At 40.0% G+C, this 57671-nt stretch carries 58 protein-coding genes, 2 pseudogenes and 1 riboswitch (2 of these 61 cut by a window edge); of the genes and pseudogenes, 40 read left to right on the top strand and 20 right to left on the bottom strand.

The window, feature by feature from the left end:
• The 3 genes from M028_RS0105065 to M028_RS0105075 all read left to right on the top strand — a co-directional run.
• Positions 1-492: the 3' portion of a DMT family transporter gene (locus tag M028_RS0105065; RefSeq protein ID WP_026572936.1), read on the top strand. It extends 420 nt beyond the left edge of the window; 492 of the gene's 912 nt are visible here — the last part of the coding sequence; its start codon lies beyond the left edge, outside the window; the stop codon is at positions 490-492.
• Positions 493-599: 107 nt separating this feature from the next.
• Positions 600-923 carry a hypothetical protein gene (locus M028_RS0105070; RefSeq protein WP_026572937.1) on the top strand — a complete coding sequence of 108 codons (324 nt, stop codon included), beginning with the start codon at positions 600-602 and terminating at the stop codon, positions 921-923.
• A 244-nt stretch (positions 924-1167) separates the two neighbouring features.
• Complete coding sequence (locus M028_RS0105075) at positions 1168-1641, top strand: hypothetical protein (RefSeq protein ID WP_026572938.1); 474 nt, start codon at positions 1168-1170, stop codon at positions 1639-1641.
• Positions 1642-1648: 7 nt separating this feature from the next.
• On the opposite strand, the gene M028_RS0105080 is transcribed toward M028_RS0105075, so the two are convergent.
• Positions 1649-1852 (bottom strand): hypothetical protein, encoded by a 204-nt coding sequence (locus M028_RS0105080; protein ID WP_026572939.1) that lies wholly within the window; start codon positions 1850-1852, stop codon positions 1649-1651.
• A 175-nt stretch (positions 1853-2027) separates the two neighbouring features.
• Here M028_RS0105080 and M028_RS0105085 point away from each other — a divergent pair, with 175 nt between their 5' ends.
• From M028_RS0105085 to M028_RS0105095, 3 genes are all read left to right on the top strand, one after another.
• Entirely contained in the window at positions 2028-2549 is a 522-nt protein-coding gene (locus tag M028_RS0105085) for a DUF2179 domain-containing protein (protein ID WP_026572940.1), read from the top strand.
• Positions 2550-2641: 92 nt separating this feature from the next.
• The gene (locus M028_RS0105090) at positions 2642-3067 is read left to right on the top strand and encodes a hypothetical protein (RefSeq protein WP_026572941.1); all 426 of its coding nucleotides are present in this window, start codon (positions 2642-2644) and stop codon (positions 3065-3067) included.
• An 80-nt stretch (positions 3068-3147) separates the two neighbouring features.
• Entirely contained in the window at positions 3148-4047 is a 900-nt protein-coding gene (locus M028_RS0105095) for a TIGR01777 family oxidoreductase (RefSeq protein WP_026572942.1), read from the top strand.
• Positions 4048-4112: 65 nt separating this feature from the next.
• Here M028_RS0105095 and M028_RS0105100 read toward each other — a convergent pair whose 3' ends face one another.
• The 6 genes from M028_RS0105100 to M028_RS0105125 all read right to left on the bottom strand — a co-directional run bounded on the left by M028_RS0105100 (position 4113) and on the right by M028_RS0105125 (position 11107).
• Positions 4113-5456 carry a TldD/PmbA family protein gene (locus M028_RS0105100; protein ID WP_026572943.1) on the bottom strand — a complete coding sequence of 448 codons (1344 nt, stop codon included), beginning with the start codon at positions 5454-5456 and terminating at the stop codon, positions 4113-4115.
• A 4-nt stretch (positions 5457-5460) separates the two neighbouring features.
• The gene (locus M028_RS0105105) at positions 5461-6849 is read right to left on the bottom strand and encodes a TldD/PmbA family protein (RefSeq protein WP_026572944.1); all 1389 of its coding nucleotides are present in this window, start codon (positions 6847-6849) and stop codon (positions 5461-5463) included.
• Positions 6850-7001: 152 nt separating this feature from the next.
• On the bottom strand, positions 7002-8084 hold the full coding sequence (locus M028_RS0105110) for a GerAB/ArcD/ProY family transporter (RefSeq protein WP_026572945.1): 1083 nt from the start codon (positions 8082-8084) through the stop codon (positions 7002-7004).
• A gap of 34 nt (positions 8085-8118) precedes the next feature.
• Positions 8119-8346, bottom strand: a complete 228-nt coding sequence (locus M028_RS0105115; protein WP_026572946.1) for a hypothetical protein — start codon at positions 8344-8346, stop codon at positions 8119-8121.
• On the bottom strand, positions 8343-9527 hold the full coding sequence (locus M028_RS0105120) for a Ger(x)C family spore germination protein (protein ID WP_197031376.1): 1185 nt from the start codon (positions 9525-9527) through the stop codon (positions 8343-8345). Before M028_RS0105120 ends, M028_RS0105115 begins: the two co-directional genes overlap by 4 nt.
• 11 nt (positions 9528-9538) lie before the next feature.
• On the bottom strand, positions 9539-11107 hold the full coding sequence (locus M028_RS0105125; RefSeq protein ID WP_026572948.1) for a spore germination protein: 1569 nt from the start codon (positions 11105-11107) through the stop codon (positions 9539-9541).
• Between the two features lie 124 nt (positions 11108-11231).
• On the opposite strand from M028_RS0105125, the gene M028_RS0105130 reads away from it, so the two are divergent.
• From M028_RS0105130 to M028_RS0105145, 3 genes are all read left to right on the top strand, one after another.
• On the top strand, positions 11232-11429 hold the full coding sequence (locus M028_RS0105130; protein WP_026572949.1) for a hypothetical protein: 198 nt from the start codon (positions 11232-11234) through the stop codon (positions 11427-11429).
• A gap of 148 nt (positions 11430-11577) precedes the next feature.
• The gene (locus M028_RS0105135) at positions 11578-12081 is read left to right on the top strand and encodes a hypothetical protein (RefSeq protein ID WP_026572950.1); all 504 of its coding nucleotides are present in this window, start codon (positions 11578-11580) and stop codon (positions 12079-12081) included.
• Positions 12082-12534: 453 nt separating this feature from the next.
• Entirely contained in the window at positions 12535-13617 is a 1083-nt protein-coding gene (locus M028_RS0105145; protein WP_026572951.1) for an inorganic phosphate transporter, read from the top strand.
• 61 nt (positions 13618-13678) lie between these two features.
• Here the strand turns inward: M028_RS0105145 and M028_RS33275 are convergent, their stop codons facing one another.
• Positions 13679-13837 (bottom strand): hypothetical protein, encoded by a 159-nt coding sequence (locus M028_RS33275; RefSeq protein WP_197031379.1) that lies wholly within the window; start codon positions 13835-13837, stop codon positions 13679-13681.
• A gap of 639 nt (positions 13838-14476) precedes the next feature.
• Positions 14477-15856, bottom strand: a complete 1380-nt coding sequence (gene purF, locus M028_RS0105155) for an amidophosphoribosyltransferase (protein WP_026572952.1) — start codon at positions 15854-15856, stop codon at positions 14477-14479.
• A 133-nt stretch (positions 15857-15989) separates the two neighbouring features.
• Between purF and M028_RS32630 the strand changes: the two are divergent.
• From M028_RS32630 to M028_RS29465, 3 genes and pseudogenes are all read left to right on the top strand, one after another.
• Positions 15990-16088: pseudogene (locus M028_RS32630) on the top strand (phosphoribosylaminoimidazolesuccinocarboxamide synthase); the annotation flags it as partial.
• On the top strand, positions 16081-16173 hold the full coding sequence (locus M028_RS31945) for a phosphoribosylformylglycinamidine synthase subunit PurS (RefSeq protein ID WP_155925466.1): 93 nt from the start codon (positions 16081-16083) through the stop codon (positions 16171-16173). The pseudogene M028_RS32630 and the gene M028_RS31945, both read left to right, overlap by 8 nt.
• Before the next feature lie 57 nt (positions 16174-16230).
• Positions 16231-16961, top strand: a pseudogene (locus tag M028_RS29465) (AIR synthase-related protein); the annotation flags it as partial.
• A 781-nt stretch (positions 16962-17742) separates the two neighbouring features.
• Here M028_RS29465 and M028_RS0105180 read toward each other — a convergent pair.
• From M028_RS0105180 to M028_RS0105190, 3 genes are all read right to left on the bottom strand, one after another.
• Entirely contained in the window at positions 17743-20055 is a 2313-nt protein-coding gene (locus M028_RS0105180; RefSeq protein ID WP_026572955.1) for a thiamine pyrophosphate-dependent enzyme, read from the bottom strand.
• 19 nt (positions 20056-20074) lie between these two features.
• A complete protein-coding gene (locus M028_RS0105185; protein ID WP_026572956.1) occupies positions 20075-21085 on the bottom strand; it encodes a 2-oxoacid:acceptor oxidoreductase family protein in 1011 nt (336 codons plus the stop codon).
• A 252-nt stretch (positions 21086-21337) separates the two neighbouring features.
• Positions 21338-21811 (bottom strand): hypothetical protein, encoded by a 474-nt coding sequence (locus M028_RS0105190; RefSeq protein WP_026572957.1) that lies wholly within the window; start codon positions 21809-21811, stop codon positions 21338-21340.
• Between the two features lie 289 nt (positions 21812-22100).
• Here M028_RS0105190 and M028_RS0105195 point away from each other — a divergent pair, with 289 nt between their 5' ends.
• The 15 genes from M028_RS0105195 to M028_RS33280 all read left to right on the top strand — a co-directional run bounded on the left by M028_RS0105195 (position 22101) and on the right by M028_RS33280 (position 35846).
• On the top strand, positions 22101-22820 hold the full coding sequence (locus M028_RS0105195; RefSeq protein ID WP_035423781.1) for a TerC family protein: 720 nt from the start codon (positions 22101-22103) through the stop codon (positions 22818-22820).
• Between the two features lie 71 nt (positions 22821-22891).
• The gene (locus M028_RS0105200; RefSeq protein ID WP_026572959.1) at positions 22892-23272 is read left to right on the top strand and encodes a hypothetical protein; all 381 of its coding nucleotides are present in this window, start codon (positions 22892-22894) and stop codon (positions 23270-23272) included.
• A 136-nt stretch (positions 23273-23408) separates the two neighbouring features.
• Positions 23409-23570: a hypothetical protein gene (locus tag M028_RS32635; protein ID WP_155925468.1), complete on the top strand. Its 162-nt coding sequence runs from the start codon at positions 23409-23411 to the stop codon at positions 23568-23570.
• Positions 23571-24086: 516 nt separating this feature from the next.
• The gene (locus M028_RS0105210; RefSeq protein ID WP_026572960.1) at positions 24087-24287 is read left to right on the top strand and encodes a hypothetical protein; all 201 of its coding nucleotides are present in this window, start codon (positions 24087-24089) and stop codon (positions 24285-24287) included.
• A 64-nt stretch (positions 24288-24351) separates the two neighbouring features.
• Positions 24352-26547, top strand: a complete 2196-nt coding sequence (locus M028_RS0105215) for a transglycosylase domain-containing protein (protein WP_026572961.1) — start codon at positions 24352-24354, stop codon at positions 26545-26547.
• Between the two features lie 143 nt (positions 26548-26690).
• A complete protein-coding gene (locus M028_RS0105220; RefSeq protein ID WP_026572962.1) occupies positions 26691-27002 on the top strand; it encodes a hypothetical protein in 312 nt (103 codons plus the stop codon).
• Between the two features lie 122 nt (positions 27003-27124).
• Positions 27125-27238, top strand: a riboswitch (TPP riboswitch).
• Between the two features lie 141 nt (positions 27239-27379).
• Entirely contained in the window at positions 27380-29149 is a 1770-nt protein-coding gene (thiC, locus tag M028_RS0105225; RefSeq protein WP_026572963.1) for a phosphomethylpyrimidine synthase ThiC, read from the top strand.
• Positions 29127-29321 (top strand): hypothetical protein, encoded by a 195-nt coding sequence (locus M028_RS0105230; RefSeq protein WP_026572964.1) that lies wholly within the window; start codon positions 29127-29129, stop codon positions 29319-29321. Before thiC ends, M028_RS0105230 begins: the two co-directional genes overlap by 23 nt.
• A 208-nt stretch (positions 29322-29529) precedes the next feature.
• Positions 29530-30360: a basic amino acid ABC transporter substrate-binding protein gene (locus M028_RS0105235; RefSeq protein ID WP_026572965.1), complete on the top strand. Its 831-nt coding sequence runs from the start codon at positions 29530-29532 to the stop codon at positions 30358-30360.
• 63 nt (positions 30361-30423) lie between these two features.
• Positions 30424-31086: an amino acid ABC transporter permease gene (locus tag M028_RS0105240; RefSeq protein ID WP_026572966.1), complete on the top strand. Its 663-nt coding sequence runs from the start codon at positions 30424-30426 to the stop codon at positions 31084-31086.
• Complete coding sequence (locus M028_RS0105245; protein ID WP_026572967.1) at positions 31083-31805, top strand: amino acid ABC transporter ATP-binding protein; 723 nt, start codon at positions 31083-31085, stop codon at positions 31803-31805. Before M028_RS0105240 ends, M028_RS0105245 begins: the two co-directional genes overlap by 4 nt.
• Positions 31806-31817: 12 nt before the next feature.
• Complete coding sequence (locus M028_RS0105250) at positions 31818-33023, top strand: M20 metallopeptidase family protein (protein ID WP_081810661.1); 1206 nt, start codon at positions 31818-31820, stop codon at positions 33021-33023.
• A gap of 109 nt (positions 33024-33132) precedes the next feature.
• On the top strand, positions 33133-34320 hold the full coding sequence (locus tag M028_RS0105255) for an MFS transporter (RefSeq protein WP_026572969.1): 1188 nt from the start codon (positions 33133-33135) through the stop codon (positions 34318-34320).
• An 18-nt stretch (positions 34321-34338) separates the two neighbouring features.
• The gene (locus tag M028_RS0105260) at positions 34339-35619 is read left to right on the top strand and encodes a Zn-dependent hydrolase (protein ID WP_051590941.1); all 1281 of its coding nucleotides are present in this window, start codon (positions 34339-34341) and stop codon (positions 35617-35619) included.
• A 68-nt stretch (positions 35620-35687) separates the two neighbouring features.
• Positions 35688-35846 carry a hypothetical protein gene (locus tag M028_RS33280; RefSeq protein ID WP_197031377.1) on the top strand — a complete coding sequence of 53 codons (159 nt, stop codon included), beginning with the start codon at positions 35688-35690 and terminating at the stop codon, positions 35844-35846.
• A gap of 78 nt (positions 35847-35924) precedes the next feature.
• Here M028_RS33280 and M028_RS32640 read toward each other — a convergent pair whose 3' ends face one another.
• Together M028_RS32640 and M028_RS33815 are read right to left on the bottom strand one after the other, a co-directional pair.
• Entirely contained in the window at positions 35925-36065 is a 141-nt protein-coding gene (locus M028_RS32640; RefSeq protein ID WP_155925470.1) for a hypothetical protein, read from the bottom strand.
• Positions 36066-36097: 32 nt separating this feature from the next.
• A complete protein-coding gene (locus tag M028_RS33815; RefSeq protein ID WP_269320919.1) occupies positions 36098-36223 on the bottom strand; it encodes a hypothetical protein in 126 nt (41 codons plus the stop codon).
• A gap of 184 nt (positions 36224-36407) precedes the next feature.
• Between M028_RS33815 and M028_RS0105280 the strand changes: the two genes are divergently transcribed.
• Entirely contained in the window at positions 36408-37532 is a 1125-nt protein-coding gene (locus tag M028_RS0105280) for an NADH-dependent flavin oxidoreductase (RefSeq protein ID WP_026572971.1), read from the top strand.
• 27 nt (positions 37533-37559) lie between these two features.
• On the opposite strand, the gene M028_RS32645 is transcribed toward M028_RS0105280, so the two are convergent.
• From M028_RS32645 to M028_RS0105295, 3 genes are all read right to left on the bottom strand, one after another.
• On the bottom strand, positions 37560-37697 hold the full coding sequence (locus M028_RS32645) for a hypothetical protein (protein ID WP_155925472.1): 138 nt from the start codon (positions 37695-37697) through the stop codon (positions 37560-37562).
• A gap of 174 nt (positions 37698-37871) precedes the next feature.
• Positions 37872-38909, bottom strand: coding sequence for a C40 family peptidase (locus M028_RS0105290; protein ID WP_051590942.1), 1038 nt, complete (start codon positions 38907-38909; stop codon positions 37872-37874).
• 186 nt (positions 38910-39095) lie between these two features.
• Positions 39096-39608, bottom strand: coding sequence for a cupin domain-containing protein (locus M028_RS0105295; RefSeq protein ID WP_026572973.1), 513 nt, complete (start codon positions 39606-39608; stop codon positions 39096-39098).
• 129 nt (positions 39609-39737) lie between these two features.
• Between M028_RS0105295 and M028_RS0105300 the strand changes: the two genes are divergently transcribed.
• The gene (locus tag M028_RS0105300) at positions 39738-40613 is read left to right on the top strand and encodes a proline iminopeptidase-family hydrolase (protein WP_026572974.1); all 876 of its coding nucleotides are present in this window, start codon (positions 39738-39740) and stop codon (positions 40611-40613) included.
• Positions 40614-40695: 82 nt separating this feature from the next.
• Here the strand turns inward: M028_RS0105300 and M028_RS33285 are convergent, their stop codons facing one another.
• A complete protein-coding gene (locus M028_RS33285) occupies positions 40696-40839 on the bottom strand; it encodes a hypothetical protein (RefSeq protein WP_197031378.1) in 144 nt (47 codons plus the stop codon).
• A 407-nt stretch (positions 40840-41246) separates the two neighbouring features.
• Here M028_RS33285 and M028_RS0105315 point away from each other — a divergent pair, with 407 nt between their 5' ends.
• The 5 genes from M028_RS0105315 to M028_RS0105335 all read left to right on the top strand — a co-directional run bounded on the left by M028_RS0105315 (position 41247) and on the right by M028_RS0105335 (position 48513).
• Positions 41247-42821: a spore germination protein gene (locus tag M028_RS0105315; protein WP_026572975.1), complete on the top strand. Its 1575-nt coding sequence runs from the start codon at positions 41247-41249 to the stop codon at positions 42819-42821.
• Between the two features lie 27 nt (positions 42822-42848).
• On the top strand, positions 42849-43949 hold the full coding sequence (locus M028_RS0105320; RefSeq protein WP_026572976.1) for a spore germination protein: 1101 nt from the start codon (positions 42849-42851) through the stop codon (positions 43947-43949).
• On the top strand, positions 43933-45114 hold the full coding sequence (locus M028_RS0105325; protein ID WP_026572977.1) for a Ger(x)C family spore germination protein: 1182 nt from the start codon (positions 43933-43935) through the stop codon (positions 45112-45114). The genes M028_RS0105320 and M028_RS0105325 overlap by 17 nt, the downstream gene beginning before the upstream one ends.
• A 125-nt stretch (positions 45115-45239) precedes the next feature.
• Positions 45240-46211 (top strand): transglutaminase domain-containing protein, encoded by a 972-nt coding sequence (locus M028_RS31425; RefSeq protein WP_026572978.1) that lies wholly within the window; start codon positions 45240-45242, stop codon positions 46209-46211.
• Between the two features lie 100 nt (positions 46212-46311).
• A complete protein-coding gene (locus M028_RS0105335; RefSeq protein WP_026572979.1) occupies positions 46312-48513 on the top strand; it encodes an MMPL family transporter in 2202 nt (733 codons plus the stop codon).
• A gap of 243 nt (positions 48514-48756) precedes the next feature.
• Here M028_RS0105335 and M028_RS31430 read toward each other — a convergent pair whose 3' ends face one another.
• Positions 48757-49629 carry a processed acidic surface protein gene (locus M028_RS31430; RefSeq protein ID WP_051590943.1) on the bottom strand — a complete coding sequence of 291 codons (873 nt, stop codon included), beginning with the start codon at positions 49627-49629 and terminating at the stop codon, positions 48757-48759.
• Between the two features lie 195 nt (positions 49630-49824).
• On the opposite strand from M028_RS31430, the gene M028_RS0105350 reads away from it, so the two are divergent.
• Both M028_RS0105350 and M028_RS0105355 read left to right on the top strand, forming a co-directional pair.
• Entirely contained in the window at positions 49825-52926 is a 3102-nt protein-coding gene (locus M028_RS0105350) for a DEAD/DEAH box helicase (protein ID WP_026572980.1), read from the top strand.
• Between the two features lie 18 nt (positions 52927-52944).
• A complete protein-coding gene (locus M028_RS0105355) occupies positions 52945-53727 on the top strand; it encodes an arylamine N-acetyltransferase family protein (RefSeq protein WP_026572981.1) in 783 nt (260 codons plus the stop codon).
• A 36-nt stretch (positions 53728-53763) separates the two neighbouring features.
• On the opposite strand, the gene M028_RS0105360 is transcribed toward M028_RS0105355, so the two are convergent.
• Positions 53764-54105 carry a helix-turn-helix domain-containing protein gene (locus tag M028_RS0105360; RefSeq protein WP_026572982.1) on the bottom strand — a complete coding sequence of 114 codons (342 nt, stop codon included), beginning with the start codon at positions 54103-54105 and terminating at the stop codon, positions 53764-53766.
• Positions 54106-54291: 186 nt separating this feature from the next.
• Here M028_RS0105360 and M028_RS0105365 point away from each other — a divergent pair, with 186 nt between their 5' ends.
• From M028_RS0105365 to pabB, 4 genes are all read left to right on the top strand, one after another.
• Positions 54292-55296 carry an asparaginase gene (locus M028_RS0105365; RefSeq protein ID WP_026572983.1) on the top strand — a complete coding sequence of 335 codons (1005 nt, stop codon included), beginning with the start codon at positions 54292-54294 and terminating at the stop codon, positions 55294-55296.
• Positions 55297-55329: 33 nt separating this feature from the next.
• Positions 55330-56760 carry an aspartate ammonia-lyase gene (gene aspA, locus M028_RS0105370; RefSeq protein WP_026572984.1) on the top strand — a complete coding sequence of 477 codons (1431 nt, stop codon included), beginning with the start codon at positions 55330-55332 and terminating at the stop codon, positions 56758-56760.
• A 146-nt stretch (positions 56761-56906) separates the two neighbouring features.
• Complete coding sequence (locus tag M028_RS0105375; RefSeq protein ID WP_026572985.1) at positions 56907-57374, top strand: flavin reductase family protein; 468 nt, start codon at positions 56907-56909, stop codon at positions 57372-57374.
• A 135-nt stretch (positions 57375-57509) separates the two neighbouring features.
• Positions 57510-57671, top strand: the 5' portion of a protein-coding gene (gene pabB, locus M028_RS0105380) for an aminodeoxychorismate synthase, component I (RefSeq protein WP_026572986.1). The gene runs 1245 nt beyond the window's last position; 162 of the gene's 1407 nt are visible here — the first part of the coding sequence; the start codon lies at positions 57510-57512; its stop codon lies off the right edge, out of view.

Here is a 57671-nt window from a genome sequence, read left to right on the forward strand (position 1 = left end):
GAAGGATTTACGGGACATGTATCGATCTTAGGGATTGTTTTAGCTCTGGCAACAGCAATTTTTTGGGCAATTGGTGTCATTTATGTGAAAAAAGTAAGCCATAAGGTAGACTCTTTGTGGATGGTGGGCTTGCAGTCTCTAATCGGTGGAATGGTGCTTACCGGGATAGGGATTGTTACGGAAGATTGGTCAAGTATCGTTTGGAATGGAAAGTACCTGTTCGGTTTATCGTACGGTTCCATTTTAGGGGTAGCAGCAGCCTATATCCTTTATTTTAAATTAGTCAATTCGGGTGAGGCAACAAAAGTAGCCTCGTTCACCTTTCTTGTTCCGCTTATCGCTGTCTTAGTTGGTACTGTATTTTTGGGAGAAAAATTCACTTATTCCCTTTTGGTAGGATTAATTCTTATTGTGATTAGTATTTATTTTGTAAACCATTCTGGAAAAAAACATGAACTCAAGACAAAGGAGCCGATTACTTTTGATGCTTGAGATGGAATAAGCGAGCCAATCTTGGTCGCTAATTACTAGAATAGGTATTCCTTTGTTGAATTACTTTTTAATGGTCATACTATTGAAAAATAGTAAGGAGGGTCACAATGCCAAGAAAAACTGCCCAAAATGCCGAAGCATCTGACGAGGAAACCATTGTTACTTTTCCAACAGAAGAAGAAAATGAGGATGAAGCAGAAAAACTTGCTCGAATGTTAGCTGCTGTCATGGAATATCTGACGGATGATGATTTAGAAGAAATGGATATTGAATACCTATTGGACAGCACGGACGGTCTTCGCGACTGGTGGGATCAGTATCGAGAAAGTAACAAAAAAGTCCTAGAGGATGAGATAAAAAAATCCCTAGGAGACTTGTCTTTAAAAGATCTGGAGAAAATCCGGGAGCAGATAAAAGAAATAAAGGAATAAAAGGGCGGTAGAATTTAATATTTTTGCGATTCTTCCATTGGGAAGGATTGCTTTTTATTTTTATAAAACCATATTTTCATCGTTCCTTCGTATGTGACATGCGCCCAATTCATACATATATTTAAAGGGGCTGTGACGCATTCATTACCATAAAAAAAGGTCGCATTGAAACCATCCATCACACTGATATGTTACGTCAAAAAATTGTGGAGAAATACATGTTTACTAACAGGAGGGGATGTTTATGAAATTCACCATCCAGTATATCCCACTAAACAAAATCAAACCGGATTTATCACAGAAGATTACGGAGCATATAAAGAAACTTCAAAGACTAATGTGGGACTGCATGTATGTTTTAGTGGTCAAAAAAAGCCGGAAAGATGGGACCTACATTATTGTTAGCGGACAAGATCGATTCGAATCCTTGAAAAAACACACTAAAAATATTTATGCGCCATGTATTGTTGATACAACCAGTTCCAATGGAGTAATCTCCTGGTTTTATCGCTTGTGGAACAAACAACCCCTAGATGACTTTCCTTTGATGCCTCCTAGTTGGTCAATCTTTCGGTCTTTTTTGAAACAAGAGCCCCGGTTTAAAAATCTATCCAGATCCGAACAAATAAGAGTGTTACTTATAGCAGCACGTTATAAGAAAACTGTGATTTATACAATGAAAATGACCGTGGACTCTATTCTAAAAATGAAAGTATAATCCAATGTTAATTCGTTCTCTCGGTTATTAACCATCCATCTGGTGTTTTTTCAATATTAAATATAGTTTCATCGAAATGTTTTCGAAGAAGTTTGTATTCTTCATTTTCAATTTTTATCTGTGTTTTTTGAATTTGTTTAACGGTAATTTCTGGCTTTCTAACTTCGAATACTAAATCATCAATCAGAAAATAGGTTCTTTGACATTTCATTCTTCCATTCCCCCTTTATTATTTCATACGTATACAATTCAGCAAAAATGTATCAAACCCTATAAAATTTTGTAAATTTCATGTTAAAAAACACCACCCATCTTTCCTGTTCATTTCTTAGAAAAAGCATGTTTTCTTTGAAAATATAATAAGGTAGGAAAGTGGGGGTGTTTTTTTGTTTGGCATAGAACCAATTATCTTCATCATTATTGTGATTAATATTCTCTATGTGACCTTCTTTACTTTACGGATGTTGCTTGTGATCAAAGGTCAGAAGGTATGGGCCTCAATCATTTCGATGTTGGAAGTGTATGTTTATTTGGTAGGGTTAACGATTGTTCTGGACAACCTTAAAAATCCAATCAATATGGTCGCCTATTGTTTGGGTTGGGGTCTCGGTGTTTATTTAGGAGGAAAAATTGAAGAATACCTGGCTTTGGGCTATGTAACCGTACAAGCCATAGTCAATCCGTTCGATTTTGAGCTCCCCCGTGCACTTAAGAGTCAAGGTTATGGGGTTGCATCTTGGACAGCTGATGAAAAAAGTGGAAGGCGTACCGTCATTCAGGTATTGGTGAAACGCAGGCACGAACAAAAAGTGGTGAAAGTGATTAATAAAATGTCACCGAATGCTTTTGTCATTTCTTATGAATTAAAAAATTTCCAAGAAGGCTTTTGGGGCAAAGGTACACTTTAGTAAATTCATGTGAAGGATAATTTTGAATAAATGAAAACGTATTTGCAAAGCCTTTAATAAAGGAACTATGTTGGAAGAAAGAGGATAAGAATATGTTTTCACTTCGCGGGGACGCCCATAAAATTTACCTTCAACTAAAAAAAGCCTCGAAAAATGATCCATCATTTAAAGAATTAAAAAGGCTTTTAGAAATAGAGGATATCCAAAATTTTTATCATGGTATTGATACTGAGACGTTAAAAAGAATTTATTATTGTATGATTAAGGAGAAAAATGGGTCGGGGATGATTCCGATTCTTGTCTCAACGATTCCCTGGCTTTTAGTCATATTTGCAAAACAATTACAAGATTTTGTTTTTCAAGATCACAGTATGGTGTGGGCGATTTTCGCGATTATTTCATTGGTTATCCTCCTATATAGCGTAATCATTCACTTTTACGAAAAATCGTGGGCCGCTGTTCATATTGAAATCATTCAAGCCATTTTAAAAGAACGAAAAAATAGCCAGCAAAAATAATCGTTGCTGGCTATTTTTATTTTACAATGGAAACAGAGAAAAAGATTCTATTAGAATCGAATCTTGATAGGAGTGAAAGCATGAAAATTCTTATTTCAGGCGGTTCAGGGTTTATTGGACAAAAATTAACGGAGCTTCTTTTTAAAAAGGGCCATGATATCATGATTTTGACAAGAAAAGCGAAACCATCGAATGGTAAAATTAAGTTCGTTCAATGGCTTAAGGAAGGTTCGTCCCCAGAAAAAGAGATTGGCAGGGTAGACGTGGTGATTAATCTTGCAGGTGTATCGATCAATGATGGCCGCTGGACCGAAAATCACCAACGGCAAATCTATGAAAGCCGAATGACTGCGACTGCTGAGTTGTTAAGAATCGTTGAGGCTTTTTCAGAAAAGCCGTCTGTTTTTATCAATGCAAGTGCGATTGGAATTTACCCTCCGTCCTTTGATACTGTTTATACGGAAAAATCAACGGAGGTGGCCGATGACTTTCTTGGCCGAACCGTTCATGATTGGGAAAGAAAAGCGGCTGAGATGATGGAGCATGGAATCCGTACAGTCTTTATGAGATTTGGTGTTGTTTTGGGAAATGAGGGAGGAGCGCTTCCTCTTATGGCGTTGCCTTATCGGTTGTTCATGGGTGGTACAGTTGGTTCGGGTGAGCAGTGGGTTTCATGGGTACATATAACGGATGTTGTCCAATCAATTGTTTTTGCGATTGAAAACAATCGTTTGAATGGCCCTGTTAATGTTACCGCACCAAATCCAAAAAGGATGAAAGATTTCGGTAAGACGATTGGAGTTGTTTTACATCGTCCGCATTGGTTTCCGGTACCTGCCTTATTAATGAAGGCAGCTCTAGGGAAAAAAAGCTCGCTTGTTCTTGAAGGTCAACATGTTTTACCTAAAGTATTGATGAATGAAGGTTTTGAGTTCAAGTTTCCTATACTCGAATCTGCTTTAAAGGAATTATTCCATTAAGAAAAAAGTTAGTCCCCCACCGCATTAACGCAGCGGGGGATTGACTTTAAAACTGACCCCCAAAATTACTCCACGGTTACCGACAACGACTTCACCAATATCGATGGGGATCCTACTGGTGTCAGCGGAAAGGTTAAATCTGAACCGATTTCTTCAACGTCCTGTAATAGCTGATAAAAGTTACCGGCAATTGTCATTAAATTTACTGGAAAGGCAATCTTGCCATCCATCACATAGAAACCATTCGCTGCAAGCGAAAAATCGCCTGAAACTGTATTCGCACCAGAATGCAAGCCTGATAGACCCGTGATCAAAACACCTTCTCCCATAGCAGCAAGCAAATCATCAAACGATGACTGGGCAGGCTCGATATATAAATTCGATGGCCCCACTTTGACCGCACTCTTATAGGAATCTTTATAGGCATGACCCGTTGTAACTGTCGAATCCTTTTTAGCTGTCTTCTGATTATGCAGTAAGGAATTTAACACACCGTTTTCTACCAATGTCAATCTCGTAGAAGCAACACCCTCGCTATCAAATGTTCGACTTGCGAGACCATCCGCTAAGAATGGATGATCGACAATCGTGATCTTATCAGTAGCAATTTGCTTCCCAAGCTTATTTTTTAATGAAGAAATCCCCGCTTGCGTATTTTCCGCAGAAAAATTAGCAGCATAAGTCGCCAACAGATGCGCTGCAGCATCATTTCTCAAAAGGACCGGATAATCTTTGCTTTCGATATTCCTTGAGCCTAGCTGTGAGAGTGCTTCATTTGCAGCTTTTTTGGCAATTTCCTTGGCATTTAAGCTTTGAAAATCCTTGGTAACTTCAAATTCAAATGAGGTTTTCGTTTCCTCGCCATCTTTCACAATCACTTCGACCATGACGGTTAAATGATTCATTCTATCGCTTAAGGACAGGCCCTTATTATTCATTAAATTTTTTGTCATGGATTCTGTTCGTACCATACAATAATCTGTCGCCGCAATCCTTAGGTCAAACGCATAGATTTCACGTTCAATCTCTTTAATCAATTGGATTTTTTCAGCAGCTGTTACCTCATTTAAGGATGGAGAGTAAAAGTTAGCTTTTTCATACTGAGCGCTTCCGGCAAAGATTTCCTCTACTTCATCCTCCTGCACCAAACGAGCATTTTCCTTCGCATTCTCAATCAAAAAGGGGATCGAAGCATCATCTAATTTCTCAGAATAGGCATAGCCCATTTTTCCATTTATGATCCCACGGAAAGAAACGCCGTTATCTTCGGCAATTTCGTAAATGTCGATTTCACCTTTGAAAACCTGACAGCCGAATATTTCCTTGTTTTCATAATAAATCTCAACATCTGTAAAACCACTGCATACGGCTTGTGAAAATAGCTTTGCTTGGAATTCTTGAATGTTCATTTGTTTATTCCCCCTTTGTCCCGCCGACCGTCATTTCGCTTACCCGAATCATTGGCTGGCCAACATTTACTGGGATACTCCCACTTGAGGCACCGCACATTCCGGCGCCATGTCCCAAATTATTCCCAACCATATCCACAAGCTGTAAGGTTTTCGGACCATTTCCGATTAAGGTTGCTCCCTTTAGCGGCTTTCCGAGTATTCCATTTTTTACTTCGTACGCTTCCGCAACGGCAAAGTTGTAATCACCTGTCGCCGGATTAACCTGTCCGCCGCCCATATATTTTGTATAAATACCATGTTCCGTGTTCGCAATGATTTCTTCTGGCGTTGATTTTCCCGGAGCAATATACGTATTGGTCATCCGAGAGGTAGGGGAAAAACGGAATGATTGTCTTCTTCCGGAACCTGTTGATTCCATTCCCATCCTACGTGAATTAAACTTATCAATTAAATAGCCTTTTAAAATACCATTTTCAATGAGGATATTTTTTCGGGCTTTTTCACCCTCATCATCAATATTGATCGAGCCCCACTCATTTTGCAGTGTTCCGTCATCAATATATGTAACGATTTCTGGTGCAACCCGTTCGCCAATGCGGTTCGCGAAAACGGAATTGTTTTTCGCTACAGCGGTCGCTTCTAATCCATGTCCGCAAGCCTCGTGAAAAATAACACCGCCAAATTCATTATCAATAATCACTGGAAATTTCCCGCTTGGACATGGATTGGCATCTAGCATCGTCACTGCCATTCGAGATGCCTCTTTTGAATAGTGGTCCAGGTTTAGGTTTTCAAAAAATTCAAAGCCTTGATGGGCACCTGGTCCATAGAAGCCTGTTTCCATTTGGTTGTCCCTTACAGCTACAGCCTGGATGGCAAGCCTGGAGCGGACCCGTTTATCTTCAATGAATTTACCTTCGGAATTGGCAATCAGAACATTTTGTTCTTCATCCATATATCGGACGGTTACTTGTGAAATACTAGAGTGATAGTTTTTGGCGGTATCAAAAGCATTTTTCATAATGGTGATTTTTCTTGATTTATCTACCTCTAGGGGCAGAAGGTGAACTGGATGACTGGATTCGAAGGATTCTTGGATGAATGGGGCAGGTTGGATGATTGAATTTCCGCTAATGGCTTGAGCAGCATTTTTGGCTGCTTTTAAAAGGCTGTCTTTTCGAAAATCTGTTGTATAGGCATAAACACTCTGCAATCCTTTAAAAACACGAATGCCTATTCCAAAGTCGCGGCCGGAAAGGCATGTTTCTACTTTACCGCTTCTAAGTGACATATTATTCGTGAAACGATCCTCCACAAATAGTTCAGAAAAGTCACCGCCGGTAGACAAGGCAGCTGTCAGTACGTCTTCAATTAAAGATTTACTAAGCATAGGGTCCCCCTTCGAATTAAAAGATTTGTATCCTCTTTGATTATATGTCTTGATTACCTATTCATACAAAGGAAATGTGTTATTTTGGTAAAAATAGTTATTTTTGAATAGATTAAAGAAATCCTCACTAATAGGATTACTAGTAAGGATTTCTAAACGCGCTTTCGGATGAAAGCGACACATAGGAGTAAAATAGGAATGAAAAGCTGAACCGTTAAAAAATAAAAGGGGACAGTGGTATTCATACCTTGAATCATCATCTGAAACGAGGGGATGGACCAGACTGAAAATAGGATAATTAAAATACCAATTGGAAGCACCATTTGTTTATAACTGGGCAGTTTTAGCCATTGTACTGTTCCAAGGACAAGCATATAAAAAAATGAAGAAAGTTGGACGAAACCACCAAGAACCCAAACCGCGATGACAATGGACTCGATATGTTCAAAGAATGAACCAATACTAATAAACCTTGCTGCCTCAAACACTGGAAATTGGATATTGGTAATAATTTCTCCAAATAAAAAAAGATTACCGAGATTGATAAAAACCATTGTCACAACACATGCCAGTACGGAGAATAACCCCCATTTCCTTGCACTTTTTTGGTTTGTTAAGAAGGGGAGCAGGAAGGACAATAACGAAAATTGACTTAACCAGGCATGTGGTGCAAGCGAACCTTTAAGAGAGGGAATCCACCCATCTTGCATAATTGGAAATAAATTCTTAAAGTTTAAATCAGGAATAAGAAAAACATAGATTAGGATATAAAGGACCAAAACGATTGGCATAAAAATCATAGCACATCTACCTATTACTTCAATGCCGCCATGCACGGCAATCGCACAAGAAAGGGCAATACTTGCAGTAACAATAACCATCGGTGTTTTATGCAAAAAGGCACTTCCAATAAATTCACCGTATTCACGAAATGCGATTGCCGTATCATGTAATAGAAAGAACAAGTAAATAAACCCAATGAACTTACCAAGAATTCGACCAAGGATGAGCTCGCTATATTCAATCAGTGTTTTCTTCGGGTATAACTTGTAAAGTTTAAGGATAATATATACGATTAAAAAACCACTCACTGAACCCCAAATGGGGGATAGCCATAAATCACGCTTTGCATGCTGTGCGGTGATATATGGAATGTAAAGAATAGCGGTTGCTACAACTGTTGCATACATAATGAGTGCCATTTGCAAGGAGGAAATCCTACCTTTTTCAACCATTTCTTTCATTCCTTTTCAAAAGATGGTAATAGCATTATGTTTCCCAAAAAGCTCCAACTGATTTATAAATAAATTCGATTAAATCTCCCGGCCCGGGAATTTTAGGAAATAAAATGAGTGTTGCAGCGAGAAACCAGTCAAACACGATGAACGCCAAAAATGTTTTTTGGACCTTTTGCCCATTTTCCTTTAGTTTCGGCCGATTATAAAGATAGAGAAGTAGTAAAAGAACGGTTACACCTATAATTTCTACCACATTCATTTGATTTCACCTCTTTTTCTGTTCCCAGAAGCTAAACCCGTTTTTTCAATTTGTACGTTTGTATTAAAGGAAATGACTACCTCCTGGAAAATCTTATTCCATTCATTTTTTTTAGTTTTCCATACTTCAGGGTACTCCCGTTGGAAAGCCTCTGCAAAACCAAAGATGTCTGCATTCAATTTTTTTTGGACTTCCAAAAAAGCTAATTGTTCCCGTTTTTCAATTGCCTGGATTGCCCTATATTCGGCTTCCTTTATATTTTCTGTCTTCATTAAATTAAGATTGGTTGTATTTTGGATCACATCTAAACCCGCATCTGTTTTAACGAGCATCTTCCATTTACCTTTTTTAATGGAAGGAACCAACTGATTATGGCTTCTTAATAAATTTAATGAAATATAACCCGGTTCGTTTTTAAACGAAATGGTAATAACACCTGAGTCCATTTCGTTTCTTGGCCAAAGAATTCCCCTTGTGGCTTTATCATCTAAGCGACCTACCATTTTATCCCCTTTTAATACTGCTACTCCATTCACGAACGGAATTTTTTTCTTATAGGAACCAAGATGTGTTGGAGGCAGCTCTTCAACCCATGGGAGAACGGCCGCTTCCGATTCACTTGATAACATTTGTGCCAAACTCTTCACGGTTACTTTCACACCGATTTGCGTTTTTACCATTTGCCGAAGTTGCTTGGCAATGTCTCTTTCCAATTCAGGCATAGACTCCAAAATTTGCTTTGCTTTTCCTTTCGAGACAAAAACATCGGCTCTAATTCGAGGCTCTGAATGTCGAACCCAAAAATCAATCTGATCACTAACACCTTCTTTGGCAAGTTTCTCACCAATCACAAGCACCTCATTTTGACCCCAAAATATCTTTCTGGTCAGTTCCTCTTGAAGTCGAGCCATCGCATCCGCAATGGTTTTGCCTTCGGCGGACCTAACAAAGGTTTGACCACTGCTTGTACCACTTGACATGCCACTTTGTTGTCCGCCTTCCGCAGGTCTAGGAATAAATACCTGGACGGAAAGTTCAATGCTATGATTTTTCCCTTTATCTATACCTGTGGCCATAATGAGTGCCAAATCGTTTACTTCCGTTCGATCCCAGCAACCCGTTAGAAATAGTATAGATGCGCAAAGCAGGAGTGTTAGAATTATAGATTTCTTTTTAAACACCGTGAAACCACTCATCCTTCCTCGCCGTTATTGCTTGGACCAGGTTGTTGATCAGGAGACTGTCGTCTTAATGCGGACGCTTCAGATGAATATAACTCTGGACGTGTATCCATAGCCCACCACGGAGCACGAATGAGAACATCTTTGAAATTTTGAACCTTTAGAGTTGCCGTCGTATTTAAGTATGGAACCCCAAAGGAACGGAGCGTGCAGAGGTGCGCAACAATGGCTGTTATACCAAGCATTACGCCAAGTAACCCTAACATGCCGGATAAAATCATAATCGGAAAGCGGAGTAAACGAATTGAAACCCCAGTCGCATATCGGGGCATTAAAAATGATGCCACTCCTGTGATCGCTACGACCATTACCATCGGTGATGATACAAGCCCTGCAGAGGTTGCCGCTTGTCCAATTACAAGAGCTCCCACAATACTAACAGCGGCACCTACTTGTTTCGGTAATCTTACCCCTGCTTCTCGCAATGCTTCAAAGGTGATTTCCATAATAAACGCCTCAATCAATGCCGGAAAGGGGATTTGTTCACGACTTTCGGCAATCGTTAAGAGAAGAGAGTTTGGTATCATTTCTTGATGATAGGTTAAAATCGCCACATAAGCAGAAGGTGCAAGCAAAGCGACGAAAAAGAAAACATAACGCAGCCAGCGGATAAAAGTGCTTATGTAAAAAGAATTATAGTAATCTTCAGGTGCTTGTAACATGCTGGCAAACGTACAGGGGGCAATAAGCACGAACGGAGTTCCGTCAATTAAGATGACAACACGCCCTTCTAAAAGGCAAGAGGCTGCTACATCTGGCCGCTCCGTTGTTAATAATTGCGGAAAAGGAGAAAATGGCCGATCTAGAATCATTTCCTCAATATATCCGCTTTCCAATATGCCATCCATATCAATACCCTTTAACCGATTGGTAACCTCTTGGATTAATGTGCTTTCTGCAATTCCTTCCATATAAGCAACAATTATTTGCGTTTCAGTGAACCGGCCGATGTCCATTTGTATCATTTTAAAGGAAGGATGACGAATCTTCCTGCGTAATAAGGAGGTATTGACTCGTAATGTTTCAACAAATCCTTCGCGGGGGCCACGAACCACCGACTCCGCTGAAGGTTCCTCAATTCCGCGTCTTTCCCACATCGGTAATCCGAGGGAAAATCCGTTTGTCTGTTGGTCCATCAATATGATTGGGTTTCCGATGGAAATTTGTTTGATCACATCGGAAATGAAGTAGATTTCCTTTACATCGGAAATCGCCATTTCGTTTTTTACTTTTTCTTTGACTGAATCTTGATTTAGGCATTTCATCCTTATTAGTGGCATTAGGACATGATGATCGATTTCTTCTGTATTTGAAAGTCCATCTATGTAAAGGAGTATGGCATTTGTCTGTCCACCAATTAAAAATTCTCGAAAAATCACATCTGAGCAATCATGATAAGCGGATTTTAAAATTTCTTTATTTTCATTCAACACTCGACTAAGTGGTATTTCCGGTATTTTATATAGAATTTTATCTAGTTTACGGCTTGAATAGTTGGGTTTTTTGTTCTTAAAATTCATCCGATGATTCCCCTTGAAAGTATTCAAGCCTATTCTTTCCATAGGAAGATTTACTATGCAATGCAGCTGTGCTTATATTCATATTTTGGAGGAATTTTGACCAGATACATACATAAGGAGGATTTTGGGTCCGAGTGTCATTGAAAAAGTAAGAGACCGTGTTCTCTGGAATTCTGTTTTGATTATGACGATGCTGACAGTTGCCATTCTGTTATTAATGACGATGAAATTAGCTTTAGCCAGTTCAATTATTAGTGATAGTTGCAGCCATTATTCTCGGATATATTTTATCAAAGATTGTGATAAGCCGGGCTTCTGCTAAAATTACCATTTCTACTGATACTTTTATAGAAAAATAATTTTTAAAATCCTCATTAGTAATTTCACTAGTGAGGTTTTTTTTGCTGAAAATGCTATTTTTTTATAAAATTAGATTTATCGAATGTAAGAGCTTTGTGGAGGAATTGGAAATGGTTAGAATAAAGACTGTAAAAGTGGATGGTGAGAGCATCCATATATTTAATAGTGCAATTTATATTTTTGAAAGCGACGGAAGGTATACTCTGCAGTTAGATTTAATAGTCAGTGAGGTTGCGGTAAAAAAATATAAAAAAGAAGATACGCTTATTATGGAAATAGAATTAGAGGATGGAAGAATCATTCATTCGATTATGTATGTGAAAATCCTCCCTGGGGGATTGCCGCAGTTAAATTTGTTCTGTGGGTTGGATGATACAGATGAATATGAAGATTTTCGGTATGTGAACGAAAATGATTCGTGGTATCCAAATATTGAAGAGGGCATAACAATCAAGGAAATTAGAAAAATAGAAATGCCTGATGAAGACATTAGTTTAAAATTAAAGCTGCCGATTGATCAGGTGGAATGGTTAAAATCTCAAAAAAAGGCGCGGTTACATGAGATGGTTAAGGAATTTATTTATGAGTATTGGGAAAAAGAGGGTCTTAAATAACAGGTAATTAATAATGTAAAAAGGGAAGTGGAAAGTTTTTTGGCTAAAGTGGAAAGTAAACATCATAAATGAAGGAAATTTCAGTAAAACGGAATAAAATTACCTGTGCCACGCATATGCCTGGCATTTTTTTAGTTAAAAAAAGTAATGAGCCAAGATTAAAAGGGAAGTGGAAAGTATTTTGAAAAAGTGGAGAGTAAAAAACCTAACTGAAAAGTATTTTGTTAAAAGTTGAAAATAAAAATGAAAGTGAACTTTTCCTACAGCCAAATCCAATACATTAACGATAACTTACTATATTTTTAAAAAATTCCCCAACATTTGAATTTTTCTAATTGATTATTGATAAATGGGACTGTATAATAATCTTCATATAATTATTCCTATCTGAATAGTATGGATTAAAGTTCAAAACATTAGGAATTTTAAAATGAATCATAAGGGGAGATTGAGATGTTTTGGACATACATAGCATTTATCATCGCATTCTTTTTTGCCATGAATATCGGGGCCAGCGGGACAGCTGCATCTATGGGTTCTCCGTATGGGGCAGGAGCCATTAAGGATAAGCGATTGGCGATGATTCTTGTGGCACTGGCAGCCTTTCTTGGCGCAGTACTTGGTGGTGGCGAAGTCGTCAAAACGATTGGAAAAGGAATAATTCCGACTTCGATACTCAGCATTGAAATGGTCGCCCTCATTCTTTGCGGAGCAACGTTAACCCTATTTATCGCCAATCTGATGGGAATCCCGCTATCAACCAGTGAGGTGACAGTAGGTGCGATAGTCGGTGCCGGAATTGCTTATAAAAAATTGTATTTTGATAGCCTTATAGTTATTGTTGCATTTTGGGTCATTGTTCCACTCGTCTCTTTCTTTATCACATTTTTGCTTGGAAAACTAATCTCCAAGGCTGAAAAACGGTGGATTGGGTTGACCAAACACGGAAAATGGAAAAAATGGCTAGCAATTTTACTCGTAATAGGAGGCTGTTTTGAAGCTTTTTCAGCTGGAATGAATAATGTAGCCAACGCCGTTGGACCGCTTGTCGGTGCCGGAATGCTGTCTGCAAATAAGGGAATTTGGATTGGCGGTCTTTTTGTAGCCATTGGAGCCATTTTATTAGGCGGTCGAGTTATTGAAACAAATGGAAAGAAAATCACCAAACTTTCGCTATTAGAAGGAAGCGCCGTTTCGTTTACAGGAGGAGCGCTTGTGACGGTTGCTTCACTTTTCGGATTACCAATTCCGCTGACACAGGTAACTACTTGCGGTATTTTAGGAATTGGCGTATCCCAAAAAGGGTTTGGGATTTGGCAAAAATCTGTCATCCAAAAGATCTTAAAGGTCTGGTTGATTTCACCGTTGGCGGCCCTAGTGATTTCCTATTTGCTCGTTAATCTCTTTATACAAGGCAATATGTATAATATTTTCATCATCTTGAGTACTTTTATTGCTGGATTAGGTGTATTAAGTCTTTATGCCAATGTCCGTAAGGAGAACAGTACGACCCATGATGAGGGTGGGGGAATCTAATCCATAAGGAGTAAATGAAGATAAATTTGAAGCCTCATTCCCTGTAGAATGAGGCTTTTTGCTATTTTTTATTTACTTGTTTACCGCTTTTCTTCTGGCTTTGAGAGCTTGAATTTCCAATTTGAAATTCACTGCCTAATTCAATGTCATTTCTATTGTCCTGTTTCTCAGTTTGATCTCGTGTTTGATCCCTATTTTTCATTCCCTGCTTAGACATCATGTTCCCCCCATTTCATTTCAAATTTAACCACTTTTATTATGTGCAAATATCATGGGGGTAATGTAACTCCAAAAAATAATAAAAATCCAGCATGATGGCTGGATTTCCTCCTTCATTGGGTATTGGTTTCGTTTCGTCAGTGCCCGTGAAGCTTGATTTTTTCAAGAAACGGGCACTATGAGTCCTCGTTAGTGCCCGTGAAGCTTAATTTTTCCAAGAAACGGGCACTATGAGCCCTCGTCAGTGCCCGTGAAGCTTAATTTTTTCAAGAAACGGGCACTATGAGCCCTCGTCAGTGCCTGTGAAGCTTAATTATTCCAAGAAACGGGCACTATGAACCCTCGTCAGTGCCCGTGAAGCTTAATTTTTTCAAGAAACGGGCACTATGAGCCCTCGTCAGTGCCTGTGAAGCTTAATTATTCCAAGAAACGGGCACTATGAACCCTCGTCAGTGCCCGTGAAGCTTAATTTTTTCAAGAAACGGGCACTATGAGCCCTCGTCAGTGCCCGTGAAGCTTAATTATTCCAAGAAACGGGCACTATGAACCCTCGTCAATGCCCGTGAAGCTTAATTATTCCAAGAAACGGGCACTATGAACCCTCATCAGTGCCCTCAAAGCTGTTATCTCCGGAACTTCATCATTTCAAGTACAATTTGGTTGGATATGCCCCACTAAAGCAAGCGATACAGCGACTGCTTGTTTCTGTGAGATCTACATCTACTGCCTCCAATAATCCTTCGGTGCTTAAAAAGGCTAAGCTATCTGCGCCGATGACTTGTCCCATTGCTTGTTCATGTTCATGCTTGTTCGCAAATAGCTCTTCTTTTGTCGGCATATCCACGCCATAAAAACACGGGTTTTTTACCATTGGCGAACTGATTCGAACATGGACCTCCTTGGCACCTGCTTGCCGAATCAAATCAACAATCCGCTTACTTGTCGTTCCTCGAACAATCGAATCATCAACTAAAACTACTCTTTTTCCTTCTAAAATTTCTTGTACAGCACTTAATTTCAGACGAACCGCCAAATCTCGCAATTCCTGAGTGGGTTCAATAAATGAACGTCCTGCATATGGGTTTTTAATTATTCCCATTTCATATGGAATTCCTGATTGCCAAGAAAAACCGAGGGCGGCTGGGACACTCGATTCCGGGACAGCAACCACAACATCTGCTTCTATTGGATGTTCTTTGGCTAAAATTTGTCCTAATTCTTTTCGAATGGCTAATACACTTCTTCCCTGAATGACACTATCAGCACGGGCAAAATAAACAAATTCAAAGGAACAAAGGGAAATGTCACCTTTTGCGGCAAACCTTCCTGTTTGAACCCCAGTTTCATCAACAAGAAGCCATTCACCTGGTTCAACATCTCTCCAAAACTTGGCATCAACTGCATTTAACGCACATGTTTCAGAAGCGGCGATAATGGAATCCCCAATTTTCCCAAGGCTAAGCGGCCTTAATCCGTGACGGTCCAGGCCAATTAACATTTGTTTTTCCGTCATAATGAGTACAGCAAAAGAACCGTCAAGCCGCTTGAGAACATCAGGTCCCGCTTGAGCAAAATATTTTTTACTTGATCGAGCAATTAAGTGAGCGATAATTTCTGTATCTGTTGTGGTTTGAAAGATGCTTCCTTGCTGTTGAAGGACATCTCTTTCAAATCTAGCATTCACAAGGTTTCCATTATGGGCTACCGCCAAATCCCCTTCGCTGTATTTAAAGACAAGGGGTTGTGCATTTTGCAGTAAGCTTTCTCCAGAGGTGGAATAACGCACATGGCCAATGGCCATATTTCCGGTGAGGTCATCGAGGATTTTACGACCAAATACTTGAGAAACCAATCCCATTCCCCGATGATGCCTGAATGATTTTCCATCGCTTGCTACGATCCCCGCACTTTCCTGACCGCGATGCTGAAGAGCATGAAGTCCATAATAAGTTAAATCAGCTGCTTTAGAGTGATTAAAGACTCCAAATACCCCGCATTTCTCCTGCATTTCCGAAATCATCTTGCTTCCTCCTATTGACATCATTTCTTTATTTTGGGCGTAGGGAGAATTTCTATCCTTTTTGGTTGAAAAAGTATAATCAGGCATTGGGGGAAGTCTAAAGTAAGTAACAAGTAAAAGGTGAGAAGAGATGGAAAAATTAGATAAAGATCGGTTCAGAAGAGATTTAGGTAACGTTAAAGAAGCCTATCAAGAAATTCTACGAAGAATTGGGGGTACTGTTGGTGTTTAAGGCCATCGTCTATGTATCTTTACGAGAACGCGTTTTGGATCCAAAAGGAAATGCGGTTCACGAATCTCTTCTTTCACTTGGGTAGTTTGTAATGGCTTTCAAATTTTAACAGAAGCGAGACTTTTACCTGGTGCGCTAAGGAGAAAATGTTGTTGCAGGAATTGCTGGGTATGGAAATTGTATGGGTATTCCAACGGTAGGAGGAGAGATTTACTTTGATTCCTCTTATGAGGGAAACCCCCTCGTAAATGCGATGTGTGTCGGATTGATCGATCAGATTCAAATTCTGAAAGGTGTAGCAAAAAGGATTGGGAACCCTGTCATCTATGTCGGTGCAGCCACCGGAAGAGATGGGATTCATGGGGCTACCTTCGCCTCAGAGGAGTTGAGCGAAAATTCCGAGGGCAAACGTCCAGCTGTTCAAGTTGGCGACCCTTTTATGGAAAAATTGTTACTGGAAGCAACATTAGAATTGATTGCTTCTGGTCATGTTGTCGGGATTCAAGATATGGGAGCAGCAAGATTAACCAGTTCCGTTCTGAAATGGCAAGTAAAGCGGGAAATGGCATTGAATAAAACCTTGACCTTGTTCCACAACGGGAAAAAGGAATGAGTGCTTACAAAATGATGTTATCGGAATCCAAAGAACGTATGCAGGTCGTTGCAAAAAAAGGAAAAAAAGAGGACGTAGAAGAGATTTTTAACAAATGGGAACTCCATTCTGCCGTAATTGGAAGTGTTACCGATGATAATCGACTTCGAATTCTACATCAAGGAGAAGTAGTGGCAGAAATTCCTGCGGATAAGCTGGCGGAAGATGCACCTGTGTATTGTAAGCCCGATAAAGTGGCTCCTTATTGTGAAAAATACGCAATTTTAGTCGTTGACACTAAGGATTCTCTGGCTATTTTAGACCACCTCCAAGGGTTGGGGGAAGCTGCATCTGTGATTGGAACAATACAAAGAGGGACCGAAGATGTCGTGTTCAAGAAGGAGTAATCATGAAAATTGCCGTTTTTGCTTCTGGAACGGGACCTAATCGACCTTGTTAATGCCCGCAGAGCGTGATTTTTTACCGAAGGGGAACTATGCGAGCTTATCAGTGCCCGTCAAGCTTATATTTTTTAAATAAACGGGCACTATGAGGGCTTATCAATGCCCGTCAAGCTTATATTTTCAAAAGAACGGGCACTATGAGGGCTTGTCAGTGCCCGTCAAGCTTATATTTTCAAAAGAACGGGCACTATGAGGGCTTATCAATGCCCGTCAAGCTTATATTTTCAAAAGAACGGGCACTATGAGGGCTTGTCAATGCCCGTCAAGCTTATATTTTCAAAAGAACGGGCACTATAAGGGCTTATCAATGCCCGTCAAGCTTATATTTCCAAAAGAACGGGCACTATGAGAGCTTATCAATGCCCGTCAAGCTTATATTTTCAAACGAACAGGCACTATGAGGGCTTATCAATGCCTGCAAAGCTTAAATTTTCATTCGCGCGGTGACTATGAGCGATAGTCAATGCCCGTAGAATCTGCTTTTTTAATTAAAAGGTCACTTATATATAAATTTCTTCCAAAACACTTCAAAATTCTTTGGCTTCATATAAACAATGCACACGAGACCATAAATCTCGTGTGCATTGCTTTACCCATTTTATAAATACGGACTTTCATGTTTCGCCTTCAGCCTCATCCAGCGGCGCTCCACTTCATCATCAAACATCTGCAGCATCTCTTTACTTTCCTCCCTTAGCAAATGCTTCGTTTTTCCCATCATCTGCAGCCATTCAGACACCGCAACCCGCTTACCCTTACTCTCAGGATCATACGTAACCGTCGTAATCCCGCGTTCCACCTCATAAAGAGGGAAGAAACATGAATTAACCGCCGCTTCCACAATCGTCTGGCCTAATTCATCCTTCGATTTCCAGTTCAATGGGCACGTAATCAAAATCTTGCCGTACACCAAACCTTCATTCTGCGCATACCACTGGGCTTTGGCAGCTTTTTTCAAGAGATCCCGGTCAAACGCTTCCGTTCCGGTAAACACATACGGAATATGGGTAGCGGCCATAATTTGTGCTGTATCCTTATGATGAAACGGCTTACCATTTTGGAAGCTGCCAACACTTGAGGTACTCGTCATATGGCCCATTGGCGTCGAATAGGACATCTGGCTGCCCGTGTTCATGTAGCCTTCGTTATCATACTCAAGGATAATCATTTTATGGTTGCGCAAGGCTGTACCGATTGCCGGCCCCATGCCAATATCCATACCGCCGTCACCCGTCACCATCACAAAGGTGAAATCATCGCTCAAGCCGAGGTCATCCAGCTCGCCCCTGCGTTTTCGTTCATGAAACATTTCGACAAGACCGGAGAGAGTAGCAGAACCATTTTGAAAGAGATTGTGGATATAGGTCGCTTTATGGGCACTATACGGGAACCCAGTTGTCACCACCATGGCACAGCCAGTATGGAAAAGGGCGACAATATCTCCTTCAATTCCTTTAAAAAACAATTCAAGTCCCGAGAAAATTCCACATCCAGGGCAGGCACCATGCCCGGAGGCGAGCCGTTTTGGCTTTTTCGTTAAACTTCGTAACGGCGGAATTTTCACCTTTAATTCACCGGTTTTTCCATCTTGAGTTACCGTGATTAAGCCGGTGTTCAAATCTTCTTTCTTCATTGGGTTTAAAACACGCTTTGGCGCATATTCAGGTCTTCCAGGATTATGGCCAAAATATTCAAATCCACGTTCCACCAAACCCTTCTTAGCGGCATCCAAAGCTAACTGGAAAAAATGCTCTGCATCATCGGCATAAAAATCCTTACCACCTAGGCCATATACTCTATTTACTACTTTCGTATGACTGTTCCCAAAGGTTTGCAAAGCTGCCCTTACTTCGAGTGCCATGTTTCCGCCATGGGCACCATAGGAGTCTGCTCGATCGCCAACTGTAAGCGCTTTTACATTTTTCAAGACTTCTACTAATTTTTGTTGCGGGAAGGGACGGATCATATTAGGAGAGATGACGCCAGCCTTTATCCCTTTTAAACGGAGCCTGTCGGCTACATCCTTACAAACTTCAGCGGCGGAATTTAACATAAACACTGCAATCTCTGCATCATCCATCCGATATAAATCTAGAACAGGATATTCGCGTCCTGTTAATTCTGCATACTCTTTTGAAATCTTTTCGAAAACCTGCTCCGCCTTATACATTGCTTCAGATTGCTGAAAGCAATTATTCATATAGTCCGGTTCATTCATGTAAGGCCCGATGGTGACCGGATTTTCCCGGTCCAAGGCATGAGGGAAGTGCCTTGGCGGTTCGCCAATAAACTGTTGTACATCTTTGCGATCCTTCACCACCTGTACCCGCCGTTTTTGGTGGGAGGTAAAATAACCGTCAAATGAAACCATAACGGGAAGCCGTACTTCTGGATCTTCTGCTAGTTTAATAGCCATAATATTCATATCATAGACAATTTGCGGATCACGTGCCATCAGAATTGGCCAGCCGGTATTCAAGGCGAAATATAAATCAGAATGATCGCCGTGGATGTTCAACGGTCCGGAAACGGAGCGGTTAACCAAATTTAAAACCATTGGAAAACGTGTACCAGATTGTACGGGCAGCTGTTCAAGCATATAGAGAAATCCATTTGCGCTGGTTGCGTTAAAAACCCGTCCTCCGCCTGTGGAAGCCCCGTAACAGATACCCGCGGAGCCGTGCTCGCCATCAGCCGGAATTAGAACAATATCGTGTTCGCCTTTGGCTTTCATGCTATCGAGGAACTGGGCAACCTCTGTAGAAGGGGAGATTGGATAATATCCCATCACATGATAATTAATTTGGTGGGCTGCATAGGCTGCCATTTCATTCCCGGATTCAAAAACAACGGTTTGTTCCGCAGCACCTTTGGGAACCTGTAATTTTTCTTGGTTTAAATCAATCGACATGTATATACCGCCCTTTCCTTTAATTTTGGTTCACTAAATCGAATAAATGGGGGACACGATTCTTGTCTGCGTAGCCATCATTGTATTCTCTTTCTCCTGATAAAGCTTCAACCGGGCAAGCTGTCACGCATTTTAAGCAGCCTTTGCAATATTGATAGTCAATCCCTTTCAGGAACATTTGCGGCCGGCCTCGTTTGTCATCTTTTTCCTCCCAAACAAAACAAAAGTCCGGACATGCCGTGTCACAGGCTGCGCAATTAATACACTTCTCTTCGTGAAAATGAGGGAGCATACCAGCGCGCGAAATACTTAAATCCTTTAAAATGCTGTTTCCCGGATTGGTGATTGTGCCGCCAATCGTTTGAGTTTCATAGCCAAGCAGTGGTTGCGCTCTTTTAAACGGTTTTAGTTCCGTGCTATTTTCTAGAGTATAGTTTTTGAATTTAACTTCTTGATAGCCACGATCAAATGTTCGGAGATTGGGTTCAACTAGGTGGGGGTATTTTTTCTCAAAGGTGCGGCGAATGGTTTGTTTCATGGACTCAGGGTCTAGGAAGTCTAAAATACGGTAAAGTGCCCCAAGCATTGCAGTATTGGCTTTGGTCTTTTCATCTAAGGCGATTCCAGTTGCATCAACAATGGCAATCGTACCGCTCGGTATTTTCATTTGTTGTTTAAGTTGATCGGGAGATTTTAAAGAATTTACTAAGATGGTGCTGTCAGGATAGATTCCACTTGTACAGTTGATCGATTTAAAAAGGGCATCATGGAAAATGCCGACCAAGTGAGGGCGCTCAATCGGTGTTGAATCTCGAATGGTGGTTTCAGGATCGCAAAATCGGATATGTGCTTTTACAGGGGAGCCTTTTTTTTCAGAACCGTAGGATGAAAAACCAACCCCATTTAGTCCGTTTCCAACGACTCCATCCTCGGAAAGTAATTTTCCCGCAAGATTTGCTCCTAATCCGCCGATCGATTCCAGTCGGATTTCAAAAAAACCTAATTCATTCACTTTTGGTAATTTTGACAAATAGATTCCTCCTATCCTAAGAATAGTATTAATATTATGAATTACCAATAAATGTAGCATCTTTATTGCAACAGGATAAAAAAATAATTACAACAGCCTCTATTTATAAATCATTTATATGTGTATTTCGGTGTGTTTATGTTGAGGTTATAAGGGTTTATAAAAAAATAAGAATTCAAGGTTGATGTAGCACAGTGATTTTACTGTTGTATAACAACAACACAAAAAAGTGAAGGAGTATTCCTTCACCTTTTATCTATAGTATAAAGATTTTCGAAACAGTTTATCATATAGCACTTGAAAACCATACATAAAAAATGATTTTACTAAAAAGAGCAATGATAATTGAAGTTTACTTAAACGAACAAGGGTGACGTAACCCATTTTTTTAAATAAATCTAGCCCCAAATAGGTAAAGATAGCATCGACGATAATATTGACTAAAAGGTATAAGTTAAACTTTCCGAAGGTGAATTTTAGGACCCAAAGGGAACCAACTAAAAATGGACCAAAGATTAATGGCATTTCACCTAATACATTCGGTTTAATTTTATATGGAAACCACCACCATTTTCGTTTCTCAGCTAACATACCTTCAAACATAAGATAAACACACATAAATAGTGCACTTGGTAGAAATCTTTTAACTGTTTTCCTACCAATAAGTGGAAGTGAAAGCCAGGGTAATATAAACATTAGCAGAATTAAAAATTTTGTATTTTTCATGCTAAAACATCCTTTATGGTATCTTAATATATTTATTTTTCCTATTTTAGGCAGGTTTATGTAGTATAAAATATTGCATTTCAAATATTGCAGCGATTGGAATAAAAAGGAAGGTAAATAGAAAAAATAATTAAAAATATACAAAAAAAGGAAATTGTCAAGTTTATTTTTAGAAAAGAATAAACGATGATAGGATTAAAAGTTCATTAATAAAAAGTCCAGACATACATATTAAAGGAGGACGACCTATAGATTAATTAAAACTGAATTTAAAGGGGAAAGAATCCTAATGGAATTTTTACAAGAATTAATCCATCATTTTAGCCCATTTTTGTCCTTAGAGGCTGTTGCAAAAATTATCTCAGATCCCGCTAGTTGGGGTGTTATTGGCACCCTTGTCCTTCTTGAGGGATTATTATCCGCCGATAATGCTGTTGTTTTGGCAGTTATGGTCAAACACCTGCCGAAGGACCAAAGAAAAAAAGCCTTATTCTATGGGATTTTTGGAGCCTATTTTTTCCGTATATTCGCAATTGGATTAGGGGTAACTCTAATCAATATCGCCTGGATTAAAATTATCTGCGGCCATTATCTGTTATGGATTGTATTTCATAACTTTATTAACAAAAAAGAGGAGGAAGGCGAAGTCCATGCTAAAAAAATGGGATTTTGGAGGACCGTTTTAACCGTGGAACTCATGGACATTGCTTTTAGTTTTGACAGTATTATTGCTGCTTTTGGTGTATCCAATCAAGTATGGGTTCTCTTTTTAGGTGGGGTGTTAGGAATCTTAATGATGCGCGGTGTGGCCCAAGTTTTCCTTACCTTGATTGAAAAAGTACCGGAGCTTGAAACAACGGCTTTTATCTTAATTGCGATTATCGGCGTAAAAATGATTGCCTCTGTATTTGGATTCCATCTTGACCAAATCGTCTTTTTCAGCACGTTAGTTGCCTTATTTTTAGGGACCTTTCTTGTTCATTTCTTTAGAAAAAAAATAATTTTGTAGGGTCCCTCCTGGTTGTTTCGCCGTTGCCCGAACCTTCATTTTTCATTTATTAATATATATGGAGAAAGTCGGTGGTTTTTTTGGCAAATGGATTTTATCATACGGAAGTTATTGATATCGTAACAAGCGTAACGGGAGGAGCAAAATGCAGGATGCATTTTCAACTGACGACAGAAAGTATGACTGGAGGGGGATTAACGACAATTACCTATACGATTACAAACTTTCTAGATTCAAACTGTATGATTTTTTACTTAACAGTAGATGAGCATTTGTTTCCTTTCGATCCGGGCATCGCTCCAGGCGGTATCGGAACCATTAAATTCTCCAGAAATGGTGCTTCTGTACCCGCAATCGGCAATGTCTATTTGGAATGCGGCGGCCTGGAATTTGAATTCGGTTCATTGTGTACCGCCGTGTTAAAGGGAGATTGCGGCGCTCCAACAGAATAACACTTTGAAGGGAGTTCCATCAGAATGGAGTTCAAGATTTTAATTTCCAGAAGTTCTATTTGGGATAATCCTATTTTCGAATAAAACTTGTTTATTTGTGCAGAATAATAACCATAAATTAATGGAGGTTATTATTTTGTTAAATAAAAAAACAAAGTTAACATCATTATTTTGGATAGCTATACTTGGTTTAATATTAACTACTATTTACACAATTGTCTTGGGTATTTTAGGTTATAGAACCATGAACAGGATTGATTTTATCTATAAAGAAAATAAACAAGGAAAAAATAGTTAGGATCAGGTCGCTCATTTGGGCGTTTTTTTTTGTCAATATTGGGATATTATACTAAAAGTAAATATATGGTGGGTGGGGTGTAATGGTTTATAACAATTTTTTATCTACCTACACTATAAAGCCTATTTATTATATGGAGTCCAGTATTTGTTTGAGAAAATAAAAAGCTTTAATTGACAAGACCGCTAAAATTGAAAACCCTTACTCGAAAAGGGAGTGGGCAAAAAAACCTGCGTTCAAAGTGCATTCTTTGAGCGTTTATTTATTTTCTTTTATTAAAAAGCAAAAAAAGAAGAATCTTTTTTATGGCAAAATATGACACCTCTTGGTACAATAATCATCAAAAATAAGTTCTAATCCAGTTAGGCCTGAAAAAATTTTATTTATACCCCCCTAAATCAAAGGGGCTGTGTCGAATGAATATCATTGTACGATAAACCTATTTTGATAGATAATGAGATTGTATTTTTAAAAATGATAAAAATGTTTTAGGAGTTTTTGAAAGGGAGATTTACATTGAAGGAATATATTGTTTGTTATACATTGGATCATGATATTAAACGCGTAAAAATTTTAAAAGATCAAGAGGTTAAAAAGGAAGAGATCAAACAAGAAGTGTTAGATAAGGTTCTCCAGCATTCTTACATTGTGGCAAATTGTGAACAAGGGGATTACCGGATCAATTCTTCCTCCATTCGATATATACGAGTTTTATAAAGCGTGATACAATGTTCACTTAGTAACAACATTGTGTAACTTATAGCAACGGGAGAGAGAAAGAATGTCAGAAACCTATCGCTACCGTGAGGAACGAAAACAAGCGGAAAGAGAAAAACAAAGAGAACAAAAAAAGAAAAAATCACCGAAAAAAGGTTCTCTATGGAAGAAAATTTTATTGGTTTGTCTTGTGCTAGGTGTCCTGTCCATTGGGGCAGGTGTCATTACGTTTGCTGCTATGGTTAAGGATGTTCCTTCATTGGATGCATCTAAACTTGTCGACCCGCTTTCAACGAAATTTTATGATCGAAACGGGAAGTTTCTTTATGAATACGGGAAGGAAAAGCGAACGAAAATCACCTATAATCAAGTTCCAAAACAGCTTGAACATGCCTTTATCGCCACAGAGGATTCGCATTTTTATGAACATCATGGAATCGACATTAAACGGACCGCGAAGGCAATCCTCTTAAATGTAACAGGAGACTTTGGTTCCCAAGGTGGAAGTACGATTACACAGCAAGTCATCAAAAGGTCATTTTTAACCCCAGAAAAAACAATAAAACGAAAGGTTCAGGAATGGTACCTGGCCTATAAATTGGAGCAAAAATATTCCAAACATGAGATTTTGATGATGTATTTTAATAATATTTATCTTGGCAACCGTTCCTACGGTGTTGCTGCGGCAGCAAAAAATTATTATGGAATCGACGCCAATGAATTAAATAAATTGACGCTTCCGGAAGCTGCGATGATTGCCGGTCTTCCGCAGAGCCCAAATAATTATGACCCGACAAAATCAATAAACAAAAAGGCTGCGACGAACCGTCGAAATCTGGTTCTAGCTTCCATGCACAAACAGGGTTATATTTCGAAGCAACAGATGCAGGATGCTATGAAGGTTCCCGTAACTAAGGGATTGGTGAAGAAAAAAAATGAAGGGATGCCATATGAAGCATTTCTTGATGCAGCTGTAAAAGAAGTGGAAGGAAAGCTTAAGGGTATTGATATTGGTACCGATGGTTTATCTATATATATGACCCTTGACCAAAATGCGCAGAAATATGCAGACAAAATGATGGACAGCAACGAAATTGTCGGCTATCCGAATGATCGATTCCAAGGAGCTTTTGTATTTTTAGATTCAAAAACAGGTGAAGTTCGAGCCATTGGAAGTGGTCGTAACGATTATAAGGCCGGATTCCGCGGCCACAATTTTGCAATTGATCTTGTCCGCCAACCAGGCTCTACTTTTAAGCCAATATTAGATTATGGTCCTGCGATTGAATATTTGAATTGGTCGACACATCATATGTTAAATGACCAACCGACAACTTATTCCACCGGCCAACAGATCCAAAACTGGGATCGTCGCTACCATGGGATGCTTTCAATGCGGACAGCATTGGAATGGTCGTATAATATTCCTGCCCTGCTCACGCTCCGCGAGGTAGGTATGGACCGGGCAAAAAACTTTGCAGAAAAATTGGGAATTACCTTTGATCACGATCAAATTTATGAGTCTTATGCTATTGGCGGAAATACGGTTAGTCCATTAGAAATGGCGGGTGCCTACAGTGCGTTTGCTAATCAAGGGGTATATAATCAGCCGCATTTTGTGACAAAAGTGGTGTTCCCAAATGGTAAGGTGGTCAGCTTTAAACCAAAACCAAAACAGGTTATGCATAATTATACGGCCTATATGATTACGGACATGCTTCGAGATGTTGTACATTCTGGGACAGGGAAGGCTGCCAATGTTCCTTGGCTGGATGTAGCCGGTAAAACAGGGACAACTAATTTTGATGCCCAGACAAGCTACCGTTATGGGTATCCACTTAATAATGTCGCAAAGGATAGTTGGTTTACAGGTTATACTCCACAATACACGATGTCTGTTTGGACGGGGTATGTGAAGAATGGCTCGGGTAACTATTTACCAGGAGATACAACACATATTGCGCAAATCATGTTTAGTAAAATGATGCAGAAATTTGGCACGGACAGTACAACCTTCCAGCAGCCGAATGATGTGTATCAAATGGGAAATGATCTTTATATTCGCGGTGCAGCCGAAGTTCCACCCCCACCTAAGCCGGTGGTGGTTCAGCCAAAAAAGACCCAAAAGATCGTGGAAAAGCAACAAAAAGTTCAGGAAAAACAACAGAAAGCTGAAGAAAAGCAACAGAAAAAACCTCCTGGACAACAAAAAAACCAAGAGAAAAAGCATGAAGGACACGGAAAAAATAAAAACCATTAAGTTCTGTAAAGACTGTCTGAATTCAGTTTCAGCAGTCTTTTTTTTTACTAAAACTGGAATAAAATGAAACAAAGTGAATAAACCAATTCTTCAAAGTTAACTCTATATACTAACGGTCAAATTGACGGTATGAGGTGTTTTCATTGCAAGATTGGTGGATTTATCAACATTTTATTAATACGCTGTGGTTTATCTTGTTCCTAATTTCCTTACCTACAGCACTGGGACTTTTCATCCTCTATTCCTATTTAAAAAATAATAAACAAAATGGTAGTCAGGAAAGTAATCAAAATAACCAGGACCAACAGCAAGATACTAGTCAAAATCAAAGTAAGCAGAGTAATCAAGAAAACCAAAACGATCAGCAAAAAGACAATCAAGAAAATCGAAACAATCAACAAGCAGACAATCAAGGAAATCAAACAAGTGGAACGAAACAAGAACAACCAACTTGACGAAAAACAAAAAATACTAGGTCTATTTACTTATTTCAATAAAAATTAGAGAGAAAGGCTTTTATAATCTAAAAACCTATGTTATTTTTTATAGGTAAGTTTTACATTGTATATTGTTTCCAATGCTCTACTAGGGGGGTCCGATAGCTCGGACTGAGAGAAGAATGCGTTAAATTCTTTGACCCTTCGAACCTGATCTGGATGATACCAGCGTAGGGAAGTAGTTATGAAGGCGTCCATTCATACAAACGCGCCGCTACTTTTTGACGATTTAATCAGGTTCTGTGTAAACAGAACCTTTTTTTATTGTCATTCATTCTCCGTAATGAACGATGCTGTATCTTCCAGATTTGGAAAATATTAAAGGAGGAAGTTACATGCAAACGGAAATGAACATTGAATTGAAATCACAATTTACAGGAAGTAAGAAAGTATATCAAAGGGGATCCAGGCCGGATATCCAGGTTCCAATGAGAGAAATTAGCCTAAACCGAACTGTCACTACTTTTGGTGAAGAAGAGAATGCCCCACTTCGAGTTTATGATACAAGCGGTCCCTATACAGATGCGAATTATGATATCGATATTCGTAAAGGGCTGCCCGCTTTACGTCGGAAGTGGATTCTCGAAAGGGATGATGTGGAGGCTTATGAAGGTAGAGAAATCAAACCTAAGGATAACGGCTACCTTGATGGGGATGAACGCGCAAACCTTGAATGGTTTCCAAATTTAAATACGACACCTTTAAAAGCAAAGTCTAGAAAAAATGTTACACAAATGCACTATGCCAAAAAAGGCTTGATAACTCCCGAGATGGAATTTATTGCAATTCGTGAAAACTTAGATCCGGAATTTGTTCGAGATGAGGTAGCCCAAGGCCGAGCGATTATTCCAGCCAACATCAACCATCCTGAAAGTGAACCGATGATTATTGGCCGAAATTTTCATGTAAAAATCAATGCCAATATCGGAAATTCGGCCGTCACTTCCTCCATTGAGCAGGAGGTTGAAAAAATGACATGGGCCACACGCTGGGGCGCCGATACCATCATGGATTTATCAACCGGAAAAAATATACATACAACAAGAGAGTGGATTATCCGTAATTCACCTGTTCCAATTGGCACCGTTCCGATTTATCAGGCTTTAGAAAAAGTAAATGGAATTGCTGAGAATTTAACGTGGGAGGTTTACCGTGATACGTTAATCGAACAAGCGGAGCAAGGTGTAGATTATTTTACCATTCATGCCGGTGTGCTATTGCGCTATGTTCCAATGACGGCTAAACGGACAACAGGGATTGTATCTCGAGGCGGTTCCATTATGGCCCAATGGTGCTTAGCTCACCATCAGGAAAGTTTCCTGTATACGCATTTTGAAGAAATTTGCGAAATCCTAAAGAAATATGATATTTCTGTCTCACTTGGAGATGGACTACGTCCGGGTAGTATCGCGGATGCCAATGATGAAGCTCAATTTGCCGAGCTTGAAACACTTGGAGAATTAACAGAAATAGCCTGGAAGCATGATGTCCAAGTGATGATTGAAGGTCCAGGGCATGTACCGATGCATAAGATTAAAGAGAATATGGATAAGCAGTTAGAAATTTGTAAGGAGGCTCCTTTTTATACATTAGGGCCGTTAACCACAGATATTGCACCTGGCTATGATCATATTACTTCTGCAATTGGTGCCGCGATGATCGGCTGGTTTGGGACGGCGATGCTTTGCTACGTTACTCCAAAAGAACACCTTGGTCTCCCAAATAAGGAGGATGTCCGTGAAGGGGTTATTACCTATAAAATTGCTGCGCATGCCGCCGATTTAGCGAAGGACCATCCAGGAGCACAAGATCGTGATATTGCCTTATCGAAAGCTAGGTTCGAATTCCGTTGGGAGGATCAATTTAACTTATCTTTGGATCCTGAACGGGCAAGGGAATATCATGATGAAACATTGCCGGCAGAAGGAGCAAAAACGGCTCATTTCTGTTCGATGTGTGGACCAAAGTTCTGTTCGATGAGGATTTCTCATGATATACGTGGCATGGCAAAGGAGGATACCGGGATTGAAGGATCCTCCATTGAAGAGGGGATGAAGCAAAAAGCAGAGGAGTTTGTCCAGGATGGCTCAAAAATCTATCGATAATTCGAATGAGGTTAGTAGTTTAATTGAGGAAGTAGCTGCTTTAGAGCAACAAATTCAGCACCTTACAAAAAGGATCCAAACGATTCAGCTTCACTGTAAACATGTCTTTTTAGAAACTGCCTTCATGAGGAAATGCCGGAAATGTGGGTTTACGGAAAGTACGTATTATTAATACATTCCCCATAGTTCGATACAGCCGCCAAGTCAGGCGGCTGTTTTTTATAAAAATAACATTTTAATAGAGTAATAATTCAAAACTATCAAAACCTTCGAACTTCAATGAAACGTATTGCTTTTTTTCGTGTATAAAATTACAATAAACTACATAAAAACACTTTAGTTTGCTAAACAAATAAAGAATATTTATGGGGGAATACATCATGAAGAAGGTCATCCAGATATTGATCATCATGGCCGTAGCTATTATGGCAACCGCTTGTGGCGCACAGCCAAATCTGCCGGATGCAAAAACAAAAGAAAAAACACAAAAGGCTGAAAGTGGAAATACACTGGATACCATTAAAAAACAAGGCGTGATCACCATTGCGATGGATGATACATTCCCGCCAATGGAATATCGTAATGATAAAAATGAATTAGTAGGTTTTGACGTTGACCTAGCAAATGCCATTACGAAGGAACTCGGCGTGAAAGCTGAATTTAAACCAACCGCATGGGACGGCATTTTACCTGGGTTAGATGCGAAACAATATGACGTCATTATGACTTCTATGAATATTACAGATGAACGAAAGCAAAAGGTTGATTTTGTAGAATACCTGAAACTAGGACAAGTCGTGGCTGTTAAAGCCGGAAACCCATTAAACATTCAATCAAAAGAAGACCTCTCTGGAAAAGTTGTCGGTGTGCAAATTGGCTCAACGAGCGAAACGGCAGCGAAACAGATTAAGGGAGTTAAAGAGTTAAAGACTTATAATGCTTATACTGATGTGTTTAATGACTTAGGTCTAGGGCGTCTTCAGGGAGTAATCGTTGCGGAAGCGGTCGGTCGTTATTATAAAGCAACAAAACCTGCAGCTTTTGATGTGGTAGGAAGCTCATTCCAAAAATTACCGATTGGAATCGCCGTTCGAAAAGGTGATGACAAACTTGAAGAGGCATTAACAAAAGCCGTGCAAACTGTGAAAGATAATGGCACTTATGCGAAAATCAGCCAAAAATGGTTTGGAAAAGATCTTTCAAAAGAATAGGGGAAGAGCGGATAAATCGGTTAGTAGATTTATCCGTCTTCTTTTTAAAAAGGAGTCGTAAAAATGAAGGAATTTTTGTTATTCTCACTTACCTACCTCCCCTATTTATTACAAGGGGCGTTAGTGACCATCGAAATCGCGGCAATTGGAGTAGTTGCCGGAAGTTTAATTGGATTATTATTTGGTCTTGGACGCGTTTCAAAAGTGAAATTATTTTCACAGATTAGCAGATTTTATATATGGGTGATTCGCGGAACACCGCTTTTACTGCAATTATTTATGATTCATTTTGCTATTCCGTCTGTGATTCCAGCACTTACCATGCCGCCATTCGTCTCGGCCTGCATTGCCTTGTCGTTAAATGCGGCAGCTTATATTGCCGAAATTTCCAGGGGGGCCATTCAGTCCATCGATAAAGGCCAAATGGAAGCAGCGCGGTCACTTGGCTTAAGCTACGGACAAGCAATGAAACGGGTCGTTATTCCTCAAGCTTTTCGCCGGATGCTTCCGCCTTTGGGGAATGAATTTATCGCCCTTATCAAAGAATCGTCCCTTGTTTCCACAATTGCTTTATATGATTTACTTCGAACAGGCCAACAAATTATCAGCAGTACGTACCGTTATATGGAAATCTTTATCTTAGTCGGGTTAATCTATTTATTACTTACCACGATCATGACATTTATCGTTGGAAAAGTAGAGAAAAAGGTAGGTGCATATGAATGATTTCCTGTAAAAATGTTGTAAAATCCTTTGGAGATTTGGAAGTTTTAAAAGGAGTTGATTTGGACGTTTCACAGGGTGAAGTCGTCGTAATCATTGGACCGAGCGGATCAGGTAAAAGTACCTTTCTTCGTTGTATGAACCACTTAGAGACCATCAATAGTGGCAGTATTACAGTAAATGGTAAAAGAGTAGAAAATAAAGAATCAGCTCTAAATAAATTGCGTCAGGAAATTGGCATGGTCTTTCAGCAATTTAACCTTTTTCCCCACAGGACCGTGATGGAAAATATTATCGAAGCACCGGTTCTTCTAAAAAAAATGTCAAAAGCGGAAGCCAAGAAAAAAGGGATGGAGCTTTTGAAGAAAGTAGGATTAGAAGCAAAAGCCGATGAATATCCGAACCGTTTATCCGGTGGGCAAAAGCAGCGGGTAGCGATTGCCCGGGCGTTAGCTATGGAGCCGACCGTGATGCTTTTCGATGAACCAACCTCGGCTCTTGACCCGGAACTAGTTGGAGAAGTATTGGCTGTAATGAAACAACTGGCAAAGGATGGGATGACTATGGTCGTTGTGACACATGAAATGGGATTTGCAAAAGAAGTCGCAGACCGGGTCATCTTCATGGACGGCGGCTATATGATTGAACAAAATACTCCCGATGAGTTATTTGGTCATCCGCAGCATGAACGGACGAAAGAGTTTTTAGGGCATATCAAGTAGGGAGAGATTATCATGAAACAAGCTTCAAGTTTGGATTTAACCTCAGTGATTAATGAAAAAGTAGATCAATTGTTTCCGAGATTAGTGGAAATGAGAAGACATCTTCACATGTATCCGGAACTTAGTAACCGAGAATTTAACACAACCAAACAAATCAATGACTGGTTAAACGAATTCGGGATTCAACAAATTCCGCTTAGCCTTCAAACAGGGACTGCAGCAGAGATTAATGGAAAAAAACATGGACCAACCATTGCTATTCGTGCTGACATTGATGCCCTGCCGATTTTTGAAGAGGCCGACATACCGTTTCGTTCGAAAATTGATGGGATCAGTCATATGTGTGGGCATGATGTTCACACGACGATTGCCCTTGGTGCAGGGATTATTTTACAAGAAATCAGCGATTTACTCCCAGGCAATGTCCGAATTCTTTTCCAGCCGGCTGAGGAGTCGGAGGGCGGCGCCGAGTCGATGATTCAGCAAGGGTTATTAAAAGAAGTAAAGTCAATCATCGGTCTTCACAATGTTCCCGAACTTCCAGTAGGAAAAATCGGGGTTAAAGAAGGCTTTTTGATGGCCAGTGTGGATGATTTTACGATCACTATTAAAGGAAAAGGCGGGCATGCGGCACTTCCGGAAAAAACAATTGATCCAATCGTCATCGGCAGTGCGGTAGTCAGTCAGCTGCAAACCATTGTCAGCCGCACGATTTCTGCAAAAGAATCGGCGGTGGTCACGATTGGCTCATTCCAAGCAGGCTCGACGAACAATGTTATCCCTGATAAGGCGATTCTTAAGGGAACAGTCAGGACATCCAATGAAGAAATCCGGAAGAAAATCTATGATGTTTTTACAAAGACGGTTACGAATACAGTGGCAGCCCTTGGTGGTGAGGTGGAAATTGATTATCAATTTTTACTTCCTGCTGTTTATAATGATGCAAGCGTTGCTGAAATTGTCCGGTCTGCCGCAGTGAAAGTTGTAGGAAGTAAGAATACAGTTATCGCTGAACCTACCATGGGTGGAGAGGATTTTTCTTTTTACCAAAAAGAAGTTCCCGGCTGCTACGTTTGGCTCGGATCCGGTAACGAAGAAAAAGGGATTCAATATGGCTGGCACCATCCGAAATTTATGGTAGATGAGGAAGCTATTAAAATCGGTGTTCATTTGATGGTCCAATCTGCCTTGCTTTTATTAGAAAATTCTTCTATATAATAATGCCTGCCTGCTAGTAGTTTGTAGCAGGCAGAATTTTTATATTCCTCTTGTATTTTTATTCCAGTTGGATTAGGTTAAATACGATGGAACTTCTTTGGCGGGAGCGATGAATGTGTTAGGACACAAACGGGCCTTTTTGTACTTAAGTATTTTTCTATTTTTCTTTCACTCTTCTTCGACGGTGATCTCAACTTTTCTACCAGTCTATTTTCAAGAAGAGCAGCTTACCGGGACTCAAATAGGGTGGCTAATGGCTGTTGGGCCGTTTTCTTCATTATTATCTCAGCCTTTTTGGGGATACATCAGCGACCGATATAAAACAATTAAAAAGATTCTGCTGCTTTGTCTAGTAGGGGTAATCTCCTGCAGCATTATTCTGTTTCAAGTTAACTCCTTTTTGATGTTGCTATTCTTATGTGCTATCTTTTATTCGTTTCTCAGTCCGATCGGAGCATTCGGTGACAGCTTAGCATTGCATACCTCTCAAATCGTTGGCTCTTCTTTTGGAAGGATTCGCATGTGGGGTTCTGTTGGTTATGCGGTTACCTCATATCTAGGGGGCCAAATTCTTACTCGAATTGGACTTGAGCATTTACTCTACCCCTATCTTGCTTTTACGATCATCGCTTTTGTTTTTTGCTGGAAGGTCATGGATATTAATACACCATCCGCACCCATTAATCTTAAGGGAGCGGTCAGAAATATTTTCCGCCCAAATTTCTTATTTTTCTTACTCATCATTATGTTTGTTACGATTCCGCATCGGACGAATGATATTTTTTCAGGGATCTACATAAAAGAGCTTGGGGGTAATGAATCCCTGATCGGGTTATCCTGGTTTGTAGCAGTTGCTTTTGAAGCGATTGTTTTTTTACTCAGTCCTTTATGGCTGCGGTTTTTTAACGAAATGACTTATATGGTCATTGCTTCGGGATTATATGGGGTAAGGTGGTTTTTATTTTCTCTTGCAGAAACTCCTTCGCAAATCATCTTGCTTCAGGCATTGCACGGAATCACCTTTGGGATTTTTTATTTGTGCTCGTTTCAATATGTTTCAAACTTATTCCCGAACGAATTTAGAGCTACTGGGCAATTATTCTTTATTTCCGTGTTTTTTGGTCTGTCAGCAATCATCGGTTCTTTAGGCGGAGGGATGATTCTTGATGTTTTTAATGGTCAAATGTTATATAAACTGTTGAGTTATTTGGCTTTTGCTGGATTTGCTGGATTATTGGGATTCACTGCCTATTCGGGCAAAAAGTTAAGGCCAGGTAGTGAGATTTTACAAAAGTAAGGAAAGGAATGGAAGTTGATGAGCGAAGGAACAGGACGAATGTTTCAAGCTGACCGTCTTTGGAATGATCTAATGACGCTTGGAAAAATTGGTGCGGGAAAAGATGACGGGGTTACTCGCACCTCCTTTGATTCAGAGGATATAAAGGCACGAAAATTTTTACTTCAACTTTTAAAAGATGCAGACTTAGATCCTTATATGGATGCAGCTGGTAATATTTTTGGGCAAATTCACGGAAAGAATCCTGATTTTCCAGCCATTCTGATTGGTTCGCATATTGATACAGTCCGTTCAGGCGGGCGCTTCGATGGCGCAATGGGTGTGTTAATAGGGGTTGAAGTGCTCAGGTCCTTAAAGGAAAAGGGGATTCAACCGGAGCGAACGGTGAAAGTTGTCTCGTTTACGGATGAAGAAGGAGCCCGATTCGATTATGCTTTTGTTGGAAGCACCGCCTTGTCGGGTACGGTCAGTTCTGATCAATTGCAAAAGGATTTAACGGCCACTTTTGATCAGGAGGGAATTTCTTATTTAGAAGCGATGAAACGTGCTAGTATGGAAGGCGGATATTTTAGCATAATTAATCCTGAAGAGTTGGGGAAGGCTTGTGTCAGTAAAGATGAGCTAGCAGCCTATATTGAGGTACATATTGAACAAGGAAAAGTTTTAGAAAGTCGCGATTTAGCTGTCGGGGTGGTCAGCGGTATATCAGGCGGGCACTGGGCTGAGGTAACCATGACAGGAGAGGCTGGTCATGCTGGGACAATCGGAATGTTGGAGCGAAAAGATGCGTTAACGGCAGTGGGTGAATGTTTGCTTGCTATTGAAAAAATTGCCCGTGATAGCGGTGGAAGTGTGGCAACTGTTGGGAAGGTAGCGGTCAAACCGGGAAGCGGAAACGTGATTCCTGGTCAGGTTGATTTTTCCTTAGATGTCCGAGATATCTCCGATGAACGCCGCGAGTTAACTGTTAAAAAAATTTATGAGGCGATTCGAGAAATCTCTGCAGACCGAGGTGTGGACTGCGAAATAAGGCCGTTTCAATCGCTTGCATCGGTTATGAGTTCACCGTTGGTGGTTGAGGCTATTAAAGAAGCATTTACTGAGCTGGATTATCCGATTTGTGAGTTACCAAGCGGCGCTGCGCATGATGCCATGGTCATGGGAGGCATTACCGAAATTGGTATGATTTTCGTGAGAAGTAGAGGCGGTATCAGTCATCATCCGGATGAATGGAGTTCGTTAGAAGATGTCGCGTTAGGCTGTGAGGTTCTTTATCAAACAATCATGAAGCTGCTTTAGTGGGTTGAATATACAAGACCTCTGTTGCAAAAAATAAACTGAAGTTTTTGCAGTAGGAGGTGGAGCATTTGGAAAAAAATCAACCAAATCAGGATTTAATCTCAAATAAAAGAGGGAATGAAGAAGAATTGGTTATCAGTTCGACTGGGTACGGATTAGAATCTGTATCGAAAGAGGAAGCATCAAAGGAATCAAATCGTACAGACTCATCCTGTGGCGGATTGTAAGAATAATCAAAACCCTATTCCTTTTAATGGAATAGGGTATTTTCTTTTTAAAACCTTTTTATAGTAATGATTCTACTGCTAGCTTTGCTTTTTCTGGTAGGCAATTACGACAATTTCGTCATGAGCATTTTGATTTAATTCGTCTTCAAAAGATTTAATTTTCTCCACCATCGAAGGTTCGAGTTCCGCTGCCTCATACTTTGAATCCTGTTGGTTCATTTCTTCATGCCCCTTTCATCAGATTTCCCAATTTATTTTTCCCGGCCATTTTTCTCTTTTAATTCATAACGAATCTTGCCTGGGTCTTGTTTTCCTTTAGGTACAGATCGTTTTCCACCTAGACTTACATTCGGATAGCTTGTGTCTTTTTCACTCATCCATTTTACCTCCCAATCACTCAATGTCTATCATCGGTCTTAGTGTAAGAAATAAGTAAACATTTCATGCAACTTTAATTTTAGAAACCTAATTCGAAAAGGAATGCACATAATGAAAAATCGGAACACTAACCATGTTCATTTTTTAAAACGCTTTCTCAGCTATTTTAGGAGGATTTCCAATATGAATTCAAAATATGAACCATTATTTGAGCCATTTACATTTCCAAATGGTGTTGAAGTTAAGAACCGTATCGTAATGGCCCCGATGACGAATTTTTCATCCAATCCGGATGGAACCGTAACCGAGGCTGAGGTAAAGTACTATGCACGCCGTTCAGCTGGTGTAGGCATGGTGGTAACGGCCTGTACGTATGTAACTGAAAATGGAAAAGGATTTAATGGTGAATTTGGAGCAGACCGGGATGATTTTATTCCGAGTTTAAAACAAGTAGCAACAGGAATCAAAGAGCAGGGCGCAAAAGCGATTCTGCAAATTTTCCATGGCGGCAGGGAGGTGCCTCCAGCACTTGTTCCAAATGGCGATGTTGTCAGTGCCAGTGCGGTTCCAACCGAGGGAGAAGGAAAACCGGTTCCAAGGGAACTATCCGATCAAGAAGTAGATTCGATTATTCACGACTTTGGTGAGGCAACGCGCAGGGGGATTGAAGCAGGGTTTGATGGGGTTGAGATTCACGGAGCGAACGGCTATATCATCCAGCAATTTTTTTCACCACACTCCAATCGGCGTGAGGACCGCTGGGGCGGCAGTATCGAAAAAAGACTTTCATTTCCATTGGCGATTGTCGAGGAAGTTAAAAAAATAGTTTCTGAACATGCGAACGGTTCCTTTATTGTTGGCTATCGGTTTTCACCTGAAGAGGCAACAACGCCGGGAATTACAATGGCGGATACGTTTGTATTAATTGATGCCCTTGCTGATAAAGGTCTAGACTATCTTCATGTTTCTTTGAATGATTTCTGGTCGACTCCAAGACGAGGTGTTGATGATACCCGCCCGCGGATTGAAATTATCAAGGAGAAGGTAGGCGACCGTGTTCCTGTTATTGGCGTCGGCTCGCTCTTTAGTTCAGATGATGTGTTAAAAGCTTTTCAAACCGGAGTGCCGCTCATTGCATTAGGAAGAGAAATGATCATGGATCCCGACTGGGTGCAAAAGGTTAAAGAAGGAAAAGAGTCAGAAATTATCACAAAAATTGATAAAGAGAAGCAGCAGGAGCTTATGGTACCGGATCCGCTATGGCAGGCGATTGTTAATAGTCCGGGCTGGTTCCCGGGTGTCGAATAGTTCTTTCAAAAAGAGATGGACCGTCTTTTATAGACGGTCATCTTCCCATCCACGAGAATAATCCTCTATTGTATTTTTCTCCTTTAAGGTTTCAACGTATTGGGTTAAATCCTCCGTTTGATTCGTCATTGATTCATTTTCCGTGTATGGATTTTCTTTTTTCATTTTCCATAACCTCCAACTAATGTTTTCCCTTTTGTAATGTATCCAAATTTTGAAAAATTACCCTGTATAAAAATAATCATCCGGACCTGTCAATACGGGAACCCATCGGTTAATTATACATGCGAAACTTATGGATAGGAGAAATTAGCTCCTATCCTTTTTAGTAATTTTTTATTAAATCCTTACCACGCGTCCATTAAAGGTCTGTTTCCAATATCCTTTCGACAAATCCTCAATCGCAATTCCTGTATTGTTTTGGGAACCGATGAATTTACCATTTCCAAGATAAATTCCCACGTGGCCGTCTTTCTTGTATGTGTCAAAGAATACTAGGTCACCTGGCTGTGCTTCACTAAATGAAACCTGTTTGCCCTCATTTTTTAAGCTGTCTGTCGAGCTGCCAACCTCAATCCCAGCTTGACCAAATGCCCAATGAACGAAGCCTGAACAATCAAACCGTCCATTGGCTATGTCACTTGCGTTCCTACCGCCGCCAAATACATAAACAGAGTTGCCAATATATTTATAACCAGCTTTTATTACTGTTTGAATCGATCCTTTAACTGGAACTGATTTTAATTTTTCCGATGTTTTCATGCGATTATGAATTGGCTTTTTTGAAGTTTCCTTATGTATTTGTGCTAACTTGTTATAATGTTTTTGTTGTGCCTTGAGCACGGTTTTCATATTTGTTAACTCAACTTTCAAATCATTGTATTCATCAAGTTTATCCTTTAATGAATGCTTTTTACTCTCATATTCTTTTTTCTCTTCCATTTGCTGTTTTAACAAATCCTGATCTGCCATCACAATCGTCGAAACAGCTCCGGCCCGCTCAACAAAATCTTTGATACTTGTAGACCCAATCAATACATCCAGATAGTGAACGTTTCCGCCATTTTGTTGATAGGCTTTCGCACGTTCTTTTAATAATGTATTTCTTTTTTTCATTGTATCCTTTAATTGTGATATTTTCTTTTTTAGCTGTTGTGCCTCCCGTTTTGCAGCCTTTACAGAAGAATCTGCCTGCTTCATCTTTTTTCTATTTATTTCTAGAGATACATTTACTTGTTTGAGAGAAAGTTCTTTTGGAGTATTTTGAACGATTGCTGGGAGTTCTTTTGTGGAATGTAAAGGAATGTCTGTTTCAGCAAATGCTTTTGGAATCGTTCCGATGGCTAAGAAAAACGTTGTACTCAACATTATGAACATGAGTCGAACCACTATCATCACTTCTTTCTTAAAAAATAACCAGAGACCCTTAAAAGGAAAATGTATTCTTAAAATTCGTATAATTGGAATTATAACATGACAGTTTTTCAACTTTGTTATAGGGTAATTACAATTCCATATCAGACTGGCTACAAAATGAGACAGGAACAATTTATTGTCCCTGTCTCATTTTGGAATTTCTTCATAGGCTAATTTTTTAATGATGGCTTGATGTTGCGGATATTTCTCTAAAAGCTCGGCTTGTGTAAAAAGTTCAAAGTCCTGAAAATCAAACCCAGGCGAAACCATGCACCCGACAAGGGAATAGGTATCCTTTTCCATTACTGAGGAGCCGAAGATGGAATTTTTCGGAACCAGTGCTTGCGGGACTTCACCGTTCTCACTATTCATACCAATCTTCATTTCTTCATAGTCTCCGTTATCATGAATAACATGGACGGTTAACGAACTGCCGCTATGAAAATACCACAATTCATCGGATTTCAAACGGTGGAAATGAGAAACGTCGTCTGAGGTCAACAGAAAATAAATACTAGTAAAAAGCTTCCGCTGACCGTTAAATCTTTCTTGGTCAGAAATCACTTCCGGCGATTCAAACGTTCTTTTATAATAGCCGCCTTCGGGATGGGGTTCTAGCCCAAGAGCCGAGATTAAAGCTGGTAATTTAGTTTTATTCATTTTAAAAATCCTTTCATATTTATAAATCCAAGATTACTTTTTCCAAAATTCAACGGTTTTATTTAGAAATGTATTTCATAACAATTGTATAATACTACTTAGAGGTTATATTTGGGTTGAGGAGGAGAAATGATGCGTGATGAAGGATACATAGAGGTAACAGGGGGCAAGGTTTGGTATCAAGTTTTTAATGAAAACGCTGAAGGTACACCTGTCATTGTTTTACATGGAGGACCAGGGTCATCGTGTTTTTCGCTGCAAGGGCTGCAAGCATTAGGGAATGAACGGCCGGTTATTCTCTATGACCAATTAGGCTGTGGCCGATCCGATCGGCCAACTGATCCTTCCCTATGGAGGATTGAACGGTTTGTGGAAGAATTGGGTCAGGTGAGACAAGGGCTTGGTCTTGATGAGGTTCATATTCTTGGACATTCCTGGGGAACAACGCTTGCGGCTGCTTATTGTTTAACAAAGCCGAGCGGTGTGAAAAGTGTAATTTTTTCTAGTCCATGTTTAAGTGCGCCCATTTGGGAGCAGGACCAGCATCGAAACCTTATGAAACTGCCAAAAGAGGTTCAAGAGACGATCAGGCGTTGTGAAGAAAATGGTACGACGGATTCAAAAGAGTTTGAGGAGGCCACTGAGGTTTTTAACAAAAATTTCGTCTGCCGAATTGATTCAGACCCGGAATATTTAAAAGAAGCTTCAAAGTACAAAAATCCTGAAGTCTACAACATAATGTGGGGGCCTTCTGAATTTACGGTCCTTGGGAATTTGAAAAGTTTCGATTGTACGTCACAGTTGTCGGAAATTACTTGTCCAACGCTATACACCTGCGGCCGTTATGACGAGGCTACACCGGAGTCTACAAAATATTTTAGCTCTCTTACTCCACAGTCGGAATTTCATGTTTTTGAAAAAAGTGCTCATTTGCCGTATGTTGAGGAGCCTGACGAATATTTACGAGTTGTGAGGGATTTTTTTAGGAAGATTGATTTAAAATAAGTTAATCTTATCCAATTTAAAAATGAAATTGGTACCATCCTGATTAGAATTCAGGATGGATTTTTTATGGGAGTTGCCAGTTTTAATGATTAAGTTTTTTATTATCCTCAGTCTGTTTGGAGGAGGATCCTTTTTTAGGATTCTTTGCAATCTTTACTAAAGACCAAACAAACACAACACCCAAAATGGCTGTTAGAACCCACGCAAAAATTTCAATTCCATCCATTCCTAAAAACCTCCTTGTCAAATGCTGTTTCTTACATCTACGCTATTCATTCCGGAAATATGTCTAAACAACCATTATAAAATTATCCTAAAACAAAATGTAAGCGTTACCATATACAATTCTCCGCTACTTTTTATTTTCCTTTAAATAATTTCTAATAATCGAAATAGTAATTCCGACAAAAATCGGGCGGTGCCTGTCACCACCCGATTTTTGTCGAAAAACTTTGGTTAAGTTTCCATAAATTAGACATGATAAACGTTGTGGTGATGTGTATGTGGAAAATGGTGGTCGGGTTTATTCCGGATTGGAAGGTTTTGGTTCAAGCGTTGGTTACTTTTTTGATTCCTTATGGGATCGCTAAGGTGTTTAGTTGGATTCGTCAGATAGAGGAGGATTAGGCGGCTATGAAGGGACGAAAGTTCGAGATTAGAAAACTGAAAAAACAGTCATTTCCCTCTACGGAACATCAGGAATTCAGACCTTCAAATTCTACCCCCAACCAGTTCAGCGGGGATCTTCGTGCAGATTTAGAATTGATTCGCCAGGAAATTGGACATAATTCCGATTTGAATATTCGCGAGTTTATTATCGGTGGAACAGGGGTTCAAGCAGCACTCATTTTCATTGATACCCTTTCTGACAAGGAACTCATTGATCAGCACATCATGAAGTCCCTGATGATGAATTTCTCCGAAGTTTGTAAACTGCCTAGTTCTCCAAACGATTTGACCATCCCGATGGAGTTTTTAAGAAATCAAGTTTTATCTATAAGTGAGATAACCGAAGCACAAGAAATGCAAGAGTTAGTTACAAAGGTTTTTAAAGGCTCAACTGCCTTAATGGTTCATGGGCAAACGGTTATTTTAATTTTAGGGACCGCGAAAGGAAAATCGCGTTCAATTGAGGAACCGGTATCCGAAGCATTGGTTAGGGGACCAAGGGTAGGCTTTACGGAAACCTTGAGCGATAATACGGCCTTATTGCGTCAGCAGGGTGATAATCGAAATTTAACCATGCTCCATTTTCAGGTAGGGGAGCGATCACATAAAGACCTTGTAATCGCTTATAACCAGGAAATTGCCAATCTGGAATTGATTGAGGAAGTAAAGAAAAGAATTCATAAAATAAACCTTGATGATGTTGCCGAATCAGGCTATATAGAGCAACTAATTGAGGACGATTTTCTTAGCCCGTTTCCGCAAGCACAAAACACAGAGCGGCCTGACCGTGTAATTAGTTCCTTAATGGAAGGTCGGGTGGCAATATTATTGGACCGAACTCCATTTGCACTCATTGTCCCGGCCACTTTCAATATGATGCTGCAATCGCCGGAAGATTATTATGAACGATGGATCCCGGGTTCACTCATTCGTATGCTGCGTTATTTGGCTGCATTTATTGCTCTTTTTGGACCATCCTTGTATATTGCCTTTATTTCATTTCATCCCGGATTAATTCCGACAAAGCTCGCGATTTCGATTATGAAAACACGCGAAGGAGTCCCTTTTCCCGCCCTTATTGAAGCCCTCATTATGGAGATAGCCATTGAAATTCTCCGTGAGGCAGGCTTACGTTTGCCGAAACCGATTGGTCCGGCTATGGGAATCGTTGGAGGTCTCATTATTGGGGAAGCTGCAGTACAAGCAGGAATCATCAGCCCGATTATGGTTATTGTAGTCGCAATTACGGCGATTTCTTCGTTTACCATCCCGCAATATAGCACGGGAATTTCATTACGAATGCTGCGTTTTGTGGCAATGTTTAGTGCAGCTTTATTTGGTTTGTATGGGGTCATTTTATTTTTCCTTTTCCTCTGCAGCCATATGGTAAAACTAAAAAGTTTTGGTGTTCCCTATGCCAGCCCGGCCGTTCCGTATCGGCTAAATGACTGGAAAGACTTCTTGGTGCGTATGCCATTAATGCTCATGAAACGTCGTCCAGAAATGATGAAGACAAAGGATCCAATACGAAAAGGTTAACCAATACTGAAAGGAAGCGGATCAAGAATGATTCGTACAAATGAAAAAATTACGACACCGCAAGCAGCTGTTATTGTTATCAATTATATTTTGGCCGCAATCATTTTAACTTTGCCACGTTCAGCTGCGCAAAAGGTGAAAACACCCGATGTATGGATTTCCGTTTTAATCGGCGGTTTTATTGCGATGGCCGTAGCGATATTGATTGCAAAACTTAGTCAACAATTCCCGACCAAAACAGTCTTTGAATATATACAAGACCTTATTGGAAAAATTGGCGGCAGGCTATTGGGAATATCGATTTGTATTTATTTCTTTACGATCTCTGCCTATGAAGTTCGAACCATGGCGGAAGTGACAAGAATGTTTTTATTAGAAGGAACACCGATTTGGGGGATAATCATGCCCTTTATGTGGGTGGGGCTGTACTTGATCTTAGGGGGGATTCCTTCCATAGCCAGACTCTTTGAAATTATTTTTCCAATTACAGTCATTTTTTTTCTTTTAATTGCTTTTATGAGTTTAAAAATTTTTGAAATCGATAATTTGCGGCCTATTTTAGGAGAGGGAGTTATGCCAGTCATCAGAGGGCTGGAAACCACGACACTGGCCTATACCGGGTTTGATATTATGTTAATTCTAGTTCCATTTATGCAACAGCCGAAAAAAGCAGTAAAAGCAGTCGTTGTTGGTGTTTCGCTTGCAATCATTTTTTACCTGATTACTGTTGTAATGGTAATTGGTACCTTGTCAGTGGACGGAGTCCTAACAAGAACTTGGCCGACTTTGGATATGATTCGGAGCTTTGAATTTCCCGGTCTGCTCTTCGAACGTTTCGAATCCTTGGTGCTAGTAATTTGGATTATGCAAATTTTTGCTACGTATGTGATAACGTTTTATGCATCAGCATTAGGTTTTTCCCAAATATTCAAAAAAAGAATTCAGCCCTTCATGTATGCGTTGCTGCCAATCATATATATCGTTGCCTTGCATCCCAAAAACCCTAATTCGCTATTTAAATTAGGCGATTGGATCGGAAATGCTGCCCTATTCTTTTTTGCAGCAATGCCGATAGTTATGATGATCATTGCAAAAATTAAGGGGAAACGACATGAAAACAAGCCTTAAAATCATAATACTTTCTCTTGTCGTTCTATTGCTCGGGGGCTGTTGGAGCAGTAAAGAAATTGAGGAATTAGGGTTGATTGCCGGTACTGCAATGGATTTGGAAAAAGACGGAGAACTAAAGGAAAAATTAGAAGTGGACGATAAAAGTCTTCCCAATAGACCTCTATTCACCTTAACGAATCAATTTGTGACATCAAGTGGAACGGGAGCAGGAAAAACAGAGAACGCTACTGCACCACAATCTTATATTAACATTTCTGAAACAGGCGATTCCATATTACCAACCTTACGAAACATGACATTAAAAATTGAAAAGCGAGCTTTTGCCGAACATGAAAAAGTGATTATTATTGGAGCAGATCTGGCACGTAAAGTAAGCCTGGAGAAGGCACTTGATTTTTTCATAAGAGAACAGGAAATGAGACCAAGCTGTCTTGTTATAATTGCAAAGGGCCAAGCTAGCAAAGTTCTCGAATCCAAAAAACCAATTATTCCGGCCTTTCACCTTTATCAAATAACCCAAGGGGAAAAAAGAAATGCCAAGATTGTTCCGGCAATGCCTCTAGGCAAATTAGAGGGGAAAATGAATTCAGGTTCCAGTTTTCTGATACAAAATGTCAGCGTAGAAGGGGGAGAAGCAAAATTTTCGGGGGCTGCGATTATAAAGGGCAAAACAAAAAAACTAATAGGTTTTTTGAATGAAAAGGAAGTAGAAGGTTTAGCCTGGATTGCCGGAACGGTAAAAGGCGGAGTCGTCAGAAGTATTGATAAAAAGAGCGGCCAACCCATTATTTACGAAATGCTTTCGTTAAAAAGCTCCATTAAACCCCATTTAAAAGGAAACCAGCTTTCTTTCCATGTTAACATTCAATCGGAAGGACGAATTGCTGAAAACTGGGTCTCATCTGGAGACCCGTTTAAAAATGAATTTCTAAAAAGGGCCGAAACAGCTGCCAAAAACCAAGTCAAACAGCTCATTCAAGAATCATTGCAAAAAACACAGCACCATTATAAAGTTGACGTCGCCGGTTTTGGCAACCAACTAAGAATCCAAAATCCCGCCCAATGGAAAAAACACAAAAAAAACTGGGACCAAACCTTCAGCCAAATCCCCATCACCTATCAAATAAAAATCACCATAAGAGACTACGGAATGTCAGGATAAAAGCAATCGACAAAATTCGGGTGGTGCCTGTCACCACCCGAATTTTGTCGAAATGCATTTTTAATGAATTTTTCATCTTTACCCTGTATAGTCTTGGTAAAGTTGGTGTTTGGAGGTGTTGGTGGATGAGAAGGTTTTTGGCTTTTGTTTTGGTGGTTGGTTCTTTGTTTTATTTGTATACGCACGGAGAGTTTCCGTCTATGGCGAAGCTTCATGGATTTTTTTCTGGTTCTCAGGTAGCCCATGTGGAAAAGAAGGTCGAGGATACGATCTCAAGTCAAAGCAAACAGGCGAAGGTATCTTCCATTCCAGCCACATATAATAAAAAATATACCCCAACAAAAATTCAAACCTATTGGGTCACGATAAAAAATGGAAAAATAGTTGTAACAGGAAAAGCGACGCCGTACGGAAAATATTACAAAGCTGATGGAGTCATTTTATACATCGACGAACCGCGGGCCAATAAGAAATCTACGGTAAAAGTACCGTTTACCAATTACCAAAATTTCCATTATGAATTCCCTCTTACCTATAACGTTGGTGATGTGGTCGTAAATCTTGATGAATATTACAACGGCAAAAAAGACGATCCGAATAAAGTATTAGGCTATGCAAAATATCATTTAACCGATGGTGACCCATATTTGCAGCCAAGTTTCATGGTCCAAAGTAATGACCCGATATTAAAGGCACTTTCTGCAAATATAACAACTGGAAAACAAACGAATACAGAAAAATCTCAGGCCATATTCAAGTGGGTTGCCACCCATATTGCTTACAATGCACCTTTGGTAAACGCATCGAACCCGCCGATCTATTCTGCTTTACAAACCTATAAAACTCGCGTTGTGTTATGCTCTGGCTATGCGGATTTAAACGCTGCACTTCACCGCGCAGCAGGCATTGAAGCAAAAGTGGTTTACGGGGAAAATCATGCCTGGAATGAAATCAAACTGAACGGCAAATGGCAGGTGGAGGATCCCACTTATGGCGCAGGATTTATAAATCTAAACACAGGCAAATTTGTCCAAAGTTATCATCCTGCCTATTTTTCTAAATCAGACATGCATAAAGCCGGGGAATATCATTGGTAATACAGCTTTAAAATCTTCGAGAGCAGGGTCCCTATTTTCATAAAAAACTTTCTAATGTGTCATCCTATTATTATGATCACAGCTAAGAAATGGGGCACATATGAAAGAATCAGAGAAAAAGGGATGGTTTTGGCATTGGGGCTTGAAAATGTACCAATTCCGCTGGTTCGTTGCGGCCTTTTGGATTTTATTATTTATTGTATCAGCAACGTACGCACAAAAACTGCCCGATCGGTTAAAAGATAGCGGGTTAACCCCAAAAGGGAGCGAATCGGACCGCGGCTTTTCGCTTATGCAAAAGAAACTGGGAACTGCACAATCCTCCATTGATATTGTTTATACAAGCAATAAATTTGATTTAACCCGACCAAAACATAAAGCTGTCATTTTACATTCTTTAGAACCTTTAGCAAAGAAAGACTATATTAAAAGTATTAAATTTAACCAAACAGACCGCCTGAATAACAAAAAAAGCATTCAAGCGGTGGGGGTTGAACTCAAGCTTAAAAGTTCGGAAGCCCTTAATCATTTTCCAGAAATCCGAAAACTTATCACTGAACCTGAAGGCATGAAAACCTATGTCGATGGAGACACTGCAACACTTTACGATATTCAGCGAGCAACCAAACAGGATATGCACCATTCAGAAATGATCGGGCTTCCGGTCGCGTTGCTGGTCCTGCTGTTTATTTTTGGCTCGGTAGGTGCGGCACTATTACCACTTGTCATTGGGATTATGAGCGTATCCCTAACGCTTGGAATGACCTATTTTCTTACTGGATTCTTTTCCTTATCTAACTTTTTGCCCAATATCGTTATGATGCTCGGCCTTGCAATTGGCGTCGACTATGCCCTGTTTCTCGTCAGCCGCTTCCGCGAAGAGCTAAGACGTGGAAACGAGGTGCACGATGCCGTCGCCGCGACTGCACAAACTGCAGGGAAGTCTGTCTTTTTTTCCGGATTTGCCGTTTTAATTGGCTTACTTGGAATGTTATTTATTAAATTACCGATTATATATTCCCTTTGCCTTGGAGGCGTTCTCGTTGTATTGTCGGCCGTTCTGCTTTCCTGCACGCTGTTACCGGCCCTGCTCGGTATTTTTGGCCGACACATCGATTCGTTAAGGGTTTTTCCGCGAACACAAAAGAAATTGGAAGGTTCAACGATTTGGGAAAAAATTGCCAATGCTGTGATGAAACATCCGGCGGTCCTGGCCATTATTATTAGTACCTTATTACTGTCACTTATGTTGCCAATAACACAAATGCGGATTGGCGTTCCAACTGCAGATGTCCTTCCGCCTGCCTTTGAGTCGCGAATGGGTTCGGACATCCTGAAACATAATTATGACAAACGCAAATCGAATCCAATTTTTATTGTTTTAAAAACAAAAGATAAGGTTTCAGATGAAGCATCAATTCGAACTATTCAGTCATTCGAAAACAAAATTCGTCGGATTTCCGGAGTCATGGATGTCAATAGTTTTATTGACGTTCTTGGGAAGCACTCCCCAGAAGAAACAGCGATTCTTATCAGTTTAGCGGCTACAAAAGCGGAAATGGAAAAAGAAAATCTCGTGAAAGGCCATTACGCTCTTCTGAAGGTTGTTCCAAAGTCAGACCCTGGAACAAGAGAAGCCGCTGACCTTGTTAAAAGGGTACGGAACGTGAAAATAAATCAAGCAGAGCGTTTTGTAACCGGGCAAACAGCAATTAGGGTGGACATGCTTGACCGGATCTTTTCAGGCCTTCCTTATTTAATGGGTTTTATTATCGCGGTTACGTATCTCATTTTGCTTTTTGCCTTCAAGTCTGTCTTAATTCCTCTGAAAGCCGTTGCGATGAACATTCTCAGCCTTGGGGCGAGTCTCGGGATTGTGGTGATTATTTTTCAATACGGATGGCTCGCGGATGATTTACGGATTACCTCGACAGGTTATGTCAGCATTATCATGCCGGTAACGATATTTTGTATTGTCTTTGGAATTTCAATGGATTATGAGGTTTTTCTAATCTCGAGAATCAAGGAAGAATATGACCGGACAGGGGATAATAATCGTAGTACGGCGGTAGGACTGCAAAAAACAGGGAGCCTAATTAGCAGTGCTGCATTCATTTTAATGGTGGTCGTTGGCTCGTTTATTTTTACCAATATTGAAATTACCAAGGCGCTTGGTGTCGGCTTATTCTGCGCCATTTTCATTGATGCGACATTGATACGAATTATTGTCGTTCCCGCACTCATGAAACTGCTCGGTCCGGCTAATTGGTGGGCACCGAAATGGGTTGGGGGAAGATCGTGAGTTTTTGGGGGAAATGGGGATTCGCTGATAAATCGACTAGATTCGCGGATAAACAGCCTCGATACGCTGATAAAAGCCAATGAATTCGCTGATAAACCTTGTAAATTCGCTGATAAAAATTTCTCCACTGGGATTTTAGGCGTTATTTGCGAATCATGACCATTTATTTGCGGATTGAACCATTTTATTTGCAATTCTAATTCAAAATCGAAAGGCTGTCCTCAAATGGACAGCCCCATATATTTATTTAAACCGTCTAGAATTATTATATTTATCTTGATGCAGATAATCGACAAACTCATCGGAAAGCTCGCCTAAATGGAGCATTTCTTCATAACCTGCCATAAGACCTTGGAAAAACTCGGCCGGCAGGGTGAAATCAATTAATGGTGCACCTGTTTTGGTATAAATCCCCGTATATAAATTCCCGGGAGGTTCCGACATTTTTAACAGATCCTTCAAAGAAATATCCTTATTATTGTTCTTAAGCTTCACTTGAATCCCGTAAAGATCAAAGGCAGTAGTTAAAATATCGGTTAATTCATTTAATTGTTCTTCCGTAAGTTCTGCACTTGGGTCCGTCGTATTCATAAATTGCTCCAGCCGGTAATCTAAGGATTCCATTTGATCTAGAGAATCTTTGTTATTTTCTTCTACCTGCGACAAATACGTAAAGAAATTTTCAACCTCTTGTTCAGTAATACCGATTTTTTGTAATTCGTCTTCAATGCCAGCCATAAATTTATCATGGCCTGTATAAAAGCCCACCGAGGCATCTAAATCCTCGATGAACTTATAGTCATTTAAAGAATCACCAAAATGATCCAAAAGCGCGTTTAGTTCAGTTTGTGTCATTTTATATTTTGTCAGTAAATCCTGTAAATTTTTTGAATTAATTGGTGTGCCCAATACACTTTTTAATTCTTCAACGGAATTGAAATCCTCTAACGGGATTTCATAATAATCCAGGTAGTCCAACAACTCCTGCTTCGTCCAGCCAATTTCCGTCAAATATTGATTCAGCTCATTTTCCGGAGGTGTGGCACTGGCAAACGGGGCAAAGGACAAGAGAAGGATGGACAGCAAACAAGTTAAGAACGTCTTCTTATAGACCATAAATCAACCTCCAATGAATATCCTTCATCCACTAATGTTCCCTTCTGAAGAAACTTAAGAGATAAAAATCATTGGTAAAAAACTTGGGGAGATTTTACAAAGAATTGTATAATTGACATAAGTAATCGATTGACCCTGTAGGGTTACACTAAATGAGAAGAAACCGGGATCCACAGTGTAGGAAGGAAAACAGCAATGAATGTAACATTAAACCAAAAGATGATTAAACAATTATGCGGAGAGCATTCCTATAAAAAAGGGGAAGAATTATCGAGGCGCAAAAAAGTGGACCTGACAGATTATTCACCGAATCACGAAATCTGCCATGCCACCGTTCATGCCACAAATGAATTTCAGATTACGATTAAAAATATACACGGGCAAATTGAAACAGCTTGCACATGTCCAAAGTTAGCTACTTATCAAAAGCCTTGTCACCACGTGGCAGCCGTTTTGGTCAAGATCTTAGAAAAGCAGTCGTCAAATCAGACTGATTTAACAAAGGGAATCTTGGGATTATTCCAGGGGGGACCGATCCGGCCAAGTACCGGAGAACATATTATAGAAGACAGACAATTATTTACAGTTGAATTTTTGTGCAAACCCATCTCGATTGACAACACTGAATATATGTTCGGGCTTAAGATTTGCAGCAGTTCCAAATCTTTGAATATAAACGAATTTTTGGACTGCGTTGAACAGCGGGAAGCGTATCAAGATTACGATCCTAAGATTCATTATTTTCAAAAAGAGACGGATGCTGTTCTTCAGGAATTAATTCAAACAAAGGACAAATCCATCCTAAAAGATGAATTTATTTTAATCCCGCCCCGTGAATGGGAGAGGCTTTTACCTATCCTGTTAAAGGCTCCCTTGGTAAAATTGAAACATCAAGGGCAAATTTTTGAAAAGATTCACTTATCAAGCGGACCCATCCCGCTTTATTTTTTATTTGAAACTGGGCCTAAGGAAGATTTCCAACTACGAGTTAATGGTTTAAATAAAATCACCATCGTTTACGATTTTGTTCTCTTTGAAGGGCAGATTTGGAAGTTCGAAAAAGAAGAATTAGCACGTCTAAGTGAACTGAAAAAAATGCTAGATGCTTCCGGTATCCACCAACTTTCGATATCGAGAGATCAAATGGAATCGTTTATTGACCAAGTCGTTCCGGGACTCATGAAAATCGGCCATGTCCGCATCGGCGAAGCTGTTTCCAAACGATTGGACCAAACTGCTTTAAAAGCAAAACTATATTTAGATCGAATTAAAAATCGTTTGCTTGCTGGTCTAGAATTTCAATATGGCAATGTGGTCATCAATCCACTTGAAGAAAATAAACATGGCTCTCCACTGTTAAGAAATGGCGAACAGGAGGAAAAAATCCTGCAGGTCATGGAGGAAAGCGGCTTTACGAAAACAGAGAGCGGTTATTTTTTACAAAATGAGGAATTGGAATATCATTTTCTGTATCATATTGTTCCAATCTTAAAAAGACTTGTTCAAGTCTATGCTACAACGGCGGTAAGAGTGAGATTGTTTAAAGAAAACCCGCAGCCGCGTTTTCGGGTGGATCGAAGAGCACGGACGGATTGGCTGTCGTTTCGCTTTGAATTGCAGGGAATTCCTGAATCTGAGATTCGTAATATCCTAAGTTCGCTTGAGGAAAAGCGGAAATATTATCGACTTCGCGATGGGTCTTTTCTTTCGCTGGAGAGTCCGGAGTTTAAAGAATTGAATCGATTTTTAAAAGGGATTGGCGTAAAACCGAAAGAGATTCACACGGAATTTGAACTTCCACTTACACAAGGTTTGTCCGTCCTTTACTCTTTTGAAAATTCAGTGAGGATTGGTTCATCGTTAAAACAGCTTTTAGAGGATCTTCGAAATCCAGAAGGAGTTCAATTTGCTATTCCTGCAAGTCTCACTGGAATTCTTCGGGATTATCAAAAACTTGGCTATCAATGGCTAAGAACACTTGCCCATTACGGTTTAGGGGGGATTTTAGCAGATGATATGGGCCTCGGGAAGACGCTGCAAAGCATAACCTATATCCACTCGGTTTTGCCTCAGATACGGAAAGAGAATCAGACCGTCTTGATCGTTTCACCGTCCTCTTTAACGTATAACTGGTGGAACGAATTAAAGAAATTTGCTCCCGAGATTCGGGCTGAAATCGTCGATGGCAGCAAAATCGTTCGGGACAGGCTGTTGAAAAAACTTGCAGAGGTGGATGTCGTGATTACTTCTTACCCGCTGCTGGTAAAAGACACATTGTTATACAGTAAACTAGCTTTCCATACGCTTTTTTTAGATGAAGCCCAAGCCTTTAAAAATCCAGAAACGCAAACAGCAAAGGCGGTAAAAAAACTTCAAGCAAGCCACCGCTTTGCTCTCACTGGAACACCCATCGAGAATTCGCTTGACGAGCTATGGTCGATTTTTCATATCGTATTTCCAGAATTGTTTCCGAATCGAAGAGCTTTCCATGAATTGCGGCGGGAAGAAGTTGCGAAGCGCGTTCGACCATTTATCCTCAGACGGGTAAAGGAAGATGTGCTCGCTGAACTTCCTGAAAAAATTGAATCCATGCATTCGTCCGACCTGCTGCCAGATCAGAAAAAACTGTATGCAGCCTATTTAGCTAAGCTGAAGCATGATACTCTAAAACATTTAGACAAAGAAACTTTTCAAAAAAATCGCATCAAAATTCTTGCCGGACTTACTAGGCTCCGGCAGTTATGCTGCCATCCAGCCTTGTTTATTGATGGATATAAGGGAAGTTCAGCAAAATTTGAGCAATTGCTGAAGATCATTGAGGAATGCCGAAGCACTGGGAGAAGAATGCTGATTTTTTCGCAATTTACACAAATGCTCGGGCTTATCGGCAGGGAACTAGCCAGTAGGGGAGTTTCTTATTTTTACCTGGACGGCAGTACCCCCTCTGCAGATCGAGTGCAGCTTTGCAGCCGATTCAATCTCGGCGAAAAAGATATATTCCTGATTTCCTTGAAAGCAGGCGGTACCGGTCTTAATTTAACGGGCGCCGATACGGTGATTTTGTATGATTTATGGTGGAATCCTGCCGTCGAACAGCAGGCCGCAGACCGTGCTTACCGAATGGGCCAGAAGAACACCGTCCAGGTGATTAAGCTGGTCGCACATGGGACGATTGAGGAAAAAATGAACGAGCTCCAAGAAAAAAAGAAACACCTGATTGACGATGTCATCCAGACGGGAGACGAGAAGTTATCTTCCCTAACAGAAAAGGATATCCGCGAGATCTTGATGATTTAACTTTAGGAGGCAAGCTTCATGACCGATTTCAATTTACAATACCGCAAAAGGATTGGTTTCCCGGAAAACGAAACCATCACCTTTGAAAAATTAGAAGCCGTTCTCGAAAAAACAGCCAAAACGATTCCATTTGAAAATTTATGTATCATTGCAAATCAGGCAAAAAAAATCACGAAAGAGAACTTGATTAACAAAATTATCAATCAACACGAGGGCGGGCTTTGCTATGAACTAAATGGCATTCTCCATTTATTTTTACTGGAAAATGGTTTTGATGCAAAATTAATTTATGGTGTCGTCTACGACCACAATCATCAGCGTTGGAGTACGACCGGGAAAACCCATGTTGCAACTTTAATCACTTGCAATGAGCAACAATATCTTGTAGATACAGGATTTGGTGCGAATCTCCCTTTAAAACCTGTTCCATTATCCGGAGAGGTGGTAACCTCGAATAATGGCGAGTTCCGTGTGGTGAAAACGGAAACTGAGCATGGGGATTATATTTTTTACATGAAATTGAAACACAAAGACAAAGATTGGAAAATAGGCTATGCTTTTAATACCAAAGCAACAATTACCAATCATGCTGATTTAACTGGGGTACAAAAAATCATTATCGAGCATCCGGAATCTTCTTTTAATAAAAAGCCGTTAATTACCAGGCTGACAGACCGGGGCAGCATGACCTTAACAGATTCATCTATAACTGAATGGATCGATGGTAAGGTAGATAAACAGGACATTGATCCAAAAAAATACAAAGAACTTGCAAAAGACCGTTTTGATATTCAGACCTAAAAAAATCCACCCATTCAATATGGGTGGGTCTTAACTTCACGATTTTAATCCTCGTTTTACACGCACAAAAGCTACGAAATCATCTAGTTCCTCTTTTGAAAGCAGAACACCATCCAGGGACAAAACTTTTTCGTTGGAATCTAGTAATTCAGTAATTTCAATCATTGAATGTTCCGCCAATGAATCCTCTGTTCTCCCTAATATATAATCTACTGATGTTTGAAATAAATCGGCAATTTGTGATAAGGATTGTAATGATGGCAAACGATAACCCGACTCATAGCCGGCATAGGTGCTTTTGGCAATCCCCAGCTGGTCGGCGGTTTCTTGTAAGGACCATTTTCGTTCTTTTCGTAATTCCGATAATCGCTCCAACATTCGTCTCAAACTCCACTCTAAAGATTTTGAAAAAATTATATCATAGGTTAGAAGATTAGAATAGAAAAAAGTACGCGAATTGAATAATAATACTTGATTTCTATAAAATTAATCCTATAATTTAAAGTATAAATACGCATAACGCGGATGATGTGAAAATTGTCCTGCTAATCGGGGTGATATTTTTTGAAGAAAATTTTAATATTAGCAACTGGCGGTACAATTGCCTCAGTGGAAGGGAACGAAGGACTTGTTCCCGGATTATCTGCCGATGAATTATTGCACTTTTTCCCAAAATCAGCCGGTAACATTAACATTGAATGCAAGATCCTAATGAACATAGATAGTACCAATATGCAGCCGGAGCATTGGGTTGAAATGGCTCAAGCGATCCACCGACACTATGAAAATTACGACGGATTTGTCATTACGCATGGAACGGACACGCTCGCCTATACTTCCGCGGCCCTTTCCTATATGCTGCAAGGACTTCGCAAGCCTGTTGTATTAACCGGGTCTCAGGTCCCGATTAGCTTTAAAAAGACAGATGCCAAAAAGAATGTGGCGGATGCACTAAGATTTGCTACAGAGGACGTTGGCGGAGTATTTATCGTTTTTGATGGCCGGGTAATCATCGGAACGAGAGCTGTAAAAATGCGCACGAAAAGTTATGATGCATTTGAAAGTGTAAATTCTCCCTATGTTGCCTATGTGAATGAAAAAGAAGTAAAATATCAGTGGAAACCTGTACCAACCGGCGCAGGACTTGCATTGAATACTAATATAAATACTGATGTTTTTTTAATGAAATTATACCCTGGGACAAAACCTGAAGTGTTTGATTGCCTAAAAGGTTTATACAAGGGTATAATTATTGAGAGTTTTGGGAATGGCGGACTGCCATTCGAAGGGCGCAACCTTCTTGTAAAAATTAAAGAATTAACAGAAGCGGGCATAGCGGTTGTTCTTACGACTCAATGCCTTGAAGAAGGTGAAGATTTACTTTTATATGAAGTAGGTCGTAAAGTAGCCCAGCATGATGTGATTTTATCGGGAGATATGAATACCGAGGCCATTGTGCCGAAGCTCATGTGGGCTCTAGGTCAGAAATCTTCTATTAAAGAGATCAAGACTATTTTTGAAACTCCTTTGGCAGAAGATTTATCGATTAAGGGCGAAAAAGAAGAGTAATAGATTTTTACTAAAAACAAAGAGGCGATATGGATGTTGACCAATGAAGTAAACATGCGAGTGGAGAAAGATTTTTTAGGGGAAAAGGAAGTACCTGTTGAAGCCTATTATGGCGTACAAACATTAAGAGCAGTGGAAAACTTCCCTATTACGGGCTATCGCATTCATGGAGAGCTAATAAAAGCAATGGCGATTGTGAAAAAAGCTGCCGCGATGGCGAACATGGATGTTCACCGCTTATATACAGGAATTGGCGAGGCTATTGTGAAGGCTGCTGATGAAATGATTGATGGGAAATGGCATGATCAAATTATTGTCGATCCAATTCAGGGCGGTGCCGGTACTTCCATCAACATGAACGTGAATGAGGTTATTGCCAACCGTGCAATTGAAATACTTGGACATGAAAAGGGAGATTATTATCACTGCAGTCCTAATACCCATGTCAATATGTCGCAGTCAACCAATGATTCCTTCCCTACCGCAATTCATATTTCGGTATTGAATCTTCTTGAAAAATTATTGGGTACAATGGAAACTATGCATGGAGTGTTCATGCAAAAATCGCAAGAATTTGCCCATGTAATCAAAATGGGGCGGACCCATCTTCAAGATGCAGTACCGATCCGCCTTGGCCAGGAATTTGAAGCATATGGACGAGTACTAGAACGCGATATTAAGCGAATTAAGCAATCCCGTCAGCATTTATATGAGTTAAACATGGGTGCGACTGCAGTTGGAACCGGTCTCAATGCGGATCCTCGTTATATTGAGTTTGTTGTAAAACATCTTGCTGACATCAGCGAATTACCGCTTGTTGGTGCAGAACATTTGGTGGATGCAACTCAAAACACAGATGCTTATACAGAGGTATCAGCGGCTTTGAAGGTTTGTATGATGAATATGTCGAAAATCGCCAATGACCTGCGTTTAATGGCTTCTGGTCCGCGTGCAGGTTTAGGAGAGATTAGCTTGCCAGCCCGTCAACCAGGATCATCCATTATGCCGGGAAAAGTAAACCCAGTCATGGCTGAGCTCATTAATCAGGTTGCCTTCCAAGTAATCGGGAATGATCATACGATTTGCTTGGCATCTGAAGCTGGGCAATTAGAATTGAACGTTATGGAACCTGTTCTTGTATTTAATCTGCTTCAGTCGATTAGTATTATGAATAATGCCTTCGGTGTATTCACGGAGCATTGTTTAAAGGGAATTACAGCAAATGAAGATAGATTAAAAGAGTATGTGGAAAAGAGTGTAGGTGTTATTACTGCGGTTAATCCGCATCTTGGCTATGAAGTAGCTGCACGGATTGCCAGGGAAGCCATTTTAACAGGCGCTTCTGTACGTGATCTTTGTTTAAAATATGATGTATTGACTGAGGAAGAACTAGATTTAATTCTTGATCCATATGAAATGACGCATCCAGGGATTGCCGGAAAGGCATTGTTGGAGAGAGATTAGTAGATACGCCAGGCGTTTTGCCTGGCGTATTTTGTATGGTCATTCTTGCTTTCCGCTTTTACCTTCGAATTATCGTTGATTTAATCATTACAATCAAAACTGAACCATACGATTAATACTACAGCTTTTTTAGGAGTGTGTTTCGTATGGATGATCGTTTTTTTCGAAATGTCATGGGGAGCTTTGCTACTGGGATTACCGTAATTACAACAGAGGTGAAAGGTACATCACATGGAATGACTGCAAATGCGTTTGTCTCAGTATCTTTGAACCCAAAATTAATTCTTGTTTCGATTGATAAAAGAGCTAAAATGTTGGGCTTTCTTCAAGAGTCGAAAAGGTTTGCTGTAAGCTTTTTAGCCAGTGAACAACAAGCGGAATCGATGAGATTTGCCGGCCAAAAAAAGGATGAAGATCCTTATATTTTTGAGCGATTTAGTGAATTACCAGTTATAAAGGGTGCCTTGGCGAATGTTGCTTGTACGGTTTTTAATCAAGTTGAGGCAGGAGATCATGTTTTGTTTATTGGGGAGGTACAGGATTTACAGGTGAAGGAGGGGGAGCCGCTCCTTTACTTTAAAGGTAAGTATCGAGAATTAAAGGATTTGGATTAAAAATAAGTTATGTAATACTACTAGACTGTGCTTCCCGGCTCAGTCTTTTTGTTTGGCATAAAAAAATTAATCCTATGAAAATAACTCTTTCATCATGTATGATGTAAAAGACTAATCGTATAGGAGTGACAATCTTTGGTTCAGCTTCATTTACACAGCAAAAAACTTCCTTTTTTGAAAGAAGCATTTTTTTCACACTATCGTGAAATCGCAGCAGGTTACAGTCATCATGTACTTCTAGAAAGCGGCCGGGGCGGCCGGTATAGCATCGCTGCATTTAATCCCGAGAAGATCATT

This window comes from Bacillus sp. UNC438CL73TsuS30, from assembly GCF_000482325.1.
GTDB lineage: Bacteria > Bacillota > Bacilli > Bacillales > Cytobacillaceae > Neobacillus.

Bases quoted from the DNA above. Each gene is read 5' to 3' on its own strand.
- M028_RS0105070 (WP_026572937.1), top strand. From the start codon at position 600: ATGCCAAGAAAAACTGCCCAAAATGCCGAAGCATCTGACGAGGAAACC.
- M028_RS0105075 (WP_026572938.1), top strand. From the start codon at position 1,168: ATGAAATTCACCATCCAGTATATCCCACTAAACAAAATCAAACCGGAT.
- M028_RS0105080 (WP_026572939.1), bottom strand. From the start codon at position 1,852: ATGAAATGTCAAAGAACCTATTTTCTGATTGATGATTTAGTATTCGAA.
- M028_RS0105090 (WP_026572941.1), top strand. From the start codon at position 2,642: ATGTTTTCACTTCGCGGGGACGCCCATAAAATTTACCTTCAACTAAAA.
- M028_RS0105095 (WP_026572942.1), top strand. From the start codon at position 3,148: ATGAAAATTCTTATTTCAGGCGGTTCAGGGTTTATTGGACAAAAATTA.
- M028_RS0105100 (WP_026572943.1), bottom strand. From the start codon at position 5,456: ATGAACATTCAAGAATTCCAAGCAAAGCTATTTTCACAAGCCGTATGC.
- M028_RS0105105 (WP_026572944.1), bottom strand. From the start codon at position 6,849: ATGCTTAGTAAATCTTTAATTGAAGACGTACTGACAGCTGCCTTGTCT.
- M028_RS0105110 (WP_026572945.1), bottom strand. From the start codon at position 8,084: ATGGTTGAAAAAGGTAGGATTTCCTCCTTGCAAATGGCACTCATTATG.
- M028_RS0105115 (WP_026572946.1), bottom strand. From the start codon at position 8,346: ATGAATGTGGTAGAAATTATAGGTGTAACCGTTCTTTTACTACTTCTC.
- M028_RS0105125 (WP_026572948.1), bottom strand. From the start codon at position 11,107: ATGAATTTTAAGAACAAAAAACCCAACTATTCAAGCCGTAAACTAGAT.
- M028_RS0105135 (WP_026572950.1), top strand. From the start codon at position 11,578: ATGGTTAGAATAAAGACTGTAAAAGTGGATGGTGAGAGCATCCATATA.
- M028_RS0105145 (WP_026572951.1), top strand. From the start codon at position 12,535: ATGTTTTGGACATACATAGCATTTATCATCGCATTCTTTTTTGCCATG.
- M028_RS33275 (WP_197031379.1), bottom strand. From the start codon at position 13,837: ATGATGTCTAAGCAGGGAATGAAAAATAGGGATCAAACACGAGATCAA.
- purF (WP_026572952.1), bottom strand. From the start codon at position 15,856: ATGATTTCGGAAATGCAGGAGAAATGCGGGGTATTTGGAGTCTTTAAT.
- M028_RS0105180 (WP_026572955.1), bottom strand. From the start codon at position 20,055: ATGTCGATTGATTTAAACCAAGAAAAATTACAGGTTCCCAAAGGTGCT.
- M028_RS0105190 (WP_026572957.1), bottom strand. From the start codon at position 21,811: ATGAAAAATACAAAATTTTTAATTCTGCTAATGTTTATATTACCCTGG.
- M028_RS0105195 (WP_035423781.1), top strand. From the start codon at position 22,101: ATGGAATTTTTACAAGAATTAATCCATCATTTTAGCCCATTTTTGTCC.
- M028_RS0105215 (WP_026572961.1), top strand. From the start codon at position 24,352: ATGTCAGAAACCTATCGCTACCGTGAGGAACGAAAACAAGCGGAAAGA.
- thiC (WP_026572963.1), top strand. From the start codon at position 27,380: ATGCAAACGGAAATGAACATTGAATTGAAATCACAATTTACAGGAAGT.
- M028_RS0105230 (WP_026572964.1), top strand. From the start codon at position 29,127: ATGGCTCAAAAATCTATCGATAATTCGAATGAGGTTAGTAGTTTAATT.
- M028_RS0105235 (WP_026572965.1), top strand. From the start codon at position 29,530: ATGAAGAAGGTCATCCAGATATTGATCATCATGGCCGTAGCTATTATG.
- M028_RS0105240 (WP_026572966.1), top strand. From the start codon at position 30,424: ATGAAGGAATTTTTGTTATTCTCACTTACCTACCTCCCCTATTTATTA.
- M028_RS0105245 (WP_026572967.1), top strand. From the start codon at position 31,083: ATGATTTCCTGTAAAAATGTTGTAAAATCCTTTGGAGATTTGGAAGTT.
- M028_RS0105250 (WP_081810661.1), top strand. From the start codon at position 31,818: ATGAAACAAGCTTCAAGTTTGGATTTAACCTCAGTGATTAATGAAAAA.
- M028_RS0105255 (WP_026572969.1), top strand. From the start codon at position 33,133: ATGAATGTGTTAGGACACAAACGGGCCTTTTTGTACTTAAGTATTTTT.
- M028_RS0105260 (WP_051590941.1), top strand. From the start codon at position 34,339: ATGAGCGAAGGAACAGGACGAATGTTTCAAGCTGACCGTCTTTGGAAT.
- M028_RS32640 (WP_155925470.1), bottom strand. From the start codon at position 36,065: ATGAACCAACAGGATTCAAAGTATGAGGCAGCGGAACTCGAACCTTCG.
- M028_RS33815 (WP_269320919.1), bottom strand. From the start codon at position 36,223: ATGAGTGAAAAAGACACAAGCTATCCGAATGTAAGTCTAGGTGGAAAA.
- M028_RS0105280 (WP_026572971.1), top strand. From the start codon at position 36,408: ATGAATTCAAAATATGAACCATTATTTGAGCCATTTACATTTCCAAAT.
- M028_RS32645 (WP_155925472.1), bottom strand. From the start codon at position 37,697: ATGAAAAAAGAAAATCCATACACGGAAAATGAATCAATGACGAATCAA.
- M028_RS0105290 (WP_051590942.1), bottom strand. From the start codon at position 38,909: ATGTTCATAATGTTGAGTACAACGTTTTTCTTAGCCATCGGAACGATT.
- M028_RS0105295 (WP_026572973.1), bottom strand. From the start codon at position 39,608: ATGAATAAAACTAAATTACCAGCTTTAATCTCGGCTCTTGGGCTAGAA.
- M028_RS0105300 (WP_026572974.1), top strand. From the start codon at position 39,738: ATGATGCGTGATGAAGGATACATAGAGGTAACAGGGGGCAAGGTTTGG.
- M028_RS33285 (WP_197031378.1), bottom strand. From the start codon at position 40,839: ATGGATGGAATTGAAATTTTTGCGTGGGTTCTAACAGCCATTTTGGGT.
- M028_RS0105315 (WP_026572975.1), top strand. From the start codon at position 41,247: ATGAAGGGACGAAAGTTCGAGATTAGAAAACTGAAAAAACAGTCATTT.
- M028_RS0105320 (WP_026572976.1), top strand. From the start codon at position 42,849: ATGATTCGTACAAATGAAAAAATTACGACACCGCAAGCAGCTGTTATT.
- M028_RS0105325 (WP_026572977.1), top strand. From the start codon at position 43,933: ATGAAAACAAGCCTTAAAATCATAATACTTTCTCTTGTCGTTCTATTG.
- M028_RS31425 (WP_026572978.1), top strand. From the start codon at position 45,240: ATGAGAAGGTTTTTGGCTTTTGTTTTGGTGGTTGGTTCTTTGTTTTAT.
- M028_RS0105335 (WP_026572979.1), top strand. From the start codon at position 46,312: ATGAAAGAATCAGAGAAAAAGGGATGGTTTTGGCATTGGGGCTTGAAA.
- M028_RS31430 (WP_051590943.1), bottom strand. From the start codon at position 49,629: ATGGTCTATAAGAAGACGTTCTTAACTTGTTTGCTGTCCATCCTTCTC.
- M028_RS0105350 (WP_026572980.1), top strand. From the start codon at position 49,825: ATGAATGTAACATTAAACCAAAAGATGATTAAACAATTATGCGGAGAG.
- M028_RS0105355 (WP_026572981.1), top strand. From the start codon at position 52,945: ATGACCGATTTCAATTTACAATACCGCAAAAGGATTGGTTTCCCGGAA.
- M028_RS0105360 (WP_026572982.1), bottom strand. From the start codon at position 54,105: ATGTTGGAGCGATTATCGGAATTACGAAAAGAACGAAAATGGTCCTTA.
- aspA (WP_026572984.1), top strand. From the start codon at position 55,330: ATGTTGACCAATGAAGTAAACATGCGAGTGGAGAAAGATTTTTTAGGG.
- M028_RS0105375 (WP_026572985.1), top strand. From the start codon at position 56,907: ATGGATGATCGTTTTTTTCGAAATGTCATGGGGAGCTTTGCTACTGGG.